A 51,679-nucleotide genomic window follows, 5' to 3' on the forward strand; every position below is an offset into this window, starting at 1 on the left:
AGCAGTTTCAATATCCTGTTAGGCCTTTAGTAGCCTGTGAATGCTAATACTAACCCCAAGATGTTCCTGCCGAATTTTGTACATAATTGGTTTGTAATTTTTCGTTATGAACTACAATATCTAGGTTTGAACATCTAATAATCGTATCTTTGCTTACTATAAGCCTCAAACAATGGACTTCAATATAGGATCTAGAAGAGAAGTAATGCAGCATATTGAAAAATATATGTTGGATAATATGTTTAATTATCTTAAACCTATTGATACAATTTGGCAACCTTCCGATTTTTTACCTGATTCTACAGATGATAATTTCTTTCAAAAAGTAAAGGAATTACGTCAGAGTGCAGAAGGACTTCCTTACGATTTGATTGCAGTTTTAATAGGGGATACTATAACTGAAGAGGCTTTACCTACTTATGAATCGTGGTTAGCTGTTGTTGAGGGAGTATCTAAAAGTGAAGAAGGTGGCTGGATGAAATGGCTTAGGCATTGGACATCAGAAGAAAATCGTCATGGTGATCTTTTAAATAAGTATTTGTACCTGTCAGGTAGAGTAAATATGCGTCAGCTTGAGATCTCTACTCAATACTTATTAGCAGATGGTTTTGACATTGGCACCGATCATGATCCTTATCGGAATTTTATTTATACGAGTTTTCAGGAGTTAGCAACTAATGTTTCCCATAGAAGGGTCGCTTCCCAATCTAAAAAAAACGGGGACACGTTGCTTTCTAAAATGTGTGGTGTTATTGCCGCAGATGAAGCACGTCATGCCCGTGCCTATACTGATTTTATTTCTCAGATTATAAAGGTAGATCCAAATGAAGTGATGATTGCTTTTGAAGATATGATGAAAAATAAAATTGTGATGCCGGCGCATTTCCTCCGTGAGTTAGGGAAGAAGGCTGGTGAAACATTTACGCATTTTGCAGATGCTGCACAACGTTTAGGGGTTTATACTGCATTGGATTATGTAGATATTCTGAATCAACTGATTAAGGAATGGGAATTGGAAAGTTTGCAAGGACTTAATGAATCAGGTGAAAAGGCTAGGGACTATGTGATGAAACTTCCTAACCGGTTGTTGAAAATTGCAGACCGGATCAAAAGTCCTTCGTTAGATTATAAATTTAGTTGGATTCATTCCATTTAAAAAGTACGTTGCGTTTCATGACGCAACATACTAAATGTGTATTTACTGTTGTTGCTGCTGCTCTTGTTGTTGCTGCATCAAATCTTCGTGCCTTCTATAGCTATTATCCCCTAAATTGCTTTGTGCTTTTTCAATTACTACAGTAGGGGAGTCCTCGCTTATTGTATCATCATCCTCATAAGAAACAGTAACTGAAACTTCCATAAGATGTTGAGGAAGACCTTTATAAACACCTTTAACTGGTGAACAATCAGTGAAATTTCTGCCTACAGCTAATCGTACATGAGTCTCATTTGCAATGCAGTTATTAGTAGGATCAAGTCCCAACCATCCGTAATCAGGAATATAAGCTTCCACCCAGGCATGCGTAGCTCCCTCACCTCTCATTCCGTTTTTATGTGGGCAAATATATCCGCTCACATACCTTGCAGGAATTTTGGCAAGTCTTAACATCACAAGCAGAATATGTGCAAAGTCCTGACATACTCCTGCTTTTAATTGCAAAATAACTGCAGAAGTCGTTTCGACAGTAGTAATTCCAGGTATATAATTGAAGTTTTGAAAGACATAGTCACAATAGTTTAAGGCGTTATTATACGGGCTTAAAGTAAAAGGTTGACTAGCAAAAACTACATCTTGTAATTCTTTTATACCTTCAAACATATCCTGATTCAGAAAATCAATAAAATTTATATTTGAACGCAAAGATTTTAGCTTTTCCCATTGTTGTTCAATTGGTAAATTATCAGAGGGTAGGGGTTTGTTACGTGTACTTACTACTGTCGTAGAAAGAATGATAAGTTCGGAATGTGGACTACTATAACTAAAGTTGCCTACATCGTTGCCATAATAATCTTTTGACATATAAATTGAAGGATTGCCACTGATTTTCAAATCCTGAGTTTGAACTTCCTGGTAGGCATCGTTTACTGGGAAAAGTATAATCTGGTTTGCACTATCCCGTACCGGACTTTGATATGTATATTGAGTTAAGTGCTTTATTTTAAATTCTGGCATAAAAAATAATTATAGGTTATGCATAGGCAAAGTAATTAAGATCTAAGGCATTTCCTATACCAAAAAGATCTTTCTTGACTTGTGACAAATAAGGATGTAACCCTCTGTTTGTAATTGAGGCTATTGTGCTATACTTGATCGTACTTTGCAATCGTCCTATCATAAATGATAGTTCTTTAGATTCAATAATATCCTTATTGTGTTTTAATCGTTCAAAATAACGGTGAATATTATTGACAGAATACATTACTGAACGTGGGAAATCATTATTAAGCACAACTAACTCTAATACATTTTCAGGATCAAATCCCTGTCTGTATGTTTTTAAATACAAATCATAGGCACCTAAAGAAAGTAACAAATAGCGAAGATATGATGTACCAGTTAGCAGATCAGGGTCACTATTTGCTGTATTAAACTTGATATCCAATATATCTGTTGACTGAATACTTCTTTCTAAATATTTTCCAATATTCATAAAGCTTCTTCCTTCACCTCTTTCCATGGTCACTTCTGCAATTCCATAATAGAGCATCACCTGTTTGATCAGTTCGTCCAGAACAGATACGGGGTCACCCATTTTGAGCGTAGCAATAAGACGTTTATCTTTAACCAAGTGGTAATATTCATTGAGGCATTGCCATAAATCTTTGGTAAGATGATCCTGCACACTTCTGGCATTTTCCCTGGCAAGCGTAATAATGTTAATGATCGAGTTTGGATTGTCCCGACCTGTAATCATATATTGCAATACATCCCTACTATTAAATTCAATCTTATTGATGATCTCTTCGTCAGGAGAATGATAAATTTGAATTAGAGGTCGCCATGAAAATTCATGTAATGCATCCTGAGATGAAGCGTAATTAATTTTTAAGATTCTTAAAATACCATCGCTTCTTTCCAGGTAGCGACTTAACCAATATAAATTTGAGGCAACTCTGCTTAACATGCTTTATGATTTTAAATTTAAGATGCTAGTACCCAGGTGTCTTTACTTCCTCCACCCTGTGAACTGTTTACTACAAGTGACCCTTCTTTAAGGGCTACGCGGGTTAAACCTCCAGGAACTATTTCTATTCCATCAGGTCCGCATAAAGCAAAAGGACGCAGGTCAATTCTGCGAGGATGTAATGCTTTATTAATAAAACAAGGAGCTGCTGACAAACTTATTGTAGGTTGTGCTATAAATTGGCGTGGGTCTTTATTGATTTCAGCTTGGTAATCGTGAATTTCTTCATCTGTAGCTACATGACCCATTAACATGCCATACCCTCCGCTACCATTGGTACGTTTAACAACCATGTTCTGGATATTGGAAAAGACATATTCTTTCTCTTCTTTATTACCGAGTTGAAAAGTAGGTACGTTTTTTAGTAAAGGTTCTTCATTCAGGTAATATTTAATCATTTGGGGAACATAAGAATAAATGGCTTTATCATCAGCTACTCCATTTCCTACGGCGTTTACAATGGCTACATTGCCCTTTTTATAGGCACTCATGATTCCTGCTACACCCAATATACTATCCGGATTAAACACTAAAGGATCAAGATATTCATCATCCACCCTCCGGTAAATAACGTCTACCTGTTGGCGTCCGTTTGTGGTTTTCATGTATACTTTGTGATTTTCTACTAGCAGATCACGACCTTCAACGAGTTCTACACCCATTAACCGAGCAAGAGTAGTATGTTCAAAGTAAGCGGAGTTGTAACTGCCGGGACTAAGTAAGACAATAACAGGATGAGAAATCTGCCTTGGCGAGATTGCCATTAGATTTTTATATAAAATTTCCGGGTACTGTGTAACGCTCCTTACTTTACATTGAGGAAGCAAATCGGGGAAAAGACGTTTGGTAATCTCCCGGTTTTCAAGCATGTAGCTCACACCAGAGGGAGTACGTAAATTGTCTTCAAGTACGTAGTAGGTGCCATCGAAATCGCGGATCAGGTCTATGCCTGCAATATGAACGTAGATATCATGCGGAACTTTTACATTATACATCTCTCTAAGGAAGTGCGGACATGAATAAATGATGTCTGCAGGCACTATTCCATCTTTCACAATAAACATATTGCTATAAATATCTTTTAAAAAGGTATTTAGTGCTTTTAGTCTTTGTTTAATGCCTATTTCTATAAAGTTCCAATCCTGAGCCGTTATAATACGCGGTATAATATCGAAAGGAAAGATCTTTTCTACTCCTTCTCCACTATTATATACAGTAAAGGTTATACCCTGACTCATGAAAAGATTCTTTGCCAGTTCTTCCTTTTTAGTAAGACTCTCAGCAGATTCTGTAGATAAGTAATCAATTACTTTTTGATACGGAGCTCTGATATCATTACTAGAACTAAACATTTCATCCCATGTGTTGGGAGTAGGTGAATATTGTTTTAAAAAATCCAATTCGTTCATTCCTTAACGTTTTTTTATAAAAATATTAATTTTATTATGAACTTTTCAGAAAAACCAACTTAAATAATAAAATATATAATTAGGTGCCTAATAATATTCGCTAATCAGGACATATTGAATCTAAAGTGTTGATTTTATCGTAACTTCTTGCATTTAGCGTACTAAATTGCCTTATTAGTTTGAATTTGATAATTATTTAATACGCTTATGATGATTTTGCAAGCTTTTTTTATCTCATCATGAGTTATAATTAGAGGAGGAGCTATTCGAAGAGCAGTTTCACAATGTAAAAACCAATCTATAATCACTCCGTTTTCTATACAGAGTTTACTAATGTCTTCTACTTGTTTGAATGTTTCGAGCTGAATACATAACATGAGTCCCTTTCCGCGCACCTCTTTAATAGCAGGATGTACTAATAGACTTATTAAAAGAGCTTCCTTTTCATCTATTCCGTTTAACATGTCTTCTTCTAAGAGGGCTTCCAATGATGCTAATCCAGCTGCACAACATACAGGATGTCCTCCGAAAGTAGTAATATGGCCAAGGATTGGATTTTCCGCCAGGACACTCATCACATTTCTATTGGCACAAAATGCACCTATCGGCATTCCACCACCTAGAGCTTTAGCTAATAAAAGAATATCAGGAACTATTCCAAAGTGTTCAAAGGCAAAGAGTTTACCAGTCCTTCCAAAGCCAGTCTGTATTTCATCCAGAATCAATAAAGTACCTGTTTCATCACAACGTTTACGCAAAGCCTGCATATAAGCAACATCAGGAACGCGAACACCCGCTTCACCCTGAATAGTCTCCATGATTATACAAGCAGTATCCTCGTCAATTAATTGCAAGTCTTCTGTTTTATTAAATTCTATAAAATGGACATCAGGAAGTAAGGGACGATACGCTTCTTTGAAATATTCATTTCCCATCACACTTAAGGCACCGTGAGTACTTCCGTGATAGGCATTATTGCAGGAAATTATTTTACTTCTTCCTGTATAGCGTTTTGCAAGTTTTAGTGCACCTTCTGTGGCTTCGGCTCCTGAATTCACAAAATAAACTGAATTAATGCTATCTGGGAAAATAGATACCAATTTAGTAGCATATAAAACTTGCGGGGACTGGACATACTCACCATAAACGGCAAGGTGCATATAGCGGTCAACCTGATCTTTAATTGCCTGAACCACTTTGGGGTGGCAATGACCAATATTACTTACTGCAAAGCCAGAAACAAAATCAATATATGGTTTATCATCCGGGCCGTACAAATAAATACCCTTAGCTCTTTCTATTTGGAGCATTCGGGGATTTAAAGAAGTTTGAGCATTATTTAATAGAAATAATTGATGTAAACTGAGCATAGCACAAAAATACAAAAGCCTATGGACTTAATGTTATAATTGAAGATAATGATGGTTAATGGGGAAGGAGGTTAGCTAAGTTTTATTTCAAAAATCAGAATAAATAATTATAATGTACACCTTTTGTTGTTGTTAATTACAGAGTAAACTGTTAAGTAGTTCGCAATTCAATCGCAGTAATCTTTCTTGCGAGCGGAAAAGGTGGGTGTCAGCTGCGTCAAATTTAAAAACTAAACAATCACCCAATGATATGCAATGGAAACTAACCTCTATTTTCTCTTCGTTCTTTAAGCTGATTGATCAGATGTTCCCTGAATTCCCTTTCTGTCGAGTATACGAGGTCTGCTTTTGCTTTTGGCAGCACTTCGTAAAATTGTTTCAAATAGCGCTTTTTAGTTTCCAATATCTGTGTTTCATATTTTAATCCATCTACTAAACCAGGGTTCCCTTGCTCTTTAGCTTGTTTCCTTACTTGATGCCGCGCACGAAAAAGATTATTCATTTCCCTACGGTAGTTGTTGTAAACTGGCCAGAAACTTTGTGCTTCTTGTTTATTTAAATTTAAATTTTTTGTCAGGAATTCAGCATTCAGAGCTTCCATTTGTTGATGTCTTTCTGGACTCCCTGGTTGAGCGTAAGTTGAAGTGCTTAATAATAGAATGGATAATATGAGTACTAAATAATGTTTCATTTGAGTAAGTTTAAAGAGTGGACTCCAGATATTCTTCGATCTCTGCATCAGGGATACCAAGTTCTGAGTTTACTGATGATGTACTATTTAAATTATCAATGATGACTGGTAAATCTCCTGAGTCACTATTGATAAGCAGATAATCAATAATTGCGTCATCCGGCATGTATGCTAACTTTGTTTCGATAGAAGACGCCTGTTTTTGATAAAAATACAAACCCGTGGAAATAGATATAATCAAACAGGCTGCTGCTGCATAACTTAACCAGGATGGGACTAGTCTTCTTATCTTAACTTCTTTCTTATTAGGTTGATTTGCTATTTTTTGCTGAATAGAAGCCTGCAAAGAATTGAAGTATCCTTCAGGAACAGTAAAACCGTCTTCCTTGATGTTGTCTTTAAATTGCTCTGCTTTGATAGAAGTAAGGATATGCCCTTCTAGCTCTTCAAAATATTGGTCGGGAACTTCAAAGATTTCAGCAGAGTTAGTGCCATACATTGATTCCAGCTTTATTCTGCTTGATAACTGGTGTTGCATTTCATTGAAATAGTCTGTGGGAACAGTATAAGGATTTCTTTTGCCTGTTGCAGCAAGCCCTGGTGCTTGTTCTTCCCAATCCTCGTTCATGTTATCTAAATCCATTATATAATTCTGATTAATTTTATACCTAAAGGTTTAATCAATACTTAATAAAAAGTTTTCAATTTTCTTTACTGCGTGATGGAATGATGCTTTAAGGCCGCCAATGCTTGTACCTAATATCTGAGAGATCTCTTCGTATTTTAAATCATCAAAATATTTCATATTAAATACAAGGCGCTGCTTTTCTGGAAGGGTAAGCAGCGCTTGTTGTAACTTAAGTTCTGCTTGATTACCATTGAAATAAGAGCCTTCTTTCAAAGAGTCTACAAGATCGTAAGCTACTTCATCTAGAGGAATGTTGTTTTGTTTCTTTTTCTTGTTTAGAAAAGTAAGACATTCATTGGTTGCAATCCTGTAAATCCAGGTGTAAAGCTGTGAGTCATTTCTAAAGGTTGCCAGATTCTTCCACACTTTTATAAAAGCATCTTGTACAAGATCATCTGCATCATCATGATTAATTACCAGTCGCCTAACATGCCAATAGATCTTTTGCTGATATTTATTAATTAATAGGCTGAATGCTTGATCTCTTGTTCGCTCATCAGCGAATTTTTGAAGTATTACTGCGTCGTCAATTTGCTGCATTTTTGTTGCTTTATACGCTCAATCAAGGTTGTATTGTTTTAAATGGTACCTTTTTGGACTTGTTAGATGTAAAGAAGTTTAAACTCATTCCTATATAAAATTTAATCATTCTTCAATTTATTGATTCATATAATAGAAGAGTACTCCCCGATTAATATTCTTTTAAAAACGACAATGTCGTGTCACATGCTTTTTTTAATTCAACAGGTAACTCATCAGATAACCATGGATGCCGGGCATTAAATACATGATCTGCATTTTCAACAATGATTAACCAGCTATCCGGATGTTGTCGTTGTAATAATTGAGCTTGTTCCAATTTTACAGTTGTATCCGCTTCACCTTGCACAATGAGCCATGGCTGAGTCAGTGATCTTGCTGCATTTAATATGTCTAACTTCTCGGTATTTTTATCCAGATCTTCTAAAATTACTGAATACAAGGGCATTTGCTGATTGGTACGCGAGTTATCCATATAAATGACACCATTTTTTTTCCATGATTTTTCCTGATCCATATTCCATAGTCCACGGAAATTACTTATTGAAGCCCAGGTTACCAGTTTGTCAACACGATTATCTTCGAATGTTTGAAGAATGCTAATGCCCCCACCCATACTATGGCCAATTAAAATAATCTTTGAAGGCACAGGGAAAGATTCTCCACTTTTTGCATAGGTAATGACTTCGTCCAGATCTTTAAGTTCTTTGCTAAAGGTATTGTGGCCGAAAGATTCCAGATCATCGAATATATCAATATCTTCTTTGCTCATTCCATTGTGAGAGAAGTTGAATTTTAGGAAGCTAAAGCCGTTATGGGCAAAATAGTTAGCGACTAAGTGATGAGTACCCCAGTCTTTAAAGCCTTTAAATCCATGTACGAATATGATCATAGGTGCATTTTTAACTTGATCATTTAGTAGATAATCTATATGTATAGCTTTGTTTTCTGATCCTGGTATATGAGTTTTTTGTACTTTCATAGCATTGTAATAAGCTGTAATATATTGAATAATGATTAAACAGTAGGTTAATAGTTGATGTTTTTATTATTTGATAACGAGCTTGATTGTACTATTTAGGTACTTATTGTTGTATGGTATTGTCTTACAGTTGATTAAATTATGTGTTGTCTGCCTATTTTATCATGCACTTATTTATAAACGATCTAAATACCTCTGTTTTACAAAGGAATGACAGCCGCTTAAGGCTGTATTGATACATTTGTTGAAGGTTTTTTTAAACATACTCAGAGTTGAAACAATTAAAAGTTTTAGCATTTACACATCAGCAGATTGATCTAAAGGATCTAGGGAAATTAGTAATATGCAATCAGTCTCTGGTTGGTAAACTAAACTTTGTCAGACAAAAGTTTGATATCCCAGAAATCTTTTATATCGGTACCTGTAATAGGGTTGAATTTGTATTTTGTGCATCGCAAACTATCAGTCTTTCATTTATAAGGGAATTTATCTCATCGTTGGACTTCTGTATTCCAGAAGACAAGATGGAAGATTTTATTAGTAAAGTCAAGTTCTACGAGGACCAGGATGCATTTAATCATCTCTTGCGTATTTCATGTTCATTGGAAAGTCTAGTTGTAGGGGAGAAAGAAATTCTTTCTCAGGTACGTAAGGCTTATGAACAATGCCGAGAAGCAGGATTTACAGGCGACTATCTTCGTATGATCATGAGTCAGGTTGTTAAAACTGCCAAACAGGTTTATACAGATACAAATATTTCCAAAAATCCCATTTCAGTTGTATCTCTTGCGTACCGTAAGTTACGCGATCTGAACATGTGCGCGAACTCGCGGATTCTTATTATCGGTGCAGGGGAAACCAATAAAAATATATCTAAATACCTCCAAAAGCATAAATACTCTAATTTTTCTGTGTTTAATCGTACGCTTTCTAAAGCAGAAGATTTAGCCAAAGAATTGCAGGGAGAAGCATACAGTCTGGAGGAGTTAAAGAATTACAAGAAAGGATTTGATGTAATTATTACCTGCACGAGTTGCACAGAACCAATTATTACTAATTCGATCTATCAATCTCTTTTAAATGGAGAAACAGGTAGAAAAGTGATTGTAGATCTTGCTATACCGAATGATACAGATCCTGAAGTTATCTCAAACAATCCTGTTACTTTTATAGAAGTAAGAAGTTTACAGGAAGTGGCTAATCAAAATATGCAGGAGCGCTATCAGGAATTGGTTCATGCAGAAGTAATAATTGAACAAAATATTAACGAATTTAAGCCTATACTGCGACAACGGCGTATTGAGCTTGCCATGCGTGACGTTCCAATTAAGATTAAAGAAATCAGAAGGATGGCTGTAGACTCGGTTTTTGCCGAAGATATAGGACAATTGGATAGTAATTCGAGAGAAGTTTTAGAACGTGTTATCAATTACATGGAAAAGAAATACATCAGCGTACCTATGGTTATGGCGAAAGAAATTTTGGTTAATAATAGTTAATTTGCTTCATCCTTGTAAAGCAAATGCAATATTCGTTATTTTTGCAAAAAGGCTAATTTTATTTTGGACAGAAAACTTATCATTGGAACACGAGGAAGTGAGCTTGCTCTCTGGCAGGCGCATTTTGTAAAAGATAGGCTTCTAGAGCTAGGTGTTGAAGCAGATCTAAAAATTATCAAAACTCAGGGCGATAAAATCCTTAATTTACGATTAGATAAGTTGGAAGGTAAAGGCTTCTTTACTAAAGAATTAGAAGAAGGACTGCTCGATAACTCTATTGATATAGCTGTTCATTCACATAAAGATTTACCTACCCAACATCCTGCTGGATTAATTATTGCAGCGGTATCTGAACGCGAGGATCCCCATGAACTTCTCTTAATATTAAAAGATTGTGTAGATATCAAACAGAAGTTATCCGTAAAGTATGGCGGTATGGTTGGTACCTCATCTAATCGTAGAAAGGCACAATTGCTTGCTGTACGTCCGGATTTAGAGATCGAAGACCTACGGGGAAATGTTCCTACTCGAATACAAAAATTGAGAGATGAGGACTATGATGCCATTATCATTGCAAAAGCGGGAGTATTTCGCCTTGGAATTGATTTAAGTGAGTTTCATGTAGAAGAAATTGATCCAACAGAATTTATTCCATCTCCAGCACAAGGAGTATTAGCCATTCAAATTCGTGAAGGCAATCAGGAGTTATATGATATCTTACAAGGGTTGCATCATGCAGACGTTGCAGAAGTGATTGCAGTGGAACGGAAGGTGCTTAACTTATTCAATGGAGGTTGCCATATGCCGCTGGGCTGTTTTTGTAGAAAAGAAAATGGTAAATTTCAGGTTTGGACTTCTAAAGCTGATGAAGGGGACTCATTTCCAAGCCGGCTCTTTATTGAATCTGATACTGCAGATGGTTTAGCTGAACGGATCGTTGCCAAGTTCTCCAAACAGCGTAAACATCCTTCAAAAGTATTTATTACCCGTGAGATTTCTGAATATAGTTATTTCAGAAAAGCTATGGAGGCCAATGGAATTTCAATTGATGGCCGCTCATTGATCCGTACCTTTCCTATTATTAATAAACTGGATCCTTATATTTTACGTGATATCGACTGGATATTTTTTAATAGTAAAAATGCGATTGAATATTTTTTCAATTTAGATCCACAGCTGTCTAAGAAAACCAAATTTGGTGTTTTAGGACGTGCATCGGAAGAAACGTTAAGAAGATTTGGAAAGGTGCCCGATTTTAATGGAGAGGAAGAAGGTATTGACACGGCAGAGATTGCAAAGGAATTTGCTCGTGTTGCAGGTGGTTTAAAAATCTTATTTCCTGGTGCAAAGGGATCTTTACGTACCGTTCAACAAATGTTACCAGAAGGTACCCGAATCATTGATTTGCCGATCTATGAAACTGGTTTAGAAGAAAATGTAGAACAATCACACGCAGATGTGTTGATATTTACAAGTCCGTCCAATGTAGAAGCTTATTTTGAAGATAACTTGTTAGAACCCGGACAAAAGGTAATATGCATTGGGCGATCAACAGGAAAGAAGTTTGATGAAATGGGTTTGAGTTATACTTTGCCCTATTCGCCAGATGAATTAGGTTTGTCTGAAGCCGTATTCGGGCTATAATAAATAAAAAAACTATGTTACAAAGACCAAGAAGAAATAGAAAAAGTGAAGTTATTCGTCAGATGGTTAAAGAAACTCATTTGTCGGCATCAAACCTAATATTTCCTCTTTTTATAGTAGATGGGATCAACCAGAAAACGGAGATCTCCTCTATGCCCGGAATCTTCCGATATTCGGTAGATAATTTATTAAGGGAAGTAGAGAGCTGCATGAAGCTCGGCTTAAAATCTTTTGATCTTTTTCCTCGCATTGATGATTCTTTAAAAGATAAATATGCTACTGAAAGTTACCGAGAAGGCTCATTATACCTCAAGGCGATTTCTGAAGTAAAACATTACTTTCCTGAAGCTTGTGTCGTAACCGATGTGGCGATGGATCCTTATAGTTCTGATGGTCATGATGGAATAATAGAAAATGGTGTCATTCTTAATGATGAAACACTGGAGATTTTAGGGAAAATGGCTCTGGCACATGCTCAGGCAGGTGCCGATATCATTGCTCCTTCCGATATGATGGATGGTAGAATTGGTTATATCCGTCAGGTACTGGATGAAAATGGATTCACCAATGTCTCCCTGATGTCTTACTGTGCTAAATATGCCAGTGCTTTTTATGGACCTTTCCGTGATGCATTAGGATCAGCGCCTAAGTCAGGTGATAAAAAGACCTATCAGATGGATCCTTCAAATCAGCGTGAGGCATTGATTGAGGCTACTCTTGATGAGCAGGAAGGTGCGGATTTTCTTATGGTAAAGCCTGCATTGCCTTATCTGGATGTAATTAAGTTGTTAAAGGATCATTCGGATTTGCCGATAGCGGCGTATAATGTGAGTGGTGAATATTCAATGATTAAGGCTGCTGTTCAAAATGGATGGTTAGATGAACAGCGTGCTATAACAGAGGTTTTAACCAGTATCCGTAGAGCAGGAGCGACCGCTATATTGTCCTACCATTCCAAAGAGGTGTTACTTAACAATTGGATTTAAAAATTTAAAATTTCATTATGTCTGATTCTTCAACATTCCATGAACAACCTATAAATACGACAAGTTTGCCGGATATTAGCAGAGCTCAATCTGCTGCACTATATGAAACAGCTTTGCACTATTTTCCAGGGGGAGTAAATTCCCCTGTGAGAGCTTTTAAATCAGTGTTTGGCACCCCTCTTTTTATTAAAAAAGGAGATGGCTGTACGGTTTGGGATGCAGATGGAAACCAATTCGTTGATTTCTGTTGTTCTTGGGGACCTTTGATTTTAGGACATAATAATCCGGTTGTGAAACAACATGTTTTGCAAGCGATTGATAGTGGAATGAGTTTTGGTGCGCCCACTGAACTGGAGAATGACCTTGCCTCCTTAATTTTATCGAATAACAAAAAGATTGAAAAGTTGCGTTTTGTAAGTTCAGGCACCGAGGCAGTAATGTCTGCGATCCGGCTGGCAAGGGGTTATACCAAGCGGGATAAGATCTTGAAATTTGATGGTTGCTACCATGGACATGTGGATTCGCTATTAGTAAAGGCGGGTTCAGGCTTAGTTACTTTTGGAGAAACATCATCTGCTGGTGTACCTAAAGGATTTGCCGATGAGACTATTGTGATTCCTTTAAATGATAAAGAGGCTGTAAAGGCTGCTTTTGATCAGTTTCCCGGACAAATTGCTGCCGTTATAATTGAAGGAATTCCTGCTAACAATGGGTTGTTAATTCAGACTAAGGAATACATTCAGTTTTTAAGAGAAGTAACAAAAACGAATCAGTCGCTTCTTATTTTTGATGAAGTGATTACAGGCTTTAGATTGGGCTTTGAAGGAGCTGCTGCTTATTATGATGTGAATCCTGATATTATTACTTATGGTAAGATTATTGGTGGTGGTATGCCAGTAGGTGCTTACGGTGCATCTGCTGAAATAATGGGACATGTCTCTCCCGAAGGCTCTGTTTATCAGGCAGGAACACTGTCTGGGAATCCTGTAGCAATGGCTGCCGGTATAGGCCAGTTATCTCAATTACTACAACCTGGATTTTATAAAAAGCTGAATGCTAAAGCAGCTTCATTTGTGGAGTGTATACAAGAATTCGCAAATAATAGAGGGTATAAGTTTAAAGTATTTACTGCCGGATCCATGTTTTGGTTTGCTTTTACAGATCAGAATATTCAAGCCGCTGCTGAAATTGATGCCTCAAGTATGACCTATTTTAAGGTGATGCATCGCGAATTATTGAACAGGGGAGTGTACCTGGGTCCTTCAGGTTACGAAATTGGATTTATTTCAGATGCGCATACTGCAGCTGATCTCGACAAAGCAAAAAAAGCTATATTTGATAGTCTGGATATTGTATTTTTAAAAGATTATGCGTAAATCTCTGATTATATTTTATGCCTTAATTATTTATGCGCTAGCAGAGCTTATCTGGTGGGGAGTTCTGCTTATAGAAGTTCAGCCTGAACGCCAAACTATGATCCTTGGAGAGGGTGCTGTTTTTATATTCCTTTTTTTTACAGGAGCTTATCATCTTCATAAGACTCTAAACAAAGAAAGAATGCTGAAGGAACAGCAAAAAAACTTTTTATTGTCGGTTACACATGAGTTGAAGTCGCCTCTTGCGTCTATTAAATTATATATTCAGACCATTTTAAAGCGAAATCTGGATAAAGAACAGATCCATTCTTTTTTAAATAATTCCTTAAAGGATATTGAACGACTCGATGACCTGGTTGAGAATATGCTTCTTGCCACACGGATTGAAAATCACTCCTATTCTTTTCCAAAAGAGAAATTTAACCTGACCGAAGTAATCAGGAGTGTAGCAAGCCGACTTCAGATCCATACCTGTAGTTCCCAGATAATTAAACTCAATGTAGAGCCAGATATTTATATAACAGGGGATCGTTTTGCGCTCACTCTGGTAGTTTCTAATCTCATAGAAAATGCGGTTAAATACTCTCCTCCCTGTGAAGAAATTGCAGTTGAATTGAAAAGAACGCCCCTTGAAGTAAGCTTTACAGTAGCAGATAAAGGTATTGGTATTAAGGATGAAGAGAAGTTCCGCATCTTTGAAAAGTTTTATCGTGTAGGAAGTGAAGATACACGTAAAACTAAAGGGACTGGTCTTGGTTTATACATTGTAAAACAGGTGTTGGATAAACATCTGGCATTTATTAAAGTGAAGAATAACCGGCCTGCCGGAAGTATTTTCGAAGTAACATTTAACACAGATGGCCACTAAACAACGTATTTTATTAGTAGAGGATGAAGAACATCTCCTTGAAGCAATAAAGCTTAATCTTGAGCTTGAAGGTTACAAAGTAACCACAGCAATTGATGGAAAGAAAGCGCTGAAAATTTTCAAAGAAGAGCGATTTAATTTGATCCTACTGGATGTGATGCTTCCCGAAATTGATGGATTTCAGGTTGCGGAAACAATAAGATTAGAGAATACGGAAGTTCCTATTATGTTTCTTACCGCAAAGAACACCAATGAAGACAAGATCAACGGACTTAAAAAAGGTGCGGATGATTATTTGGTAAAGCCATTTAATTTAGAAGAGTTAATTCTTCGTGTAAATAACTTAGTTAAGCGTGGTTTAACAGGTGATGACAAGAAAGAATTGAACACCTATAAAATTGGAGACAAAACGATCTACTTTAATTCATTTGAACTCAGGAATGATGATGGATCAGTAACTCCTCTTACTAAAAAGGAAACCATGCTGCTTAAGCTGCTTATTGAAAGAAGAAATGAAGCAGTGTCAAGGGAACAAATTCTTGAGACGGTTTGGAATTATGATGTTTATCCATCTACGAGAACAATCGATAATTTTATTCTGACTTTTAGAAAGTATTTTGAACCAGATCAAAAGAATCCTATATACTTCCATTCCATAAGAGGAGTTGGGTATAAGTTTACGGAAAGTCACTAAAAATGATCACAAATAGGTTCCGCTTTATTCTAATCGCTTTAGCTGCTGTACTTTTAGCTTGGACGATTACAAAGCAAGAATATCAAGCATCCGCTTTAGTTATTTTAGGGATCTTGCTTTTGATTATAAGTTATTTAAGGGATGGTACTGTAGTGCTGGCTGCTCGTTCCTTCCAACGGAATGATTACGAAAAAACAGAGAAGTTATTACAGGAGATTAGATATCCGGAGCGCTTAAGGGCAAAAAGAAGAGGTTATTATGAATTTATTTATGGTAATATTGAATTAAAGCGTTTGAATTATGAGGAAGCTGAAAGGCATTTTCAAATTGCCAGCCGTTTCCCTTTGAGAAATGAAAATGATAAAGCATACGTGATGGTGCATTTGGCTAATCTTAGTCTGCGTAAGAAACAGTCTGATCGTGCCGAAGCATATCTTGTTAAAGCAAGGGGACTTAAAACAAGTTCCAGAGTGCAGGATATTATATTAAAAATTGAGAAAGAAATAAACAAGAGGTTTGAGCAATAAACAAAAAGATTCGTTATTTATTAAGGCAGCATTCTCCCTTCCCACTGAACGTCCTCCTATATGGTTTATGCGTCAGGCTGGACGTTTTATGAAGGAGTATTGGGAAATCAAAAACAAATATTCTTTCCTTGAAATGTGCAAAACTCCGGAAATAGCTGCTGATGTAACGATGTTACCAGTAAACTTACTGGGTGTAGATGCTGCAATTCTTTTCTCTGATATATTAGTCACTGCTGAAGCGATGGGTGGCGACTTAAGCTTTACACAGGGAGTTGGCCCTCGTTTTGCAAATCCTGTCCGTTTGAAACAGGATGTAGAAAGGTTAACAACTGATGTGTCACAAAAGCTTCAATATGTCCCCGAAGCAATCAAAGTCATTCAACAAAGACTCGATGGATCAATTCCTTTAATTGGTTTTGCAGGAGCACCTTTTACTGTAATGAGCTATTTGGTGGAAGGAGGATCATCAAAAGACTTTAAACTCACCAAGTTGATGATTCATAATCAACCAGAATTGGCTCATCAGTTGTTAAATAAAATTGCTGATGTAACCATTACCTATTTGAACATGCAAATTGAAGCAGGTGTAAATGCTGTTCAGCTATTTGATAGTTGGGCTCTTGCTCTTTCATGGGATGATTATAGGGAGTTTGCTCATCAGTATAATGTGAGAATCCTTGCCGGGTTAAACCGTAAAGATATTCCGGTTATTTCTTTCTGTAAAGGAAGTTCAGTTTTTGCTTCTATGATGGCAGAAGCAAAGCCGGATGTGATTTCTGTGGATTGGAATGCTGATTTACTGGACATTAAAAAGATGCTTCCTAAAGGTATAGCTGTTCAAGGTAACCTTGATCCACATATTTTATATGCGGACAAAAAAGTAATTCGCGAGCGAATTGTAAAATTGCATGAGCGAATGAAGGGAGAGAATGGCTTTATATTCAACCTTGGTCATGGTATAATGCCGGATATTCCTTTTGACCATGTCAAGTATGCGGTTGACGTGATTAAAAATGAACTTACCAATGCTTAAAATTTAATCCTTTGTTGTATTTATACGTAAAAGCTATTCATATTATTTTTGTCGTCTGCTGGATGGCAGGGCTATTCTATATCGTTCGGTTATTCATCTATCATATAGAAGCTAATGATAAAACTGAGCAGGAGAAAATTGTCCTTCATCCTCAGTTTGAGCTTATGGAGAGCCGACTATGGAATGTAATCACGACACCTGCAATGCTGATTTCATTGTTGGCAGGTGTCTATATGCTTTATCTAAATCCTTACCTTTTAGAAATGGACTGGATGTGGGTGAAGCTATCTTTTGTAGTTGGCTTGCTGATTTACCATTTCATTTGTCAGAATATCATGCTTCAACTCAGGAAAGGAATCTTTAAATGGACATCAATGCAATTACGTATTTGGAATGAAGTAGCAACCTTGCTGCTTTTTGCAATTGTTTTTGTAGTCATATTAAAGAATGCACTTAACTGGATCTATGGTTTAGTTGGCCTTTTTGTATTCATGATTATAATTATGATAGCCGTTAAAATTTACAAATATTTTCGTTTAAAAAATTAATTGGGAATACATCCAATGGGTGAATTCTCTTATTGAAATACCCCATGAAAAAGCTTCTTTTGCTGATCCTTTGTCTTCATTCAGCCCAGTTTATAAGCGCTCAAATAAACAACGATTCATTGGAGTATAGGATTCGTCCTGATAGTTTAAGAACAGGCGAATTGTATTTAAGTATTCACAATTTTAATTTTTTAAGGAACTATGAGTTCTTTAGCAAGTTTCAGGATGGTTATACCTTGTATGGCACTCAACTTGAACCTCAGCTTGTCTATTATGCTGATCCTAAACTGGTCCTGACTGCAGGTATCCATATGCGTAAAGACTTTGGGGGAAAGGGCATTTATAAAACCTATCCTTTGTTCAGCATTAAATATCAAAATAAAGGTTTGGCCTTCATAAATGGCGTTTTAGAGGGAAATGTCCAGCACCGGTATATCGAGCCAATATTTGATATGGAGCGCAAAATAACCCAACCTGTTGAATATGGAACGCAGTTGCAGATTACTAAGCCTTCTTTTTTTATGGACGTATTTATAAATTGGAATAACATGATCTATAAATACTCTGGAGAACAGGAACAGTTGTTTGCTGGAGGAACAGCAGATCTTAGCTTATTTAAATCTGCACGTGCAAAATTAACAATCCCTTTACAAGTGCTCGCTTTTCATCAGGGGGGCCAGATTGATACTATTGAAGCCCCTTTGAAAACTATTATTAACGGTGCGACTGGTTTAAAGTTTAATTATAAATTGGGAAAGGTTTTTCAGTCTGTCTTTACAGAAAACTACCTGGTTAAATATATTGACAACTCATCCACGCACCTCCAGGCCTATAATAATGGAAAGGGTTTGTTTCTTAATGCAGGTGTAGAAAGTAAATTCGGAGATCTTATCTTCTCCTATTGGCATGGTAATTCGTATATCTCATCAGCGGGAATGCCTCTTTATCAATCTGTTTCTTATAACGTAGGCAACGAAGGGTATACAGAGAAAATCAGAGAACTACTCCTGGTTAGATATGTTTACAAGAAGAAACTTGTTCCTAATTTATACCTGGATTTCCGGGTAGAACCTGCTTTTGATTTGGGTAATAATGCTTCAAAATCATTTGACTTTCATCATTCCCTGTTTTTGGTCTACAAGCAGGAGTTTAGATTATTTGGAAATAAATAATCCTCCTCATGCAACCTTTGTTGCCAAATGGTCATCTAGATTTTAATTAACATGAAAACTAGTCGTCAAGTACTTATTCTAGATCTACTGGATGGATGCAGGCAAGAAGATCCGCATACCCAGGAACTTTTATATAAGCTGATGGCCTCCAAAATGCTTGGCGTATGTATGCGTTATGCCAGGGATCAATTTCAAGCTGAAGATATGCTGCATCTTGGATTCGTCAAAGTGTTTAAAAAAGTGAAAGACTTCAGAGAAGAAGGCTCCTTTGAGGGATGGATAAGACGGGTAATTGTAAATACGGCCATTGAAGTTTATAGGAAGGAGCAGAAACATCTGAATATTGTAGACTTGGCTGATGTATATGATGCACCTCAGCAGATGTTTAATATGGATGATCTAGAAGTGAAAGACTTGTTAGCAATGATACAGGAATTGTCTGCTGGATATAGATTGGTATTTAATATGTATGCAATAGAAGGCTATTCACATAAGGAAATTGCTGAACAGTTAGGGATCTCAGAGGGTGCTTCTAAATCACAGTTGTCAAGGGCTAGGACTATATTAAGAGGAAAATTAGCTAAAACGGAGGGGGTAAATTATGAAAACACAAACAGATAGCGACTTTGATAAGTTGTTTAGAGATAGACTGGAAGATATGGAACTTGTGCCTTCACAGAAGGTTTGGGCAAATGTATCCAGGGATCTCAGTGTGCCAGTAAAAAATAAAAAAGGGATACCAATAGTATGGCTTGTAGCTGCCAGCATCTCTTTACTTTTTGTTTTGAGTTTATTATTGATTCCAGGAAAAAAACCGATAAAACTTCAGGCGTCAGTGCAGCCTTCCACTGAATATAAAAAATCTGCTATACCGGTAAAGGCAAAGCGTAGTTTAGGCCGTAAGCTTAAAGGAATTACATTTCTTAATAGACTTGCATCAATGCGACTAGAAAGAGATAAACACTTAAAATCATACAAGATAACAGGAAAAGCAATAGCTGATAATTTAAAAAATTTACCCTTATTAACTAAAGTAAATTTAGAGTTGCCTACTGTAGTATTAAGGCAGGAAACTGTTATGATGGCATCTATTCCATCCTTCATTGCTATGCATGTCCCAGTTGCTACTAAGAAGATAAATACGCACAGAATAACTAGAGTGCCTGCGACAGAGGCAGATTACCAGGATTCACAAACCCGAATCCGATCTGTTGGAGACCTTGTAAACTTTGTAGTTCGCCGTGTTGATCATCGTGACGAAAAGATCATTGAATTTTCCAATCATGATGATGGCTCATCTATTTCTGGAATTAATTTGGGCCTTATTAAAATAAGAGCAAAACAAAATGAAATTAAACCTAACTAAGCAAATATTTATGAAACCTTTAATTCTATTCTCTCTGCTGCTTCTATGCATCCAAACTGGATTTGCATCAGTAAAGTCTGATACAACTGTAAATTACTCATCAAGTACGGATACAACCATAATAACATCCTCTTCTGGTTCGGATACCACAGTAATTAAAAAAAGAAAAAATGTCAATTTTGAATGGTCATTAGGTAAAAATGAGAAAGATAATACAGAATCCTCAAGTAAGCATAGAAAGGCTCCAGGCGTTATATATGGATTAACGTTTTCAAGGTTTGATTTAGGCTTCTCCAAATTAGTAGATAACGGAAGTTTCACGCTGTCTGACCCAAATAATTTTCTGGAGTATAATGGATGGAAAACCAGTACAGTAGGATTTGACCTATTACAGTACGGCTATCGGTTCAATAGTAGTTTTAAAATATATTTATCTGCTGGTTTTGATTGGACGCTTATCCGTTTAAAAAAGAATATTACAATGATTAGAAACTCTCCTGTATTAGATTATGAGGTCTCTGATATTGAGTTTGATAAAAATAGATTTTCTTCTACTTATATTCGATTACCGCTATCTTTTGAATGGAGATCTAAGGATGATAATCGTGGAAATAAGTTTAGGTTCATAGCTGGTCCTGATATGGGCTTTTTACTTAATGGAAAAGTGAAGCAAAAAAGCAGTGAGAACGGTAAACAGAAATTCAATGATAATTACCATTTTGCCACATTCAGGTATGGAGCTTTCGCCCGGATAGGTTATGGAGGAACAGGTTTATTTGCGAAATATTACTTTAATGATATGTTTGAGAATAGTCCGGGTCAGGAAGGTTTGCAAAATATGTCCTTTGGAGTATCTTTAGGGTTTTAATCAATGAGCTAAGAAACAGATGCTAAAATTTTGTCATGCTTATGCTTTAATACGTTAAAAGCTTGATTTTTATTTATATTTAAAAATACTTAATAACCCTGCTAATTCCTGATTAAGGACAGCAGGGTTTTTTTAATTCATATTGCACATGATAAATCAACCTGCTATTGAGCTCAAGCAAGTTACAAAATTATATAGTACACAACCGTTATCTGGTGTCGAATCTATTAGTCTAACTATACAGCAAGGAACTATAACTGTAATTGCAGGTGCTAGTGGAAGCGGGAAAAGTACACTGATCAAGCTTATTTCAGGACTTATGAGTCCCGATTCAGGTGAAGTTTATTATCAGGGGAAACATGTTGCCGGTCCATCAGAAAAACTCATTCCAGGACATGATGCTATGAAAACCGTGGCTCAGGATTTTAATCTCAATATATATGCGAAAGTGTACGATAACATAGCCGGATTGTTATCCAATACCGATCTTAAAGGTAAGCAGCGTAAAACTTTTGAAGTAATGGAGTTTTTAAAAATTGATCATCTAGCTCAAAAGCGGGCAGTAGATCTGAGTGGAGGAGAGCAACAACGTGTAGCTATTGCACGCGCAATCATTACTGGTCCGGAAGTACTCCTTTTAGATGAACCATTTAGTCAGGTTGACGCCATGTTCAAAAATGAGTTAAGAGCCGATATCCGACGCATGGCAACCTATTTAGGTATCACAGTAATACTGGTATCTCATGATCCTCTTGATGGTCTGTCGCTCGCCGATAACATGGTGATTATTAAAGATGGGAAATTAATAGAAGAGGGGAATCCTTTTTATTTATATGACCATCCAAAAAAACTGTATACCGCAACCTTATTAACAAACTGTAATGTGCTATCCAAGGAAGATGCCGCTACAGTAGGCATCTTCTCCGAAAAGGATAATATTGTTATTTATCCGGAATGGATTGTATTTAACGACCGTGGACTTAACTTTTATATCAAAGAATGCCTTTTCAAAGGATTCTATGAAGAGTTAGTATTAGAGTACGAAGGAGTTGTTTTACGTGCATTAAGCCAAAGTCCGGGCAGATATAAGAAAGGGCATTGGATACAAGCAGAACTGACTCGTTTTTATGATTATTGAATCCCGTAAATGATAGATATTAAGCTATACCAGATACTCAAATAATGTCTTATCCCGGTTAATTTCTTTGTAATCAAATCGATGTGCCTCCATCCTTTGGATAAGTGAAGCATAATCATCTGCAAATTTAAGTTCGATTCCCACTAAAGCAGGTCCAAACTCTCTTTGCGTTTTCTTTATGAATTCAAAACGAGTAATATCATCCGTTGAACCCAATACATGATTGACAAATAACTTCAAAGCACCCGGACGTTGTGGGAAACGGATCACAAAGTAATGTTTAAGCCCTTCATACAATAAAGAAAGTTCTTTTATCTCTTGCATGCGTTCAATATCATTGTTGCCTCCGCTGATAATACAAACTACTTTTTTACCTTTAATCTGGTCTTTGCAGAGATCCAGGGCAGCGACAGATAATGCTCCGGCAGGCTCAGCAACAATAGCGTCCTGGTTATATAGTTGTAATATGGTGGTACAAACTTTTCCTTCCGGAACAAGAATGATATCTTCAAGTACTTCTTTACAGATCGAGTAAGTTAGTTCTCCTACGCGTTTTACAGAGGCACCATCAACAAAATTGTTTATCTCCTCTAAGGTTATAGGACCTCCATTCTCAATAGCCTTAGTCATGGAAGGTGCCCCCATTGGTTCAACTCCCAGTAGTTTAATAGTAGGGTTTTTCTGTTTAAAGTAGCTTCCAGAGCCGGCAGCTAGTCCCCCTCCGCCAATAGGGATCAATATCACCTCTGCATCTTCAAGATCCTGCATAATTTCAACCCCTACCGTTCCCTGACCTTCAATGATGTTATAATTGTCAAATGGTGGTATGAAATTCATGTCATGGTCTTTGGTATAGATCAACGCTTCCCGAAGGCAGTCATCAAAAGTATCTCCCACCAAAATAATTTCAACCATTCCGTCTCCAAACATTATAGTTTGATCAAGCTTCTGTTTAGGCGTTATTTCAGGCATGAAAATTACGCCACGTGTATTTAACTTTCTGCAGGAGAAAGCAACACCTTGAGCATGATTTCCTGCACTAGCACATACTACACCCTTTGAAAGCTGCTCTGTAGAAAGCTGAACGATCATGTTATAGGCTCCTCTGAGCTTATAAGATCGTACTATTTGCAAATCCTCTCTTTTGAGATATACTTCGCAATCGTATTTAACTGATAGTCTGGAATTGTATATTAATGGAGTGCGTTTGATTACTTCTTTTAACCGTTCAGCAGCTATTTCCGGGTTGAATTTAACTTCAAGATCTGACATGTATATATTTATGAATCGAAGAAGCAAATTTAAACAGTAATATGAGATATCTGCAGCTTTTATTATAAAAAGAAAGGCTGTCCCAATACTGGAACAGCCTTAATGATTAGAAATTAGAATTGGGTCTACTCCGTTTTGATTTATTAGCTATTAACAAGTTTAATTCAAATTAACTTTTGAAATTATGCTATGTTAGCAGCTAACCAATCACCCACTTCAGTAGTTTTATACGCTTTTTTGCCTTTAACCACTATATCTTCAGTCACAATACCTTCATCTAAAGATTTGTTTACAACCGCCCTGATTAATTCTGCTTCTTCTTTCAAACCGAAAGCATCTTCAAACATCATAGCAGCGGATAAAACTGTGGCTAATGGATTTGCAATATCCAGACCTGCTGCCTGAGGATATGAACCATGTATAGGCTCAAATAATGAAGTATGTAGCCCAATTGAAGAGGAAGGCATTAATCCCATTGAACCCGATATAACTGAAGCTTCATCTGTTAAGATATCGCCAAATAGATTTTCAGTGATTAATACATCATATGAACTTGGCCATTGAACCAGGCGCATCGCTACAGCATCTACAAATTCGTAGCTTACTTTCACTTCAGGATACTCTTTTTCCATCGCCTGAACAGTTTCTCTCCATAAACGGGAGGACTCCAGAACGTTTGCTTTATCCACACAGCATAATTTTTTACTTCGGTTCATTGCCATTTCAAAACCAAGCTTAGCTAAACGCTGCACTTCAACTCTTGTGTAAGTACAAGTATCAAATGCGGTATTCCCATCATCTTTACGGCCTCTTTCGCCAAAATAGATACCACCCGTTAATTCTCTTAGAATGATTAAATCGGTGCCTTCAATCCGTTCTCTTTTTAAAGGAGAGTTATCGATTAAAGAAGGGAAAGTAAATGTTGGACGAACATTTGCAAATAAGCCTAATTTCTGACGCATTTTTAACAAACCTTGTTCCGGACGCACAGTTGCTTTAGGATCATTATCATAACGGGGATGACCGATAGCACCGAATAAAACAGCATCTGCTGCCATGCAAACAGCATGTGTTTCATCGGGATAGGGCTCACCAACAGCATCTATAGCTGCAGCACCAGTTAAGGCGGAGGTCCAGTTTACCTCATGTTTAAATTTAATGGCTACTGCATTGACTACTTTTACAGCCTGGTCTATTACTTCAGGTCCTATTCCATCTCCTGCTAAAAGAGCTATATTTAATTTCATTTTTATTTAAGTTATTCTTGTTAAGTATTGAAGGCTAGATGATATTTAACATCTTCTGTGTCGATTTAATGGCACATACCGTTTGGTCCGAATCTAATCCTCTGGTGATAAAGGTTTTATGTATGGTTTCCCATGTGATAATCGTTTCACATAAGGCATCTGAATGACTCCCGGGAGCTATTCTTACCGCGTAATCTATAAGTTTTGGTAAACAAAGATTTTTCATTACGTAAATTTTAGTCAGCGCTTTCATGAATGCATCGAACTGTCCATCTCCTTGTGCACTTTCTTCAAATAGTTCTCCATGAATGCGTACACATATAGTCGCTGATGGTCGAAGTCCTTTTGAATTTGTTAAAACATAGGACTCAATAATCACCTTGTCTTCATAAGTATTACTATCAAGGACGTCCGAAATGATATATGGAAGGTCTTCCATCGTTACCGTTTCCTTTTTGTCGCCTAGTTCGATGACACGCTGAGTCACCTTTTTTATTTCATCATCATTTAACCGAAGACCCAACTCCTGAAGGTTCCTTTCAATGTTGGCTTTGCCTGATGTTTTTCCTAAGGCATATTTACGTTTTCTCCCAAACCGTTCAGGCAGCAAATCATTAAAATAAAGATTGTTCTTATTATCGCCGTCTGCATGAATCCCTGCCGTTTGAGTAAAAACGTTATCCCCTACAATAGGTTTATTAGCCGGGATTCGAACCCCAGAGAATGTTTCCACCAGCTTACTCACTTTATAGATCGAAGATTCCTCTATTGATACTTCAATTTCAGGAAGAAAATCTTTGATTACCGCAATAGCACTAGCCATAGACGCGTTGCCAGCCCTTTCTCCCATTCCATTTACCGTCAAATGTAATCCATCAGCTCCTGCTTTAACCGCTTCTAATACATTTGCATTGCCCAGATCATAATCGTTATGTGCATGAAAATCAAAATGGAAAAGGGGATACCTTAACTTCAAACCAGCAATAAAACTAAAGGTCTCCGATGGTGATAGCACACCTAATGTATCTGGTAATAGAACGCGTTCAATCTTCTGAGTAGTTAAAAAATCTAAATACTCTAGCACATATTCCTGCGAATTACGCATGCCATTACTCCAGTCTTCCAGGTACACGTTGGTAGAAATGCCTTTTAAAGCGGCAAGGCTTATTACATGAGCGACTTCCGAAAAATGTTGCGTAGGTGTTTTTTTTAACTGATGAGTTAAATGATTTAAAGAACCTTTGGTTAATAAATTCTGCACTTGTACCCCAGCACTCACCATCCAATCTATGGATGTTCCATTGTCGACAAAAGATAAAACTTCTATTTTGTTAATGTGTCCATTGGACCTGGCCCATTCCGTAATCGCCTTAACAGACTCCAGTTCTCCTGCTGATACACGTGCTGAAGCAACTTCAACCCGGTCTACAGCTAGTTCTTCAATAAGGAGTTTACTAATTGTTAATTTTTCTGAAGTAGAAAATGACACGCCCGAAGTTTGTTCACCATCCCGCAAGGTCGTATCCATTATCTCAATTTTTCTCTTTTTCATGTAATGGCTTAATCGGTTCTATAAGCATTAAAAAAATGGAAGAGTGCTGCATTGATCTGCGAAAAGCACTCTTCTGTTTTCTAAAACTTTAATTTAGCAACATCATATCTATTAAAGAGGAAGATGTAAGGCAAACTCCTGAATTTCGGTCTTGATGTTTTGTAAATAGTCAATATCATCAAACCCATTGGTCATGTTATCTTTTTTATAAGGACTAATTTCAAAGCTTTCCTGCTCTCCGGTTGAAAGAAGTGTGATTGTTTGTGCAGGAAGATTTATTTCAAGTTCTGCTTTTGGATCAGCGAAAACAGCAGCGAATATTTTTTCTAAAAATTCCGGACTAACTTGTACAGGTAATACCCCAATGTTCAAGCAGTTGTTCCGGAATATATCAGCAAAGAAGCTGGATACCACACATCTGAAACCATAATCATAAACTGCCCATGCTGCATGCTCTCTGGAAGAACCTGAACCGAAATTTTTACCTCCAACTAATATCTTACCACTGTAAACAGGGTTATTAAGAACGAAGTCTTGTTTTGGTGTGTTATCTGCATTATAGCGCCAATCACGGAAAAGGTTATCTCCGAATCCAACTCGCTCGGTAGCTTTTAAAAAACGTGCCGGGATAAGTTGATCCGTATCCACATTTTCAATAGGAAGAGGAACTGCTGTACTTTTTAATATATTAAAATTATCGTATGCCATTTCTTGAATTTTTAAACTTAGAAACTCAAACTAATTCTAGTTCGTGAATTAATGTTCTTGGGTCAGTTACTACACCTGTTACTGCTGCTGCTGCTGCAACCAAAGGACTGGCTAGCATTGTTCTAGCACCAGGACCCTGTCTGCCTTCAAAGTTTCTGTTTGAAGTACTTACCGCATACTTTCCTGCAGGTATTTTATCATCGTTCATGGCCAGACAAGCTGAACAACCAGGCTGACGCAAGGTAAATCCTGCTTCAATGAAGATATCCAATAATCCTTCCTCTTTGATCTGGGCCTCCACAATATGTGAACCGGGAACTAACCAGGCTGTAACATTCGCAGCCTTTTTTCTACCCTTAACCAATGAAGCAAATGCCCTGAAATCTTCAATCCTTCCGTTGGTACAGCTACCAACGAATACAAAATCTACCGGTTTTCCAACAATGGAGTCACCCTCAGAAAATCCCATATATTTTAAAGATTTTTCATACGTAGTTACGCCACCTTCCACATCCTCTGCGTCAGGGATATGATTCGAGATTCCCATGCCCATACCTGGGTTTGTTCCATAGGTAATCATTGGCTCTATAGTGGATCCATCAAAAGTCAATTCTTTGTCAAACGTCGCATCCGCATCCGTTTTAAGCGTAAGCCAGTAGGCCATTGCTTTATCCCATGCTTCACCTTTAGGAGTAAATTCACGACCTTTTACGTATTCAAATGTAGTTTTATCGGGAGCAATCATTCCTCCACGGGCACCCATTTCAATACTTAAGTTGCAAACCGTCATCCGGCCTTCCATACTCATGTTTTCAAAAACTTCTCCAGCATATTCTACAAAATAACCAGTAGCACCTGACGTGGTTAGTTTCGATATAATAAATAAGGCAACGTCTTTTGGAGTAACACCAAATCCTAGCTTTCCAGTCACATTGATCCTCATGCTCTTTGCCTTTGGCTGCATGATACATTGTGTAGAAAGTACCATCTCTACTTCTGATGTTCCGATACCAAAAGCGATGGCACCAAAAGCACCATGCGTAGATGTATGCGAATCACCACATACAATAGTGGCACCCGGTTGAGTTATTCCGTATTCCGGACCTACAACATGTACAATACCATTTTTCTGGTGACCCAATCCCCAGTAACTAATCCCGTATTCGTTAGAGTTTGTCTCTAAAGCTTTCAGCTGTTTAGCAGAAAGAGGATCGGCAACAGGTAAATGCTGATTAATTGTTGGAGTATTGTGATCGGCCGTAGCAAATGTACGCTCCGGATATAATACCTTAATTCCTCTTGTCTTTAATCCTAAAAAAGCTACCGGACTTGTAACCTCATGAATCAAGTGGCGGTCTATAAATAATACATCAGGTCCACCTTCAATCTTCTTCACAACGTGTGTATCCCACACTTTGTCAAATAATGTCTTACTCATTTTTTTATATTTATAATTCTCAAGACACCCAAAAGGGTCGGTCTCAATTAATTTATTGTTTATACAAATTTATTTAAAGCATCCAGATAGGCATTTGCAGAAGCACGAACAATATCAGTGCTAAATCCATATCCCATATACGATTTATCTTCATGAATAACCCGCATATCTACCTTACTGACATCATCACTTCCACCCTGAATGGAATGAATGTTAAACTCTTTTATTTCCACATCCGAAGCCATTATGCTTTGGATGGCATTGATTGTAGCACTAACCGGACCGTTTCCATAAGCGGTAGCCTTATGCTCAGTACCTTTATAGTTTAAGTTTATTTCAGCTGAAGGTTCAGTCTCATTACCACAAGTAACCAGCAATGAATTGATTTTTACTCCGTTTTTATAATTCACTTCCGCTTCAACACCCATTAGAAATAAAATGTCATCATCCTTAATTTCTTTTTTAGCGTCAGCCATCGTTAGAAAACGTTGGTAAACCTGATCCAGATCAAGGCGGTCATTAGCATAACCCAATCGCTCTAAATGATGTTTAAGTGCATGTCTGCCACTGCGGGCTGTTAAAATTATTTCCGATTGATCAATCCCAACATCTTCAGGATTAATTATTTCATAATTTTCACGATGCTTCAGTACACCATCCTGATGGATACCAGAACTATGGGCAAAAGCATTCTTCCCAACAATCGCTTTATTTGCTTGAACCGGCATGCGCATCATTCTGCTTACCATGCCACTCAGTTCATATATATGTTTGGTATTAATTCTATTCGTTAGATTAAGGGATTTGTGCGTTTTTAAAATCATCACTACTTCTTCTAATGAAGTATTCCCTGCACGTTCGCCTATACCATTAATGGTACATTCTACCTGGCGTGCCCCATTTTGTAAACCTACTATTGTGTTAGCAGTTGCTAAGCCCAGATCGTTATGACAATGAACGGATATAATTGCCTGATCAATATTTTTTACATTTTCTTTCAGATACAGAATCTTGGAGCCATATTGTTCCGGGAGACAATATCCGTTTGTATCGGGGATATTCACTACCGTAGCACCTGCTGCAATTACGGCTTCAATCATCTGAGCCAGATACGCATTATCAGCTCTTCCTGCATCTTCTGCATAGAATTCAATGTCCTCTACAAATTTCTTTGCATATTTTACAGACTCTACAGCACGCTCAATTATCTCTTCTCTTGTACTATTGAACTTGTATTTGATATGCATATCAGATGCGCCTATCCCTGTATGGATACGTGGATGACGGGCATGTTTTAATGCTTCTACGGCACAATCAATGTCTCCTTTGTTTGCACGGGTTAATGCACAAATAATAGGGTCGCGTATAATCTTTGATAGCTCAACTACACTTTTAAAGTCTCCTGGACTCGAAATAGGGAACCCAGCCTCAATAACATCTACACCCAGAGATTGCAATGCTTCAGCGATAACAATCTTTTCCCGGGTAGTTAATTGTGAACCTGGTACTTGTTCTCCATCACGAAGTGTGGTGTCAAAAATAAATATACGATTAGGATCGTGTAACATTCTATTTGCTTTATAGCCATGTCTTCAGACAGGACTTCAGTATTTATTTGTGATTTTTTATTAGAAAGCAATACTTAGCCTGAAGCTAAGTATTGCTTTACTTTTTGTAGTCTTATGCTTCTACTGATTGGTTTTCAGGGCGTAAACTTCTTACAGTTTTACCTGATTGCCATATTTCACTTTCGCGAAGTTCAGTTAATTCTGCATCCAATTTCTCACGGTAATCTGGTTGACTGTTCAAATCAATTGAACGCTGAGATTCCTTACCGGTAGCAACACTTTCATATAACTCTTCGAATACAGGTTTAGTTGCATCTCTAAATTTCTTCCACCAATCCAAAGCACCACGCTGAGCAGTAGTGGAACAATTTGCATACATCCAATCCATACCGTTTTCAGCAACTAAAGGCATCAATGATTGAGTCAGCTCCTCTACAGTTTCATTGAAAGCTTCAGAAGGACTGTGTCCTTTACTTCTTAATACTTCATACTGAGCTGAGAAAATTCCCTGAATACAACCCATTAATGTACCACGTTCACCTGTAAGGTCAGAATACACTTCTTTCTTAAAGTTGGTTTCAAATAAATATCCACTACCTACTGCAATACCCAAAGCAACAACGCGCTCAAATGCATTACCTGTAGCATCCTGGAAAATAGCATAACTTGAATTCAATCCGCGACCTTCAAGGAACATACGGCGTAATGAAGTACCTGATCCTTTTGGAGCTACTAAAAATACGTCAACTCCAGCAGGAGGGATGATACCGGTTTGCTCATTAAAAGTAATACCAAACCCGTGTGAAAAATATAAAGCTTTACCTGGAGTAAGGTGCTTTTTAACAGTTGGCCAAAGCTCAATCTGTGCTGCATCACTTAACAAGTAGCAAATGATAGTTCCTTTTTCTAACGCAGCTTCAATTTCGAAAAGAGTCTCTCCCGGTACAAATCCGTCTTTTACTGCTTTATCCCATGATTTTGAATTCTTACGTTGACCAACGATCACGTTGATTCCATTATCTCTTTGATTAAGCGCTTGTCCTGGACCTTGTACTCCATAACCAATTACAGCTACTGTTTCATTTTGAAGTACTTTTTGTGCTTTAGATAAAGGAAACTCTTCGCGGGTTACTACATTTTCTTCAACACCGCCGAAATTTAATTTTGCCATGATTTTTTGTTTTTGCTGTTAAGCTATTGTTTGTTTTTGTTATAATATTATTCCAAAGAGCAATTACATGCTGAATACCTTGTCTCTGCTATTGAGAAACTCATTTTCAATCACATCCTGTCCTGGTTCGATTCGCTCAAATTCGCGCAACTTCCGGTTAAAGCCATCACTGTCTTTAATAATAGAAATTCGCGCACTCCGTACAAATTCAATCAGCCCGAATGGCTGTAAAGCTATGATAAGAGCATCTGTTTCTGATCGGTGTCCCGTGGTTTCAAATACCGTGTAATCTTTCCGGATCACAACAGCCCTTGCACCATTTTCACGCAGTAACCGTTCTACCAATGCTTTTTCAGCAATGATATCAGTAGGGACTTTATATAAAGCCATTTCCTGCCAGATGATATCCTCGTTGGTATTGTAATATACCTTCAAAACTTCTACCTGCTTTTCAATCTGCCGTGTTACTTTCCTCACCACATCTTCCGTTTCAGTAATCACGATATTGAATCGGTGAATACTTTCAATCTCTGAGGGCGATGTGTTTAAACTTTCTATATTAATCTTTCTCCGTGTAAAAATTATCGCAATACGACCTAGAAGACCAATCTGGTTTTCAGTGTAAACAGTAATGTTATATTCCTGCTTAACTATGCTTATTTCTTTTTGATTCTGATCACTCATAACGCAAGGTTCTACTATTATTTAAGTCTTATTTCGCTTACACTACAGCCTTGTGGCACCATTGGAAATACATTATTTTCCTTCGTTACCATTACTTCAAGGAAGTAAGATCCATTGGTATTCAACATAGTTTGCAATGCTGTCCGCAAATCTTCTCTCTTGGAAACACTGCTTCCCGGTATGCCGTAAGCATCTGCTACCTTAATATAATCCGGACTTGTTATGTCAACAAATGAATAGCGCTTTTCCTGAAACAACTCTTGCCACTGGCGTACCATTCCCAAAAACTGGTTATTCAAAACGATGATCTTCACATCAATTCCACATTGCATGATGGTTCCAAGCTCCTGTATGTTCATCTGTATGCCACCATCTCCTATAACTGCGACTACTGTTCGATCTAATGCACCAAATTTGGCACCAATGGCAGCAGGTAATGCAAAACCCATTGTTCCAAGTCCGCCACTCGTAATGTTACTCCTGGTTTTGTTGAATTTACCATAACGGCATGCAATCATCTGATGCTGTCCTACGTCCGATACAATGATAGCCTCTCCCTTAGTCAGTTCATTCAATACTTGAATAACTTCAGCCATGGTCAGTTCGCCTGTAGTTGGAAATAATTCATTATCGATTACTTCAGCATGTTCCTCTCTTTCGAAACCTCTGAATTTTTCCATCCATTCCGAATGTTGTTTCGCATCACAAGCATCCATCAATAGGGGCAGTGTTTCCTTACAATCACCCCAAACAGGCACCGTAGATTGTACATTTTTATCTATCTCAGCAGGATCAATGTCCAGATGGATCACTTTAGCCTGTTTCGCATACTTATCTAAACGCCCTGTTACACGGTCATCAAACCGCATCCCTATAGCAATCAGCACATCACATTCATTTGTCAATACATTCGGACCATAATTACCATGCATCCCCAGCATCCCTACATTTAAAGGGTGATCACTTGGTATCGCTCCAGCACCTAATATTGTCCAGGCAGAAGGAATCCCTGTTTTTTCAATAAATGCCTTGAATTCTTGTTCAGCTCTACCTAATAAAACACCCTGTCCCCATAACACAAACGGTTTTTTAGCCGCATTTATAAGTGCTGCAGCCTCTGCAATATATTCTTTCCTGACAATAGGTTTTGGCCTGTAACTCCTGATATGAGCACAAGGTTTATAACCCTCAAAATTGAATTTTTGAAGCTGAGCATTCTTGGTAATATCAATTAGTACAGGACCCGGACGGCCACTTCTGGCAATATAAAAAGCCTTCGCCAGTATCTCGGGTATCTCTGTAGCATCTGTGATCTGGTAATTCCACTTTGTGATCGGAGAAGTGATATTGATGATATCGATTTCCTGAAAAGCATCTGTACCTAAAAGATGAGCAAATACCTGACCGGTAATACAAACAAGCGGAGTGCTGTCAATCTGAGCATCAGCTAATCCGGTTACCAGATTGGTAGCCCCAGGACCACTAGTTGCAAAAACCACCCCTACTTTTCCTGATGCGCGTGCATAACCCTGTCCAGCATGAATTCCTCCCTGCTCGTGACGAACCAGGATATGCTTTAATTTATCCATATAATCATATAGCGCATCATATATAGGCATGATTGCTCCCCCCGGATAACCAAATATAGTATCTACCCCCTCTGCAAGAAGCCCTTCTAATAAAGCAGCGGACCCCTTCATTTCAATTCCAGGGTTTGTTTTTTGCTCGGACAATACTTCCTGTTGTGCTGTTTCCATAATTAAATCCATTCAGGCCCTTTTTACTTTCGGTTAATAGTTTTGTTGTTTATTATTTAAAGATCTGTTACACATCCAAGTGCAGCATTACTTACCTGTTTAGCATATTTATAAAGAAGTCCTTTTTTAACCTTTAACTCAGGTTGAGACCAGGCCGCTCTTCTTTTAGCAATTTCCTCTTCGGAAACTTTAAGTGTGATGCTTCTGTCTACAGCATTCACATCAATAATATCATTATCCTGAACCAGGCCAATTAAACCACCATCAAAAGCTTCAGGAGTAATATGACCCACTACAAAACCATGAGTTCCTCCACTAAAACGTCCGTCAGTAATTAGCGCAATAGTTTTACCTAAACCTGCACCGATCAATGCTGACGTTGGTTTTAACATCTCCGGCATGCCGGGAGCACCTCTTGGACCAACATTACGGATCACGACAACATCACCATGTTGCACACGACCATTGCTTATGCCATGAATTAATTCAAACTCACCATCAAATACGCGGGCCGGACCTTCGAAACGTTCTCCTTCTTTACCACTGATCTTAGCCACACTACCACCTTGAGCAAGGTTCCCGTATAAGATCTGTAAATGTCCGGTTGCTTTTACAGGTGTTTCAATAGGAAGGATAACCTTTTGGTTCTCAAAATCAATTGCAGGTACATCAGCCAAATTTTCAGCGATAGTTTTTCCTGTACAAGTGATGCAATCACCATTCAACCAACCCAGATCAAGCAGATATTTCATCACAGCCGGTACACCGCCCATATTGTGAAGATCCTCCATCATGTATTTTCCACTTGGTTTCATATCTGCAAGAACAGGAATTCTGTTACTCACTTCCTGGAAATTATCCTGAGTCAATTCTATGTCCACACTAGCAGCCATGGCAATCAGATGCAATACCGCATTGGTAGAACCACCAAGAACCATCAAAAGAACTATAGCATTTTCAAATGCCTCCCTAGTCATGATGTCCTTTGGCTTAATATTTAATTCAAGTAAATTTTTGATTGCTTTACCAGCATCCAGGCACTCTTTATTCTTCGCATCGCTCAATGCCGGGTTCGAAGAGGAATAAGGTAAACTCATTCCTAATGCTTCAATAACCGAAGCCATGGTATTAGCGGTATAAATTCCGCCGCAAGCACCGGCACCCGGGCAAGCACGTTTAATTATTTCTTTAAAGTCGATCTCATCCATTTCTCCTGCAATCTTCTTTCCAAGCGCTTCAAATGCAGATACGATATTCAGGTCTTCACCTTTATAATGACCTGGTGCAATTGTGCCACCATAAACCATAATAGCAGGACGATTTAAACGGCCCATTGCCATAATAGATCCAGGCATGTTTTTATCACAACCCGGAAGAGCAATTAAGCCATCATAATATTGAGCACCACAAACGGCTTCAATAGAATCTGCAATCAGATCGCGGCTCACTAAAGAATAACGCATTCCCTCGGTACCATTACTCATTCCATCACTAACACCGATAGTATGAAAAATTAATCCTACCAGGTTTTCTTTCCATACGCCTTCTTTTACAATGGCGGCAAGTCCATTCAAATGCATATTACAGGTATTGCCATCATAACCCATACTCACAATTCCGACCTGGGCTTTGTCCATATCCTCATCTGTTAAACCAATTCCATAAAGCATGGCTTGAGCAGCCGGCTGAGTCGGGTCTTGTGTAAGGGTTTTACTGAAACGGTTCAATTCTTCCGTTTCTGTAGTGGGTTCTGTTGTATTTGTTAATGTCGCCATAATAAATAATCAATTCGGGAGTATTCCAATCTGTATTAAGATCGTCAATCGTTTTCCTGAATATTAATAATACTCAAGGTAAGCACAAGTTGTTTTATAGTCAATAGGGTATTGTAAATAATTAAAATAAGAATTATATTTTAATTAATACTAATATTAAGAATTAAATATTGAATTATTGCTATTCGTAGTAAGAAAAATTTGGATGAGATATACCAAAACTGATTCTGGTATATGGTTTTCGGTCTATGTTACTTGTTAAATCCAGACCAATTTCTTCTTAAAAGGAGCAGAATGCAGGAAAAATTGCAAAAAAAAACCGGATGAATTGAATCATCCGGTTTGTTATTTCAGGGAAGAAACTTAGGTAACCACTCCTTCAGCGAGAACAATAACTTTGTTATCTATGACTTCAACAACACCACCTTTAATCTGATAGATTTGTTCGGTCTTACCTTCTCGGATAATAACTTTTCCATCTTCCAGAATAGAAATTATCGGAGCGTGATTATTAAGTACTTCAAAAGAACCAAGTGCACCGGGAACAGTTACAGAGGTAACCTCTCCTTTATATACAGTTTGATCTGGTGTTAAGATTTCTAATGTCATAATTGCAATTAATATACTTCAGCAAGTAATTTCTTACCTTTTTCTATCGCTTCTTCAATGCTACCAACAAGATTAAAGGAAGCTTCAGGATATTCATCCACTTCACCATCCATAATCATATTGAAACCTTTGATTGTATCCTTAATATCTACCAATACACCTTTAAGACCAGTAAACTGTTCTGCAACGTGGAAAGGTTGAGACAAGAAACGTTGAACACGACGGGCACGACCTACAACTAATTTATCTTCTTCTGATAACTCATCCATTCCTAAGATTGCGATGATATCCTGAAGTTCTTTATAACGTTGAAGGATTTCTTTAACACGTTGTGCAGTATTGTAATGCTCATCACCCAAAATCATTGGGCTAAGAATCCGTGAGGTAGAATCCAATGGATCCACTGCAGGATAAATTCCTAGTTCCGCAATTTTACGTGATAATACAGTAGTAGCATCAAGGTGGGCAAATGTTGTTGCCGGTGCAGGGTCAGTTAAATCATCCGCGGGTACATAAACAGCCTGTACAGATGTAATAGATCCATGTTTAGTGGAAGTAATACGTTCCTGCATCAAACCCATTTCTGTTGCCAGTGTTGGTTGATAACCTACTGCTGATGGCATACGTCCTAATAGCGCTGATACCTCAGATCCTGCCTGAGTAAAACGGAATATATTGTCAATGAAGAACAAAATATCACGTCCCTGACCTTCGCCATCTCCATCACGAAAATATTCCGCAAGAGTTAAACCGGAAAGTGCAACACGAGCACGTGCACCAGGAGGCTCATTCATCTGGCCAAACACGAATGTACATTTCGAATCTTTCAATTCGTTAAAGTCAATCTTGTCTAAAGGCCATTCTCCTTTTTCCATGCCTTCCATGAATGCGTCACCATATTTTATGATACCGGATTCAAGCATTTCACGAAGTAAGTCGTTTCCTTCACGTGTACGTTCTCCAACTCCTGCAAATACGGATAAACCTTCGTATGCTTTTGCAATGTTGTTGATCAATTCCTGTATCAATACAGTTTTACCAACTCCAGCTCCACCAAACAATCCGATTTTTCCACCTTTAGAATAAGGTTCTAATAAATCGATTACTTTGATACCGGTAAAAAGAACTTCAGATTCTGTTGAAAGATCTTCAAAACGGGGTGGATGACTGTGGATCGGACGACCATTTGATTTGTCCAGGTCAGGGATACCATCAATAGCATCACCTACAACATTAAAAACTCTACCTTTAATGTCTTCACCTACAGGCATTCTGATAGGAAATCCTGTGTCAATAACAGGCATACCACGCAACAGTCCATCGGTGGAATCCATTGCTATGGCACGTACACGGTCCTCACCAAGATGATTCTGAACTTCAAGAATTACTTTCTTTCCGTTGTCTTTAGTGATTTCCAGTGCATTGTAAATTTTTGGGAGTTTCGCGTCATTGGAGAAGCTTACGTCAACTACGGCTCCGATGATTTGCGTTATTTTTCCAGTGCTTGGCATATGATTTAGAAATAAAATGCGTTATTAATCAATGTTTAAGCCCGTTTTTGGTCTCATTTTTGGGTTTGCAATAATACGTTTTAATCTTTGAAAATAAAATGACTTCACTCAAAAGATTTTTAAGATCTGTCAGTTAATGCTTTTTTCTTAAAACCTATCCATTTTTTTAGTGTTCTAAATAGACATACAGAGCATATAAACAATGAAGTGGAGAGTTTTAATAAGGGACAAAGCATTTATATTATTTGCATGTTTTTATTTGTTTTTAGGCCTTCTCGCTTTTCAAATACAGTCATCTTCTCCTGATAAAGGGAAATCTCCGGAAAATATTTTTACTTCTTTTTCCTACGTATGGTACAATGAACCATGGGTATTGGCTATTGTGACTGCTATTCTCATTCTTTTAGTTGCTACATTCGGAACCGTAAAAAAAGGTCCATCCGTTAAAAATTCTTAAAATAAGCTTCCTTTTTATTCTTTTGATGCATCAATTCCCGATGTATCATTGTTGCTTTATATCATACTCCATATATAAATTTACCTATATTAGCCAGAGTCAGTTTATCCAAAGCTTACATTGACATTAAATTTTTTAATATGACATTAACACCTGGACAAAAAGCACCCGACTTTAAATTGTACAGCTCAGAGCTGAAAGAAGTCTCATTAAGCGATTACTCTTCCAAAAAGTTGATTATACATTTCTTTCCTATGGCATTTACAGGAGTATGCACCGAACAACTCTGCACCATGCGCGATTCTTTTGGCTATTACGAAGGATTGGGAGCAGAGATTGTAGCTATTTCTGTCGATTCACCCTTTACTCTGGCCAAGTTTAAGGAAGACAACCACTACCAGTTCCCTTTATTATCTGATTTTAACAAAGAAACTTCACAGGCATACGGTGCATATTATGAAGATTTTGTGTTCGGATTAAAAGGTGTAGCAAAAAGAGCTGCATTTGTTATCGACGAAAATCAGACTATACTATATGCAGAGGTTCTGGAAGCCGCATCAGAACTTCCTAACTTTGATGCAATCAAAAAAGCAATCACTAATTAATTATAAATAATGGATCCTAATAATGTTCAATTAATAATGGTAGTAGTAGGAGTCGTAGCAGCGATTTACTTTTGCTTTTACCTTTTGCCGGTGAACTTATGGTTTACCGCCCAGTTATCAGGGGTGAAGATCAGTCTTCTTAACTTGTTTCTCATGCGTTTACGTAAAGTTCCGCCTTCATTAGTCACCAATGCCATGATCATCTCCACAAAAGCGGGTCTTAATATTTCCTCTAATGAAATTGAAACACACTTTCTAGCAGGAGGAAACGTGAATAATGTGATTAAAGCACTTATTTCTGCTGATAAGGCCAACATTCCCCTTACCTTTAAACTCGCTACTGCCATTGACTTGGCTGGCAGGGATGTATTTGACGCCGTACAGTTATCTGTTAATCCCCGTGTAATCAATACCCCTCCTGTAGCTGCAGTAGCGAAAGATGGAATTCAGTTAATTGCCAAAGCAAGAGTTACCGTTCGTGCCAATATCAACCAGCTGGTAGGTGGGGCAGGAGAGGAAACTATTTTAGCTCGTGTAGGCGAAGGTATCGTAACTACCATCGGTTCTGCTGTAAACCATAAAGAAGTACTTGAAAACCCGGATCGGATCTCCAAGACGGTATTGGGTAAAGGTCTTGATAGCGGAACAGCATTTGAAATCCTTTCCATAGATATCGCGGATATTGATATTGGCGAAAATATTGGTGCCAAATTGCAAACCGACCAGGCAGAAGCTGATTTAAAGGTGGCTAACGCACGTGCTGAAGAGCGTAGGGCTATGGCTGTTGCTTCCGAACAGGAAATGCGGTCTAAAGCACAGGAAGCGAGAGCTAAAGTAATTGAAGCAGAGGCGCAATTGCCACTGGCTATTGCTGAAGCTTTCCGTTCTGGTAACCTGGGTATCATGGATTATTACAAATTAGAGAATCTGAAATCGGATACAGATATGAGAGAATCTATATCCAAACCTGGTAAAGGCCCTTCTCATAATCCTTAATGTTTATTCTGATGGCTTTATTGCTTTGATAATTAATCAATTACAAGGTTTTATTGATTTAAAGCCTTGTTTTTTGAATTTTATTTAGGGATTCTAGAAAGAACTTCTATCTTTGCATTCCATTAGCAAACGGACTTGTAGCTTAATTGGATAGAGCACCTGACTACGGATCAGGAGGTTGGGGGTTCGACTCCCTTCAAGTCCACAATCAAATTCAAAAGCCTTTTCAGTTAACGGAGAGGCTTTTAAAATTTAAAAATAACCCAGATGCTAAATCTCGTATTATTTGGCCCTCCGGGAGCCGGTAAAGGAACCCAATCCCAAAAGCTTATTGAAAAATATCAGCTTGTACACCTATCCACAGGAGACATTCTAAGAAATGAAATCACACAAGGTACTGAATTAGGACTGGAAGCTAAAAAGCTGATGGACCAGGGCGTTCTTGTGCCAGATGCAGTTGTTATTGGTATGATCAGCAATAAGCTTGATTCCAATAAAGAAGCCAAAGGATTTATTTTTGATGGTTTCCCACGTACGGTAGCTCAAGCTGAAGCATTAGATCAACTTCTTGAAACAAAGCATACTGCTATTTCAGGAATGATTGCATTAATTGTGGACAACGAGGAACTTAAAAAACGTCTTTTATTACGTGGAAAAGAATCTGGCAGACCTGATGATGCAAATCCTGAAATAATTGGTAAACGTATCGAGGAGTACAATAACAAAACCGCTCCTGTTGCTAACTTTTACAAAGCACAGAACAAGTTTCAAAGTGTAAACGGCATCGGTAGCGTAGATGAAATATTTGCTTCTATCGCAACGGTTACCAATAGCTTTAATTAAATAATAGTTTTCTTAAACTGAATTTTATATGTCCCAGGGATCCAACTTTGTTGATTATGTGAAGATATGTTGTCGCTCTGGTCGTGGTGGTGGAGGTTCTGCTCATTTACACCGTGATATCCTAACCTCTAAAGGAGGACCGGATGGTGGAGATGGTGGACGAGGGGGACATGTAATGTTAAAGGGCAATAGCCAATTGTGGACTATGCTTCACCTGAAATACCGTAAGCACGTTATTGCAGGTGATGGAGACTGCGGCTCGAGTTCTTTAAGCAGTGGTAAAACGGGTAGAGATGAATGGTTGGAAGTTCCCTTAGGAACCATTGCCAGGGATTCGGAAACCGGTGAAATCTTATATGAGATTACTACAGACGGTCAAACTGAAATTTTAACAAAAGGTGGTCGTGGCGGACAAGGTAACTCTCATTTTAAAACGCCAACCAATCAAACACCACGTTACGCACAACCGGGCGAAGCAGGTAAAGAAGAGTGGGTCATTCTGGAGCTTAAAGTTCTGGCTGATGTAGGTCTTGTAGGTTTCCCCAACGTAGGGAAGTCAACTCTTTTATCTGTTGTATCAGCAGCTAAACCTGAGATAGCAAATTATGAATTTACCACTTTAGTGCCTAATCTGGGGATCGTAGCTTACCGTGATAATCGTTCCTTTGTCATGGCCGATATACCAGGAATAATTGAAGGTGCTTCTAAAGGAAAGGGGTTAGGCCTTCGCTTTTTGCGCCATATTGAACGAAATTCAGTGCTGCTTTTTATGGTTCCTGCTGATACGAAACGTACAATTACCGAAGAATATAATATTTTACTTGCTGAACTGGAGGATTACAATCCGGAATTGATGCATAAACCCCGGATACTGGCCATCAGTAAGTCGGATTTGCTCGATGAGGAACTAACAGCAGAAATGGCTAAGGAGGTTCCTGATCTGCCTTATGTGTTTATTTCATCTGTAGCTCAAAAAGGAATTCAGGAACTGAAAGATCTGCTCTGGAAGTCGATTGTTTAATCTATATATTTAGCGTTTAACATAAATAGGATGCCCGCATCTGTTTTGTTTTAAAAGTAAATACATTTCCTGGTTTAAATAGGTATGATACATAGTGAAGTTTATCAGTTTGCCCAGGATATCGCTTGGAAAAACGCTGGAGAAGGTATTCAAAGGCAAATGTTCGGTCATGATGATAAGGTGATGTTGGTTAAAGTAAAGTTTGAAGCCGGCAGTATCGGTACGTTACATGAACATTATCATTCTCAAACAACCTATGTGGCCAGTGGCTCTTTCGAAATCACTATTGGCGATGAACGCAAAATAATCAGATAAGGTGACGGCTATTACATTCCTCCTCATGTTATTCATGGTTGTCTTTGTCTGGAACCCGGTGTATTGATCGATTGTTTCAGCCCCCCACGTGAAGACTTTTTAATTTAATAAAATAAAATTCCTTACTTTTTTTCCTGGTGCTTTCCAGGTCTTATGTTTGTCCTGTCTAATCAGTATAAATATAAGAACATTGAAAAAGTGGTTAAATGCATTTTTTGGTTTTTCAAAGAGGGAGCAAAACGGACTATTTGTTTTATGTATCCTTATTTGTTTAATTGCTTTATTCCCCTGGGTTTATGCTGTGTTCCAGTCGCCTGTTGTATATCGATTTTCGGAAACTGACAAATTTGCGGAAACAGGCAGTGAAGCTTACTCGGACAATTCAAGCTCCTCGTATACACGTTCACCAGACAACCCAAATTCCTCTTATACAAGATCTCCAGGTTACAATCATTCTGCAGAATCTACGGTTTCTACATCGCGTACAAAAGCACAGTATTTTCTTTTTAACCCTAACCAGTTAGCCACAGCAGACTGGAAGAAATTAGGTTTGTCCGAAAAGCAGATCCAGGTCATTCATCACTATGAGGACAAGGGTGGAAGCTTTCGCAAGAAGGAAGATCTGCAAAAAATCTATTCCATTTCTACTTTTGAATATGCTCATCTCGAACCCTATATCCGGATTCCCGAAACTTCTTATAATAATACCTCTTTTAAAAGGAATGATTATGCCGGATCAAAAGCTAATCCTGATTACCATTATGTCAAGAAAAATTATCCTCCGAATGCAAAACGAGAACTGAGGGTTGTTGAATTAAATGCTGCAGACTCTGCTCAATTAGTTGATATAATAGGCATCGGACCAGTGCTGGCCGTTCGAATAGCCAAATACCGAGACCGTCTAGGTGGATTTCATACCAAAGAGCAACTTCAGGAAGTATTTGGGATCGACTCCCTGAAGTATGCAGAAATAAAGAACCAGGTACGCGTGGAACAGGGATCCCTGCATCAGCTCAATATCAATACGGCTACATTTGAGGACTTAAAAAAGTTTCCCTATTTTAGTTATAAGCAAATAAATGCCTTAATTCAATATAAGAAGCAGCATGGAGAATATCATTCAATAGATGATTTGAGGCAGATTAGCATTCTTAACTCTGAAATTTTGCTTAAAATTGCACCTTATTTAATTTTCCAATGATCAGTAAAAAGATTCAATCCGTTGTAAGGGATATTTATGATTTTCCAAAGCCTGGAATAGTATTTAAGGACGTAACGCCTATATTTAAAGATCCGGCCCTGTGTACTGAAATTGTAGATGCTTTTGCTGAAAAACTCGCTCATCTGGATATTGATGTGATTGCCGGGGTAGAGAGCAGGGGTTTCCTGTTCGGATTGATGCTGGCTAATAAGCTTAATAAACCTTTTGTGCCCGTTAGGAAACCAGGGAAACTTCCGTTTTCTATTGTGACCAAATCCTATGAACTGGAATACGGAACCGCTACGATTGAAATCCATACTGATGCATTCGCTCCTGGAAGCAGGGTGTTTGTTCATGATGATTTACTTGCAACAGGAGGTACAGCTGCGGCAACTGCTGATCTTATATTTGAATTAGGTGGTACAGTTGCAGGTTTTGGCTTTGTGATTGCTCTAGGCTTTCTCCATGGTGAAGAAAAATTGTTACCGTTTTCTTCGAATATTATCAGTTTAACTACGTATTAGGGAATATTTCTGGATCTATTGTAGAAGCTTTAAGGATTTATTTATGAGTTTTCAGGGATCTTCAATCAAACCTATCTTGATGATGACCCCGATAAGATACGATCTATGGGGATAAAAGAAAGCCGGCTCTAACTAATTAGTGCCGGCTACTTATCAACAAACTCAAACTCAAAGCAATTTTATTTTCGAATCTTAAAACGGGTGCAATCAGATGATGATCGCTGTTTTTAAGATGAAGATGATCTCTGTTATTTATCAATACAAAAGTACTGGATGAAATCTTTATTGAAATGACACAGGTCATGTATCAAAAAGATTAAAGTCACAAAATAGGGAGTTGATCATCCATTCTCCTAATGGATTGATCTGTAATAAAGAGTTTAATATTCAGACAGGAGACTGGTCTCCATTTATTATTACCAATTAACATGCAAAGTGTATTTTCGGGTTACATGAAGAACATTTTAAACGGAATCGAGATCGATGACTTTCGGATAATACACAGGTGGCATTGAGCTACCTTTATATTGAGGATTCCAAAAAGATAGTAGTATGAGAGCGGTATAAGTCCAACTGTACCTAGTTTACATCGGACTTTCCTCGGAAATATGCTGCTTTCAATAAGATTTATGTCTGTTTCTTTGTATCATAAATTCACCAGATTAAATCATCCATGTTAAAATATCAACTGATTTTGGGTGGTTAGGTTTTATGAGTTTAAACTGTGAACATAATGTTCTTTAAAATAATTTGGTTGCATATTCAGGAAGATTCTGTTGTATGAGAGAAGATTTAGGAAGATTTAGTCTTTCTTTCGCTTTTATGATCGTTTAGTAAGTCCTTTACTTATATAAATCATAAGGATATGGCTACAATAGATAAAAAAGGGATGGTACATGGAACTGCAGGTTCGGTTACCTACCGTGAGTACCGGGGGAAGAACATCATCCAGGGGAAAGCAAAAGCATTTAAGCAGACTGAAAAAACTAAAAGGAGTGCTGCCGAGTTTGGCCTTTCAAGTTCTTCTGCAGCAGTGATTAGGACAGCATTTGAGCCGGCTTATTTTTTTAAGGATGGAACGGCGGCTTACAGGAGTACGCAAATGGTGTACCGGTCGATATTGAATAATTTGAGTGGAGAGAAAGGGAAAAGGGATTTACATGATGGGGATTTGTCTTTTTTACAGGGACTAGATTTTAATGCGAACAGTAAATTGCATGAAGTGTTGCAGATGAGCCATTCGGTAAGTAAAAGTGCGGAAGGTTTGGTGCGTGTTATCTTGGGTCCCTTGAACACCCAAATAGGAATCAAAAGGCCTAAAAATGCCAGCGGCGCCTATATGAAACACCGCATCAGGTTAATGTTAGTTGCATTTAACTTCAGGCAAGAGTATTATGAAAACCTTGGGTTTAAGGATGTTGATTTGGAAGGATATCAAAGTATTGAAGATCAGGTTATCACCTTTAAAGAAGCAGTTCCTGCAGACTGTTTGGCAATGGTAAGTATGTCGCTAATGCTGTATTCCACTTTAGATCACACCAATGAAAGTGTTTTGTTGAATAGTGCAGCGTTCAGTCCTTGTGCTATAATTGGAACATTTCAATCCTTAAATCCTTCAGATTACCCTTTAAAAGAGGTTGATATGCAACCATCCAAATATTCGGGTAAAGAAGAAAAAATCAAAGAGATGTTTTATAAAGGCAATCTCCTGATGCTGAGGCTGGATTCGCAATTCGGTAAACAGGCTAACCTGTCCACTAAAACGGTAAAATCAAAGCAGATGATTCCGGATGTTGTGCCACTAAAGCGTGTTTCGTTCAAAAAAAGTTGAGTGGGGGCAAGATTTTTGATTAATGCACTGAGTATATGATATCCGATAAGGAAATAAGGTCAAATTAACATCCAAGAGAAGGTATTTACCTGAAGCTGTGGGGTGACGATCTAACCTAGTAATGGATGTCTTTGCTGTACCTTGAGCCAAGATTTTCACCAGCTGCTAGAGGATCTGTGGTACAGAAGATCAGAGTTTGACGAAGTTGTTATCGAAACCACCGGAATAGCCGATCCAGCGTCAGTAGCTGCACCATTTCTCACATCGCGCTCAATCCCGTATTATTATCAGTTGGAGCGGGTAATCTGTCGATAGATGCACACCATATCGAGACACAGTTAAAGGAAACAATGGAGGCTCGTCAGCAAATTAGTTTCAGTGAATGCCAGTTTAATTATAGAATACGGACAATAATGGGAAGAGGGGGAGCTGCCACAAAGTCGTATGGTATTCATTAGAAAAAGTCTTAAGCCGGAAGGATTCGAGCGTATGCTAAAGCAATGTTTGAAAGCTCCGCAGGATTAATATTCAAAAAGACATGCCCAACGATCAAAGCAAAGCACAACGCCCGACAAAACTGGACAGGCGTTATGCTAATGCTACTAAAGTCTTAGTTTAATGCCTCCATTGATTACAAAGCCATCAACAGGGGCATAAATATCCTTAAAGACAGGACTGGTAATGCTTCCAGTATAAATAGTGTCAAACTTTGTTTGGCGGGTATCCGTAAAGTTTTCGAAGTTTATGAAGAGCGAAAACCTCTCCCAAAGCTTTTCTGCCATTAGGCCAGCCGTCCAGTAACTCTTTCCAGTTGCACCGTCGTTCAGTTGCTGTTTGGAGAAATAGTAGGCCTCCAGGCCAATTTTCCACTCATCTTCCACTTCGTACATCAACACATTGTTCAGACGGTGCTTAGAAACCAGCGGATAAGTGGTACTGGCGCCTCTTGTGTGCTGGTTTACATCAGCCAGGGTATAACCAATGAATAATTTAAAGTCACTATAGGTGATCTTGGCGTTGGTTTCCATTCCTTTGGTATCCAGATTGCCCTTAGGCTGTAAATAAGCAAGGTTACTACCAGTCGCTGCCGTTAACAGTAAGGGATTATTAATACGGGTATAAAAGAACATTTGGTTTATACTGAATCCAACATTACCATCAAAGAGTGAAGTGTGGTAATTGACATCATAATTGGAACCATAAGAACGCTCTGCTTTAGTGTTTGCTACATCAAGAGGCAATACATTTCTGAATTGGATGCGTTCGGCATCTTCAGTAAATACTGTCGGGGCTTTATAGCCCAATCCGCCACCTAAACGGGTCGAAAAATGTTCATTGATCTTCCATAACCCGGAGATTCGTGGCAAAAAGAAAAATCCGTATTCATTGTGATAATCCCCCCGGATGCCCGATTCGATACTGAATTTTTCCGATAGGTTCCAGGTGTTCTGCGCGAAGGCTCCAATGGTATTATAGTTGTAGCTCCTTAACGCAGTAGCACTATTTTGATCTTCTTTGAAACTGTCAGACAGGAAATTGACACCCAGTACCCATTCTGATTTTTCTCCGTTACGGCTATAATTGGCCTCACTGTAGGTAGATACCTGTGTACCTGAAAACAGGTAGTTTGGCAGGCCGATACTGCGGTCGTAATAGCTTACTGAATTGCGCAGGGTTAGCTTTTGGTTTTCACCTATTTTGTTATCCAGCTCGAGCTGGGAACTATAGCGCCCGGTTTTGTTCTCTTCAAAATAAGAGTGACTTGCGCTGCCGTTTCCTTTAACATATTCCACATCGCCGCCGATCCTTTTTTCTGTTGTTGCATTAATCCCAGCTGAGAGGGTGGTCGCATCATTGAAATAGAAATACAGTTTCGGGTTCAGGGTAAAGCGGTCAAATTTAGGAATGGCCGTCAGGCCGATATCGGCAGGATCATAAGCCGTTCCTTTATTATATGCACCGTAAACGGTAATACCAAATTTATCAAATTTTTGCGCATAAAAGCTGCTGGCATCCAGTCCCAGTGCTGAAGTTCCGTTCAGCAGGAAATTAAGCTGCCGTTCTTCAGTCGGTTTTTTAGAAACTAGATTTACAAGACCGGCAATGGCACCACCACCATACAGCGTTGAGGATGATCCTTTGATCACCTCGACCTGTTGCAAGTCCAGCGGGGCGATCTGTAACAGGCCAAGTCCACCGGAGAAACCGGAGTATAAAGGAAAGCCGTCACGGATGACCTGGGTGTATTTACCGTCTAGTCCCTGAATACGGATGGCCGAGTTACCACTTGTAGCGGATGTTTGCTGGGTCTGTATACCTGTACTTTCTGCTAGTAGCATACGGATATCACCCGGCTTCATGTTTCCTTTTTCGTCCAGTTCTTCACCTGCAATAACTTCTACACGCGTGGGGATATTATCTATTGTACGGCTGCTTCGGGTAGCGGTAATAACAACTTCTTCAAGATGTTCATCTTCTTCGTTGGGTTCTAATGAAACAATCAGCACCGTGTCCTGATTTAAAGGAAATGTTAAAGTATCCATCTTTGTCTGGTACCCAATGTAGCTATACTGAATGATCTGACTACCTGATGGGATATTGCTAATGGATAATGATCCGGAATCATCTGATTTCGCGGTAATATTAGCTGTAGTTACTTTTATTGTAGCCCCTGCTAGCGGCTGATTTGTTTGGGCATTTTTAATAACTGCCTTGTACGTATTCTGGGCAAATGCTACTGAGGTAATCCATAGCATAACCACTAATACAAATAATTTTTTCATGATATTATTTATAATAAGTGTTTTCAAAAAAACAGTCTACATAGACTGCGATAGGAAAATCAACTTAATTTAGGCGGTTGCCAGATAGAAGATAAGGATTTCGGTAGTTCATCATGAATATGGAGGGTCTTATGCTGAACTGGTATAGCTTGCAATCCAAATGTTATAGCCGACACTATGTTAAGTGAAAAGCCAACACATGCACCACATACATAAAACGGTGAGCAGTCGCTGCACCTGTCATCGCAACTATGACTTATTTTATGCCCAATTTCTATTGAATGCACCTCAGATACCTCATCTAATGCACAGCAAGGTATTAAAGTCAATCCAAGAACGATTGTCGACAGAAAGAAGGCGAATAATTTCACGGGTTAAATTTAAAAATCATAATTGAGAAAAGCACTAATATAAATTCAGGTAAAGGTCAAGCATCTGTAACAGTTCTTTCTAGGTTTGACAATATCCATTCTGCAAAAATTTATATCTATCACTATTCCTTCATTTTTTTGTAGAAAGCAATAGACTGTCTCTGTATTCCACGGTTTAATGATAATTTATTTACTAAAAGAACTTCTTGATAAAAACAAAGTGGCGGTAACAAAAATGAAGGTGCCGAATACTGATTGCATTAGTAGTCCTACAGGAACCATTGCCGATACAATTTCACCAAACCAACCGAATAAATAAGAGTAAGTATTAATTATTATATCAGTGGCCATAATTGCAATTGCGAGAAGAAGACCTTGCTTCAGTTTAAACCAAAATACTATCGAAGCAAAGAGATCAAGGAGGGTTAGGCTGTCCCAGTAAAGATTTACGTACCAAGGAGCAAGGTGGGATACAGATAAAAAGCCACTAACAATAATATTATATAGATGGGTAGAGGTTCCAATTAAAAATCCGACACTATAAAAAATAGGATAACACGCCGAGTTCGATAGTTATCTATCTGATTAATTTTCATCGTTTGTTGAGACTAACGGTTTAGAATTTGAATTGTTTTCGATTTAGAGCACCTCATTGTCGCCCGAGTATATACGTTAAACTCACGGCGAGGGGTTTCATTTAAGGTTAATTAATCCTAAAAGGCATAACAATCTTTACCCTCACACTTTCACCTTTAACAAGGCCAGAAGACCACTTTAATTGCAATCCTTTAAAAGTTTTAATAAGCTCCTTATCAATATTTTCATCTACCCTTTCAACTAGATCGATATCTATCAATTCGCCATTATGATTAACAATAAAGCTAATCTTAATATCCCGACGCCGAAATTTTTTAAATACCAGATTAGACTTTATACTTTTATACCATGCATTATACAGATGCTGTATACCTTTTACTGGTTTAGGTTGTATATCTATCTCCTCTGCCAAATAAACTTTTGTCAATGAGTTATGTAACTTCTGCAACGAACTGGCTTTTAAATTTGAAAAAAAACCAATAAAAAAAGTAGAATCAAATAAGGTCTTAAAATTCATTTAAAATTCAATTAAAAAAATCATCAGTCAAATAGATATGTATTGTCATTCAATAGATTAGATATTGCTTTTTAAAAACTTTTAATATACTGGTACCTTCGATTTTTAAGAGTATACTTGATGATTTATCAGCCGAATATACTTAATAATTTCACTTGTACGAAAATTCATTATAAAAAGGAACGTAAAGAATACAGACTGGATCTTTTCTCATTATTCCCTCGTTTTTTGATCAAGTTAAATTTTGTTTATAATTCCACCGTTTAATGACTATTATCATCAATAAATTGGTTCTTCACTCCGTATAGTGTATATTTACGCCATACGGTCTATTATGATTGAAACTATTAAGAGTATGGCCTTAAGGCTTCTTTGGGAGAAGGGGGGTGGTAGTAAGCTGCCTCCGCTGCAGTTAAAAAAAATAAAGCTCATTTTGCAAATTATTGATGATTTAGAAGAAGTACCGGAAGATCTTGCAAATTTAGTTTCATTTAGGCCGCATCCTTTAAAGGGCAACCTTCAGGGATTTTGGAGCTTAGATGTTACAGGTAATTATCGAATTGTCTTCCGCTTTGAAAATAAATCTGCTTTTGACTTAGATTATTTAGATACACACTAATATGAAAAGAGAAATGGAATTAATCCACCCAGGGGAAATATTAAAGATTGAAATTGTTGAAGGACGTAATTTAACCATTGCTAAAGCCGCTGGTCTGTTAGGCGTCACCAGACCTACATTGTCTAATATAATAAATGGTAAGGCTTCTATAACACCCAATATAGCCTTAAGAGTTGAAACAGTGTTTGGAGGGGCTGCAAGATTTTGGGTTCGTTTGCAATCATCATATGACCTATCATTAGCTAAAAAAGGGTTTATGGAGAATCCACCTAAAATTGCACGCTATAATTTCGTATGATGGCAATCATACCATTAATCTCTAGGGAGGTGGAAATTCATAAGGGGGCTTCCAATAACCTACCTTAATTTATGAGTACAAAAAATCGAATAAGCGCGCATAAATGATTAAATTTAGATATGAAAAAACGGGAAAAAACTCTCTTTGATTTTATGGATCATCAGGATAAATTAGGCAATTATAAAGACCCTTTAAAAACACTTGATGAGCATATAGATTGGGAGGGATTCCGTGAATTAATCAAGAGTGGTTTTGCTACAATAGATTATAGTAAAGGAGGCCGCCCACCTTATGATAAACTGATGTTGTTTAAGATCCTGGTGCTGCAGAACCTATATGGTTTATTGATGCCCAGACCGAGTTTCAGATCGTAGACCGTCTGACTTTCATGCGTTTCTTAGGTTTAGGGCTGAATGACCAGATCCCTGATCAGAATACAATCCGTAATTCCAGGGAAGCATTGATCATTAACAATGTACTTGATTCCCTGTTTGTAGCCTTTAACAACAGGCTAGAAAAAGCAGGCATGTATACTAAAAAAGGGAGTATGGTAGATGCCAGTTTTGTCACTGCTCCTAGGCAACGTAACAGCAGGGAAGAAAACGAGCAACTGAAAGAGGGCGATCTTCCTGAAGACTGGAGCTTAAACAAGATGAGGCATAAGGATACCGATGCGGACTGGACAAAGAAGAACAATCAGGTCTATTTCGGCTATAAGAACCATGTAAAGGTTGATATTGGCTCTAAACTGATCACCGGATTTGAGACCAGTTCTGCAAGTGTGCATGATAGTGAGGTACTGCAGGATCTGCTTACTGAAGAAGA

51 protein-coding genes, 1 tRNA gene and 1 pseudogene are annotated in these 51,679 nt (G+C 37.9%); 30 read left to right on the top strand and 23 right to left on the bottom strand.

All coding sequences use genetic code 11. From position 1 onward, the window contains the following. Nucleotides 1–172: 172 nt before the first annotated feature. On the top strand, nt 173–1,156 hold the full coding sequence (locus ADIARSV_RS20015) for an acyl-ACP desaturase (RefSeq protein ID WP_016197515.1): 984 nt from the start codon (nt 173–175) through the stop codon (nt 1,154–1,156). 42 nt (nt 1,157–1,198) lie between these two features. Here the strand turns inward: ADIARSV_RS20015 and ADIARSV_RS20020 are convergent, their stop codons facing one another. From ADIARSV_RS20020 to ADIARSV_RS20055, 8 genes are all read right to left on the bottom strand, one after another. Beyond that, entirely contained in the window at nt 1,199–2,173 is a 975-nt protein-coding gene (locus tag ADIARSV_RS20020; protein ID WP_016197516.1) for a transglutaminase family protein, read from the bottom strand. 16 nt (nt 2,174–2,189) lie between these two features. Further along, the gene (locus ADIARSV_RS20025) at nt 2,190–3,125 is read right to left on the bottom strand and encodes an alpha-E domain-containing protein (RefSeq protein WP_016197517.1); all 936 of its coding nucleotides are present in this window, start codon (nt 3,123–3,125) and stop codon (nt 2,190–2,192) included. Between the two features lie 17 nt (nt 3,126–3,142). Next, the gene (locus ADIARSV_RS20030) at nt 3,143–4,594 is read right to left on the bottom strand and encodes a circularly permuted type 2 ATP-grasp protein (RefSeq protein ID WP_016197518.1); all 1,452 of its coding nucleotides are present in this window, start codon (nt 4,592–4,594) and stop codon (nt 3,143–3,145) included. 161 nt (nt 4,595–4,755) lie between these two features. Further along, nucleotides 4,756–5,904 carry an aspartate aminotransferase family protein gene (locus ADIARSV_RS20035; protein ID WP_016197519.1) on the bottom strand — a complete coding sequence of 383 codons (1,149 nt, stop codon included), beginning with the start codon at nt 5,902–5,904 and terminating at the stop codon, nt 4,756–4,758. Nucleotides 5,905–6,226: 322 nt separating this feature from the next. Next, a complete protein-coding gene (locus ADIARSV_RS20875; RefSeq protein ID WP_052017070.1) occupies nt 6,227–6,655 on the bottom strand; it encodes a hypothetical protein in 429 nt (142 codons plus the stop codon). A 10-nt stretch (nt 6,656–6,665) separates the two neighbouring features. Continuing rightward, a complete protein-coding gene (locus tag ADIARSV_RS20045; RefSeq protein WP_016197521.1) occupies nt 6,666–7,298 on the bottom strand; it encodes a hypothetical protein in 633 nt (210 codons plus the stop codon). A 33-nt stretch (nt 7,299–7,331) separates the two neighbouring features. Then, nucleotides 7,332–7,883, bottom strand: coding sequence for an RNA polymerase sigma factor (locus tag ADIARSV_RS20050; protein ID WP_016197522.1), 552 nt, complete (start codon nt 7,881–7,883; stop codon nt 7,332–7,334). A 151-nt stretch (nt 7,884–8,034) separates the two neighbouring features. Next, a complete protein-coding gene (locus ADIARSV_RS20055) occupies nt 8,035–8,865 on the bottom strand; it encodes an alpha/beta hydrolase family protein (protein ID WP_016197523.1) in 831 nt (276 codons plus the stop codon). A gap of 272 nt (nt 8,866–9,137) precedes the next feature. On the opposite strand from ADIARSV_RS20055, the gene hemA reads away from it, so the two are divergent. The 14 genes from hemA to ADIARSV_RS20125 all read left to right on the top strand — a co-directional run bounded on the left by hemA (nt 9,138) and on the right by ADIARSV_RS20125 (nt 22,584). After that, complete coding sequence (gene hemA / locus ADIARSV_RS20060; RefSeq protein ID WP_016197524.1) at nt 9,138–10,364, top strand: glutamyl-tRNA reductase; 1,227 nt, start codon at nt 9,138–9,140, stop codon at nt 10,362–10,364. Between the two features lie 63 nt (nt 10,365–10,427). Then, a complete protein-coding gene (gene hemC, locus ADIARSV_RS20065) occupies nt 10,428–12,008 on the top strand; it encodes a hydroxymethylbilane synthase (RefSeq protein WP_040300789.1) in 1,581 nt (526 codons plus the stop codon). A 14-nt stretch (nt 12,009–12,022) separates the two neighbouring features. After that, nucleotides 12,023–12,994: a porphobilinogen synthase gene (hemB, locus tag ADIARSV_RS20070; protein WP_016197526.1), complete on the top strand. Its 972-nt coding sequence runs from the start codon at nt 12,023–12,025 to the stop codon at nt 12,992–12,994. A gap of 17 nt (nt 12,995–13,011) precedes the next feature. After that, nucleotides 13,012–14,370 (top strand): glutamate-1-semialdehyde 2,1-aminomutase, encoded by a 1,359-nt coding sequence (hemL, locus tag ADIARSV_RS20075; RefSeq protein ID WP_016197527.1) that lies wholly within the window; start codon nt 13,012–13,014, stop codon nt 14,368–14,370. Beyond that, nucleotides 14,363–15,238, top strand: coding sequence for a sensor histidine kinase (locus ADIARSV_RS20080; RefSeq protein ID WP_016197528.1), 876 nt, complete (start codon nt 14,363–14,365; stop codon nt 15,236–15,238). Before hemL ends, ADIARSV_RS20080 begins: the two co-directional genes overlap by 8 nt. Further along, the gene (locus ADIARSV_RS20085; protein WP_016197529.1) at nt 15,228–15,932 is read left to right on the top strand and encodes a response regulator transcription factor; all 705 of its coding nucleotides are present in this window, start codon (nt 15,228–15,230) and stop codon (nt 15,930–15,932) included. The genes ADIARSV_RS20080 and ADIARSV_RS20085 overlap by 11 nt, the downstream gene beginning before the upstream one ends. Nucleotides 15,933–15,934: 2 nt before the next feature. Next, nucleotides 15,935–16,459, top strand: a complete 525-nt coding sequence (locus ADIARSV_RS20090; protein WP_016197530.1) for a tetratricopeptide repeat protein — start codon at nt 15,935–15,937, stop codon at nt 16,457–16,459. Beyond that, a complete protein-coding gene (gene hemE, locus ADIARSV_RS20095; RefSeq protein WP_016197531.1) occupies nt 16,449–17,492 on the top strand; it encodes a uroporphyrinogen decarboxylase in 1,044 nt (347 codons plus the stop codon). The genes ADIARSV_RS20090 and hemE overlap by 11 nt, the downstream gene beginning before the upstream one ends. A 14-nt stretch (nt 17,493–17,506) precedes the next feature. Continuing rightward, on the top strand, nt 17,507–18,040 hold the full coding sequence (locus tag ADIARSV_RS20100; RefSeq protein ID WP_200864790.1) for a CopD family protein: 534 nt from the start codon (nt 17,507–17,509) through the stop codon (nt 18,038–18,040). A gap of 44 nt (nt 18,041–18,084) precedes the next feature. Next, nucleotides 18,085–19,212 (top strand): hypothetical protein, encoded by a 1,128-nt coding sequence (locus ADIARSV_RS20105; protein ID WP_016197533.1) that lies wholly within the window; start codon nt 18,085–18,087, stop codon nt 19,210–19,212. Nucleotides 19,213–19,263: 51 nt separating this feature from the next. After that, nucleotides 19,264–19,833: an RNA polymerase sigma factor gene (locus ADIARSV_RS20110; RefSeq protein ID WP_040300791.1), complete on the top strand. Its 570-nt coding sequence runs from the start codon at nt 19,264–19,266 to the stop codon at nt 19,831–19,833. After that, nucleotides 19,814–20,578, top strand: coding sequence for a hypothetical protein (locus tag ADIARSV_RS20115; protein WP_040300792.1), 765 nt, complete (start codon nt 19,814–19,816; stop codon nt 20,576–20,578). Before ADIARSV_RS20110 ends, ADIARSV_RS20115 begins: the two co-directional genes overlap by 20 nt. 10 nt (nt 20,579–20,588) lie before the next feature. Beyond that, nucleotides 20,589–21,446, top strand: coding sequence for an outer membrane beta-barrel protein (locus tag ADIARSV_RS20120; protein ID WP_016197536.1), 858 nt, complete (start codon nt 20,589–20,591; stop codon nt 21,444–21,446). A 148-nt stretch (nt 21,447–21,594) separates the two neighbouring features. Next, nucleotides 21,595–22,584 carry an ABC transporter ATP-binding protein gene (locus ADIARSV_RS20125; protein ID WP_016197537.1) on the top strand — a complete coding sequence of 330 codons (990 nt, stop codon included), beginning with the start codon at nt 21,595–21,597 and terminating at the stop codon, nt 22,582–22,584. Nucleotides 22,585–22,608: 24 nt separating this feature from the next. On the opposite strand, the gene ilvA is transcribed toward ADIARSV_RS20125, so the two are convergent. From ilvA to atpD, 12 genes are all read right to left on the bottom strand, one after another. Continuing rightward, on the bottom strand, nt 22,609–23,856 hold the full coding sequence (gene ilvA / locus ADIARSV_RS20130) for a threonine ammonia-lyase IlvA (protein ID WP_016197538.1): 1,248 nt from the start codon (nt 23,854–23,856) through the stop codon (nt 22,609–22,611). Nucleotides 23,857–24,038: 182 nt separating this feature from the next. Next, nucleotides 24,039–25,103 (bottom strand): 3-isopropylmalate dehydrogenase, encoded by a 1,065-nt coding sequence (gene leuB, locus ADIARSV_RS20135; protein WP_016197539.1) that lies wholly within the window; start codon nt 25,101–25,103, stop codon nt 24,039–24,041. 34 nt (nt 25,104–25,137) lie between these two features. Further along, nucleotides 25,138–26,655 (bottom strand): alpha-isopropylmalate synthase regulatory domain-containing protein, encoded by a 1,518-nt coding sequence (locus ADIARSV_RS20140; RefSeq protein WP_016197540.1) that lies wholly within the window; start codon nt 26,653–26,655, stop codon nt 25,138–25,140. 111 nt (nt 26,656–26,766) lie between these two features. Next, complete coding sequence (gene leuD, locus ADIARSV_RS20145; protein ID WP_016197541.1) at nt 26,767–27,363, bottom strand: 3-isopropylmalate dehydratase small subunit; 597 nt, start codon at nt 27,361–27,363, stop codon at nt 26,767–26,769. A 25-nt stretch (nt 27,364–27,388) separates the two neighbouring features. Then, nucleotides 27,389–28,801, bottom strand: a complete 1,413-nt coding sequence (gene leuC, locus ADIARSV_RS20150; RefSeq protein ID WP_016197542.1) for a 3-isopropylmalate dehydratase large subunit — start codon at nt 28,799–28,801, stop codon at nt 27,389–27,391. Nucleotides 28,802–28,860: 59 nt separating this feature from the next. Next, a complete protein-coding gene (locus ADIARSV_RS20155; RefSeq protein WP_016197543.1) occupies nt 28,861–30,369 on the bottom strand; it encodes a 2-isopropylmalate synthase in 1,509 nt (502 codons plus the stop codon). 112 nt (nt 30,370–30,481) lie between these two features. Then, a complete protein-coding gene (gene ilvC / locus ADIARSV_RS20160) occupies nt 30,482–31,540 on the bottom strand; it encodes a ketol-acid reductoisomerase (protein ID WP_016197544.1) in 1,059 nt (352 codons plus the stop codon). A gap of 63 nt (nt 31,541–31,603) precedes the next feature. After that, on the bottom strand, nt 31,604–32,224 hold the full coding sequence (gene ilvN, locus ADIARSV_RS20165) for an acetolactate synthase small subunit (protein WP_016197545.1): 621 nt from the start codon (nt 32,222–32,224) through the stop codon (nt 31,604–31,606). Between the two features lie 17 nt (nt 32,225–32,241). Then, on the bottom strand, nt 32,242–33,993 hold the full coding sequence (gene ilvB, locus ADIARSV_RS20170; protein ID WP_016197546.1) for a biosynthetic-type acetolactate synthase large subunit: 1,752 nt from the start codon (nt 33,991–33,993) through the stop codon (nt 32,242–32,244). 44 nt (nt 33,994–34,037) lie between these two features. After that, complete coding sequence (gene ilvD, locus ADIARSV_RS20175; RefSeq protein ID WP_016197547.1) at nt 34,038–35,756, bottom strand: dihydroxy-acid dehydratase; 1,719 nt, start codon at nt 35,754–35,756, stop codon at nt 34,038–34,040. A 363-nt stretch (nt 35,757–36,119) separates the two neighbouring features. Continuing rightward, on the bottom strand, nt 36,120–36,365 hold the full coding sequence (gene atpC, locus ADIARSV_RS20180) for an ATP synthase F1 subunit epsilon (RefSeq protein WP_016197548.1): 246 nt from the start codon (nt 36,363–36,365) through the stop codon (nt 36,120–36,122). An 8-nt stretch (nt 36,366–36,373) separates the two neighbouring features. Next, on the bottom strand, nt 36,374–37,876 hold the full coding sequence (atpD, locus tag ADIARSV_RS20185) for a F0F1 ATP synthase subunit beta (RefSeq protein ID WP_016197549.1): 1,503 nt from the start codon (nt 37,874–37,876) through the stop codon (nt 36,374–36,376). Nucleotides 37,877–38,078: 202 nt separating this feature from the next. Here atpD and ADIARSV_RS20190 point away from each other — a divergent pair, with 202 nt between their 5' ends. The 11 genes and pseudogenes from ADIARSV_RS20190 to ADIARSV_RS23305 form a co-directional block, all read left to right on the top strand. Next, the gene (locus ADIARSV_RS20190) at nt 38,079–38,333 is read left to right on the top strand and encodes a hypothetical protein (protein ID WP_040300793.1); all 255 of its coding nucleotides are present in this window, start codon (nt 38,079–38,081) and stop codon (nt 38,331–38,333) included. A gap of 140 nt (nt 38,334–38,473) precedes the next feature. Further along, nucleotides 38,474–38,938 carry a redoxin domain-containing protein gene (locus ADIARSV_RS20195; RefSeq protein ID WP_016197551.1) on the top strand — a complete coding sequence of 155 codons (465 nt, stop codon included), beginning with the start codon at nt 38,474–38,476 and terminating at the stop codon, nt 38,936–38,938. Between the two features lie 9 nt (nt 38,939–38,947). Then, complete coding sequence (gene floA / locus ADIARSV_RS20200; protein WP_040300794.1) at nt 38,948–39,934, top strand: flotillin-like protein FloA; 987 nt, start codon at nt 38,948–38,950, stop codon at nt 39,932–39,934. A 131-nt stretch (nt 39,935–40,065) separates the two neighbouring features. Next, nucleotides 40,066–40,139 (top strand) — tRNA-Arg (locus ADIARSV_RS20205). Nucleotides 40,140–40,201: 62 nt separating this feature from the next. Beyond that, nucleotides 40,202–40,777: an adenylate kinase gene (locus ADIARSV_RS20210; protein ID WP_016197553.1), complete on the top strand. Its 576-nt coding sequence runs from the start codon at nt 40,202–40,204 to the stop codon at nt 40,775–40,777. A gap of 28 nt (nt 40,778–40,805) precedes the next feature. Beyond that, complete coding sequence (gene obgE, locus ADIARSV_RS20215; protein WP_016197554.1) at nt 40,806–41,798, top strand: GTPase ObgE; 993 nt, start codon at nt 40,806–40,808, stop codon at nt 41,796–41,798. Nucleotides 41,799–41,882: 84 nt separating this feature from the next. Continuing rightward, nucleotides 41,883–42,113: a cupin domain-containing protein gene (locus tag ADIARSV_RS20220; protein ID WP_016197555.1), complete on the top strand. Its 231-nt coding sequence runs from the start codon at nt 41,883–41,885 to the stop codon at nt 42,111–42,113. Nucleotides 42,114–42,303: 190 nt separating this feature from the next. Further along, nucleotides 42,304–43,314 (top strand): ComEA family DNA-binding protein, encoded by a 1,011-nt coding sequence (locus ADIARSV_RS20225; RefSeq protein ID WP_040300796.1) that lies wholly within the window; start codon nt 42,304–42,306, stop codon nt 43,312–43,314. Continuing rightward, nucleotides 43,311–43,838, top strand: coding sequence for an adenine phosphoribosyltransferase (locus tag ADIARSV_RS20230; protein ID WP_016197558.1), 528 nt, complete (start codon nt 43,311–43,313; stop codon nt 43,836–43,838). Before ADIARSV_RS20225 ends, ADIARSV_RS20230 begins: the two co-directional genes overlap by 4 nt. An 865-nt stretch (nt 43,839–44,703) precedes the next feature. Beyond that, complete coding sequence (locus ADIARSV_RS20235) at nt 44,704–45,669, top strand: hypothetical protein (protein WP_016197559.1); 966 nt, start codon at nt 44,704–44,706, stop codon at nt 45,667–45,669. A gap of 129 nt (nt 45,670–45,798) precedes the next feature. Beyond that, nucleotides 45,799–45,984 (top strand): annotated as a pseudogene (locus ADIARSV_RS23305) (GTP-binding protein); the annotation flags it as partial. Nucleotides 45,985–46,271: 287 nt separating this feature from the next. On the opposite strand, the gene ADIARSV_RS20240 reads toward ADIARSV_RS23305, so the two are convergent. The 3 genes from ADIARSV_RS20240 to ADIARSV_RS20245 all read right to left on the bottom strand — a co-directional run bounded on the left by ADIARSV_RS20240 (nt 46,272) and on the right by ADIARSV_RS20245 (nt 49,937). Beyond that, nucleotides 46,272–48,452 (bottom strand): TonB-dependent receptor, encoded by a 2,181-nt coding sequence (locus tag ADIARSV_RS20240; RefSeq protein WP_016197560.1) that lies wholly within the window; start codon nt 48,450–48,452, stop codon nt 46,272–46,274. 59 nt (nt 48,453–48,511) lie between these two features. Further along, nucleotides 48,512–48,823 carry a DUF6660 family protein gene (locus ADIARSV_RS23310; protein WP_394331160.1) on the bottom strand — a complete coding sequence of 104 codons (312 nt, stop codon included), beginning with the start codon at nt 48,821–48,823 and terminating at the stop codon, nt 48,512–48,514. A gap of 703 nt (nt 48,824–49,526) precedes the next feature. Further along, nucleotides 49,527–49,937, bottom strand: coding sequence for an energy transducer TonB (locus tag ADIARSV_RS20245; RefSeq protein WP_016197562.1), 411 nt, complete (start codon nt 49,935–49,937; stop codon nt 49,527–49,529). A 355-nt stretch (nt 49,938–50,292) separates the two neighbouring features. On the opposite strand from ADIARSV_RS20245, the gene ADIARSV_RS20250 reads away from it, so the two are divergent. From ADIARSV_RS20250 to ADIARSV_RS20265, 4 genes are all read left to right on the top strand, one after another. Further along, nucleotides 50,293–50,556 carry a type II toxin-antitoxin system RelE/ParE family toxin gene (locus tag ADIARSV_RS20250; protein ID WP_016197563.1) on the top strand — a complete coding sequence of 88 codons (264 nt, stop codon included), beginning with the start codon at nt 50,293–50,295 and terminating at the stop codon, nt 50,554–50,556. A gap of 1 nt (nt 50,557) precedes the next feature. Further along, nucleotides 50,558–50,854, top strand: coding sequence for a HigA family addiction module antitoxin (locus tag ADIARSV_RS20255; protein ID WP_016197564.1), 297 nt, complete (start codon nt 50,558–50,560; stop codon nt 50,852–50,854). A gap of 119 nt (nt 50,855–50,973) precedes the next feature. Next, complete coding sequence (locus ADIARSV_RS20260) at nt 50,974–51,228, top strand: hypothetical protein (protein ID WP_040300800.1); 255 nt, start codon at nt 50,974–50,976, stop codon at nt 51,226–51,228. Nucleotides 51,229–51,242: 14 nt separating this feature from the next. Then, on the top strand, nt 51,243–51,679 hold a 437-nt coding region (locus ADIARSV_RS20265; RefSeq protein ID WP_040300801.1), incomplete at its 3' end, for an IS5/IS1182 family transposase.

It is taken from the genome of Arcticibacter svalbardensis MN12-7, from assembly GCF_000403135.1.
Taxonomy (GTDB): domain Bacteria; phylum Bacteroidota; class Bacteroidia; order Sphingobacteriales; family Sphingobacteriaceae; genus Arcticibacter; species Arcticibacter svalbardensis.

What these genes read in the sequence shown, in the direction of transcription:
- ADIARSV_RS20015 (WP_016197515.1), top strand. Translation starts at nt 173, where the DNA reads ATGGACTTCAATATAGGATCTAGAAGAGAAGTAATGCAGCATATTGAA.
- ADIARSV_RS20020 (WP_016197516.1), bottom strand. Translation starts at nt 2,173, where the DNA reads ATGCCAGAATTTAAAATAAAGCACTTAACTCAATATACATATCAAAGT.
- ADIARSV_RS20025 (WP_016197517.1), bottom strand. Translation starts at nt 3,125, where the DNA reads ATGTTAAGCAGAGTTGCCTCAAATTTATATTGGTTAAGTCGCTACCTG.
- ADIARSV_RS20030 (WP_016197518.1), bottom strand. Translation starts at nt 4,594, where the DNA reads ATGAACGAATTGGATTTTTTAAAACAATATTCACCTACTCCCAACACA.
- ADIARSV_RS20035 (WP_016197519.1), bottom strand. Translation starts at nt 5,904, where the DNA reads ATGCTCCAAATAGAAAGAGCTAAGGGTATTTATTTGTACGGCCCGGAT.
- ADIARSV_RS20875 (WP_052017070.1), bottom strand. Translation starts at nt 6,655, where the DNA reads ATGAAACATTATTTAGTACTCATATTATCCATTCTATTATTAAGCACT.
- ADIARSV_RS20045 (WP_016197521.1), bottom strand. Translation starts at nt 7,298, where the DNA reads ATGGATTTAGATAACATGAACGAGGATTGGGAAGAACAAGCACCAGGG.
- ADIARSV_RS20050 (WP_016197522.1), bottom strand. Translation starts at nt 7,883, where the DNA reads ATGCAGCAAATTGACGACGCAGTAATACTTCAAAAATTCGCTGATGAG.
- ADIARSV_RS20055 (WP_016197523.1), bottom strand. Translation starts at nt 8,865, where the DNA reads ATGAAAGTACAAAAAACTCATATACCAGGATCAGAAAACAAAGCTATA.
- hemB (WP_016197526.1), top strand. Translation starts at nt 12,023, where the DNA reads ATGTTACAAAGACCAAGAAGAAATAGAAAAAGTGAAGTTATTCGTCAG.
- hemL (WP_016197527.1), top strand. Translation starts at nt 13,012, where the DNA reads ATGTCTGATTCTTCAACATTCCATGAACAACCTATAAATACGACAAGT.
- ADIARSV_RS20080 (WP_016197528.1), top strand. Translation starts at nt 14,363, where the DNA reads ATGCGTAAATCTCTGATTATATTTTATGCCTTAATTATTTATGCGCTA.
- ADIARSV_RS20085 (WP_016197529.1), top strand. Translation starts at nt 15,228, where the DNA reads ATGGCCACTAAACAACGTATTTTATTAGTAGAGGATGAAGAACATCTC.
- ADIARSV_RS20090 (WP_016197530.1), top strand. Translation starts at nt 15,935, where the DNA reads ATGATCACAAATAGGTTCCGCTTTATTCTAATCGCTTTAGCTGCTGTA.
- ADIARSV_RS20105 (WP_016197533.1), top strand. Translation starts at nt 18,085, where the DNA reads ATGAAAAAGCTTCTTTTGCTGATCCTTTGTCTTCATTCAGCCCAGTTT.
- ADIARSV_RS20110 (WP_040300791.1), top strand. Translation starts at nt 19,264, where the DNA reads ATGAAAACTAGTCGTCAAGTACTTATTCTAGATCTACTGGATGGATGC.
- ADIARSV_RS20115 (WP_040300792.1), top strand. Translation starts at nt 19,814, where the DNA reads ATGAAAACACAAACAGATAGCGACTTTGATAAGTTGTTTAGAGATAGA.
- ADIARSV_RS20120 (WP_016197536.1), top strand. Translation starts at nt 20,589, where the DNA reads ATGAAACCTTTAATTCTATTCTCTCTGCTGCTTCTATGCATCCAAACT.
- ADIARSV_RS20125 (WP_016197537.1), top strand. Translation starts at nt 21,595, where the DNA reads ATGATAAATCAACCTGCTATTGAGCTCAAGCAAGTTACAAAATTATAT.
- ilvA (WP_016197538.1), bottom strand. Translation starts at nt 23,856, where the DNA reads ATGTCAGATCTTGAAGTTAAATTCAACCCGGAAATAGCTGCTGAACGG.
- leuB (WP_016197539.1), bottom strand. Translation starts at nt 25,103, where the DNA reads ATGAAATTAAATATAGCTCTTTTAGCAGGAGATGGAATAGGACCTGAA.
- ADIARSV_RS20140 (WP_016197540.1), bottom strand. Translation starts at nt 26,655, where the DNA reads ATGAAAAAGAGAAAAATTGAGATAATGGATACGACCTTGCGGGATGGT.
- leuD (WP_016197541.1), bottom strand. Translation starts at nt 27,363, where the DNA reads ATGGCATACGATAATTTTAATATATTAAAAAGTACAGCAGTTCCTCTT.
- leuC (WP_016197542.1), bottom strand. Translation starts at nt 28,801, where the DNA reads ATGAGTAAGACATTATTTGACAAAGTGTGGGATACACACGTTGTGAAG.
- ADIARSV_RS20155 (WP_016197543.1), bottom strand. Translation starts at nt 30,369, where the DNA reads ATGTTACACGATCCTAATCGTATATTTATTTTTGACACCACACTTCGT.
- ilvC (WP_016197544.1), bottom strand. Translation starts at nt 31,540, where the DNA reads ATGGCAAAATTAAATTTCGGCGGTGTTGAAGAAAATGTAGTAACCCGC.
- ilvN (WP_016197545.1), bottom strand. Translation starts at nt 32,224, where the DNA reads ATGAGTGATCAGAATCAAAAAGAAATAAGCATAGTTAAGCAGGAATAT.
- ilvB (WP_016197546.1), bottom strand. Translation starts at nt 33,993, where the DNA reads ATGGATTTAATTATGGAAACAGCACAACAGGAAGTATTGTCCGAGCAA.
- ilvD (WP_016197547.1), bottom strand. Translation starts at nt 35,756, where the DNA reads ATGGCGACATTAACAAATACAACAGAACCCACTACAGAAACGGAAGAA.
- atpC (WP_016197548.1), bottom strand. Translation starts at nt 36,365, where the DNA reads ATGACATTAGAAATCTTAACACCAGATCAAACTGTATATAAAGGAGAG.
- atpD (WP_016197549.1), bottom strand. Translation starts at nt 37,876, where the DNA reads ATGCCAAGCACTGGAAAAATAACGCAAATCATCGGAGCCGTAGTTGAC.
- ADIARSV_RS20190 (WP_040300793.1), top strand. Translation starts at nt 38,079, where the DNA reads ATGAAGTGGAGAGTTTTAATAAGGGACAAAGCATTTATATTATTTGCA.
- ADIARSV_RS20195 (WP_016197551.1), top strand. Translation starts at nt 38,474, where the DNA reads ATGACATTAACACCTGGACAAAAAGCACCCGACTTTAAATTGTACAGC.
- floA (WP_040300794.1), top strand. Translation starts at nt 38,948, where the DNA reads ATGGATCCTAATAATGTTCAATTAATAATGGTAGTAGTAGGAGTCGTA.
- ADIARSV_RS20210 (WP_016197553.1), top strand. Translation starts at nt 40,202, where the DNA reads ATGCTAAATCTCGTATTATTTGGCCCTCCGGGAGCCGGTAAAGGAACC.
- obgE (WP_016197554.1), top strand. Translation starts at nt 40,806, where the DNA reads ATGTCCCAGGGATCCAACTTTGTTGATTATGTGAAGATATGTTGTCGC.
- ADIARSV_RS20220 (WP_016197555.1), top strand. Translation starts at nt 41,883, where the DNA reads ATGATACATAGTGAAGTTTATCAGTTTGCCCAGGATATCGCTTGGAAA.
- ADIARSV_RS20230 (WP_016197558.1), top strand. Translation starts at nt 43,311, where the DNA reads ATGATCAGTAAAAAGATTCAATCCGTTGTAAGGGATATTTATGATTTT.
- ADIARSV_RS20235 (WP_016197559.1), top strand. Translation starts at nt 44,704, where the DNA reads ATGGCTACAATAGATAAAAAAGGGATGGTACATGGAACTGCAGGTTCG.
- ADIARSV_RS20240 (WP_016197560.1), bottom strand. Translation starts at nt 48,452, where the DNA reads ATGAAAAAATTATTTGTATTAGTGGTTATGCTATGGATTACCTCAGTA.
- ADIARSV_RS20245 (WP_016197562.1), bottom strand. Translation starts at nt 49,937, where the DNA reads ATGAATTTTAAGACCTTATTTGATTCTACTTTTTTTATTGGTTTTTTT.
- ADIARSV_RS20250 (WP_016197563.1), top strand. Translation starts at nt 50,293, where the DNA reads ATGGCCTTAAGGCTTCTTTGGGAGAAGGGGGGTGGTAGTAAGCTGCCT.
- ADIARSV_RS20255 (WP_016197564.1), top strand. Translation starts at nt 50,558, where the DNA reads ATGAAAAGAGAAATGGAATTAATCCACCCAGGGGAAATATTAAAGATT.
- ADIARSV_RS20260 (WP_040300800.1), top strand. Translation starts at nt 50,974, where the DNA reads ATGAAAAAACGGGAAAAAACTCTCTTTGATTTTATGGATCATCAGGAT.